This is a genomic window from Blastococcus sp. SYSU D01042 (assembly GCF_054050515.1).
The window spans coordinates 1-53,642 of the sequence record NZ_JBJGZM010000012.1; the positions used below are offsets into that span (position 1 = coordinate 1).

General features: G+C 75.8%; 64 protein-coding genes and 1 pseudogene (1 of these 65 running past the window's edge). 36 read left to right on the forward strand and 29 right to left on the reverse strand.

From position 1 onward, the window contains the following. The 9 genes from ACI79H_RS18030 to ACI79H_RS18070 all read left to right on the forward strand — a co-directional run. Positions 1-565 (forward strand): DUF222 domain-containing protein (locus tag ACI79H_RS18030; RefSeq protein WP_456555796.1); only part of this gene is annotated, 565 nt, incomplete at its 5' end. A 62-nt stretch (positions 566-627) separates the two neighbouring features. Beyond that, positions 628-1,422, forward strand: a complete 795-nt coding sequence (locus ACI79H_RS18035; protein ID WP_456555797.1) for an enoyl-CoA hydratase/isomerase family protein — start codon at positions 628-630, stop codon at positions 1,420-1,422. Positions 1,423-1,588: 166 nt separating this feature from the next. After that, complete coding sequence (locus tag ACI79H_RS18040) at positions 1,589-2,074, forward strand: DUF4234 domain-containing protein (RefSeq protein WP_456555798.1); 486 nt, start codon at positions 1,589-1,591, stop codon at positions 2,072-2,074. A gap of 136 nt (positions 2,075-2,210) precedes the next feature. After that, positions 2,211-2,816 carry a DUF4234 domain-containing protein gene (locus ACI79H_RS18045; RefSeq protein WP_456555799.1) on the forward strand — a complete coding sequence of 202 codons (606 nt, stop codon included), beginning with the start codon at positions 2,211-2,213 and terminating at the stop codon, positions 2,814-2,816. A gap of 22 nt (positions 2,817-2,838) precedes the next feature. Beyond that, a complete protein-coding gene (locus tag ACI79H_RS18050) occupies positions 2,839-3,315 on the forward strand; it encodes an NUDIX domain-containing protein (RefSeq protein WP_456555800.1) in 477 nt (158 codons plus the stop codon). Between the two features lie 131 nt (positions 3,316-3,446). Continuing rightward, complete coding sequence (locus ACI79H_RS18055) at positions 3,447-3,650, forward strand: hypothetical protein (protein WP_456555801.1); 204 nt, start codon at positions 3,447-3,449, stop codon at positions 3,648-3,650. A 126-nt stretch (positions 3,651-3,776) separates the two neighbouring features. After that, positions 3,777-4,748 (forward strand): ferritin-like domain-containing protein, encoded by a 972-nt coding sequence (locus tag ACI79H_RS18060; protein ID WP_456555802.1) that lies wholly within the window; start codon positions 3,777-3,779, stop codon positions 4,746-4,748. A gap of 143 nt (positions 4,749-4,891) precedes the next feature. Beyond that, positions 4,892-5,302, forward strand: a complete 411-nt coding sequence (locus tag ACI79H_RS18065) for a hypothetical protein (RefSeq protein WP_456555803.1) — start codon at positions 4,892-4,894, stop codon at positions 5,300-5,302. 437 nt (positions 5,303-5,739) lie between these two features. Then, on the forward strand, positions 5,740-5,907 hold the full coding sequence (locus tag ACI79H_RS18070) for a hypothetical protein (RefSeq protein ID WP_456555804.1): 168 nt from the start codon (positions 5,740-5,742) through the stop codon (positions 5,905-5,907). Positions 5,908-5,950: 43 nt separating this feature from the next. On the opposite strand, the gene ACI79H_RS18075 is transcribed toward ACI79H_RS18070, so the two are convergent. Further along, positions 5,951-6,334: a PaaI family thioesterase gene (locus ACI79H_RS18075; RefSeq protein WP_456555805.1), complete on the reverse strand. Its 384-nt coding sequence runs from the start codon at positions 6,332-6,334 to the stop codon at positions 5,951-5,953. A 48-nt stretch (positions 6,335-6,382) separates the two neighbouring features. After that, complete coding sequence (locus ACI79H_RS18080) at positions 6,383-6,895, reverse strand: DUF421 domain-containing protein (RefSeq protein ID WP_456555806.1); 513 nt, start codon at positions 6,893-6,895, stop codon at positions 6,383-6,385. A gap of 46 nt (positions 6,896-6,941) precedes the next feature. Here ACI79H_RS18080 and ACI79H_RS18085 point away from each other — a divergent pair, with 46 nt between their 5' ends. Then, positions 6,942-7,832, forward strand: a complete 891-nt coding sequence (locus ACI79H_RS18085) for a potassium channel family protein (RefSeq protein WP_456555807.1) — start codon at positions 6,942-6,944, stop codon at positions 7,830-7,832. Here ACI79H_RS18085 and ACI79H_RS18090 read toward each other — a convergent pair. Continuing rightward, positions 7,823-9,049, reverse strand: coding sequence for a cation:proton antiporter domain-containing protein (locus ACI79H_RS18090; RefSeq protein WP_456555808.1), 1,227 nt, complete (start codon positions 9,047-9,049; stop codon positions 7,823-7,825). The two genes, ACI79H_RS18085 and ACI79H_RS18090, sit on opposite strands and share 10 nt — an antisense overlap. A 174-nt stretch (positions 9,050-9,223) precedes the next feature. Between ACI79H_RS18090 and ACI79H_RS18095 the strand changes: the two genes are divergently transcribed. The 8 genes from ACI79H_RS18095 (at position 9,224) to ACI79H_RS18130 (ending at position 17,172) form a co-directional block, all read left to right on the forward strand. After that, complete coding sequence (locus tag ACI79H_RS18095) at positions 9,224-9,649, forward strand: YciI family protein (protein ID WP_456555809.1); 426 nt, start codon at positions 9,224-9,226, stop codon at positions 9,647-9,649. Then, on the forward strand, positions 9,646-10,950 hold the full coding sequence (locus ACI79H_RS18100) for an RNA polymerase sigma factor (RefSeq protein WP_456555810.1): 1,305 nt from the start codon (positions 9,646-9,648) through the stop codon (positions 10,948-10,950). The genes ACI79H_RS18095 and ACI79H_RS18100 overlap by 4 nt, the downstream gene beginning before the upstream one ends. Positions 10,951-11,084: 134 nt before the next feature. Further along, positions 11,085-12,107: an iron ABC transporter substrate-binding protein gene (locus ACI79H_RS18105; protein ID WP_456555811.1), complete on the forward strand. Its 1,023-nt coding sequence runs from the start codon at positions 11,085-11,087 to the stop codon at positions 12,105-12,107. A gap of 74 nt (positions 12,108-12,181) precedes the next feature. Then, positions 12,182-13,699 carry an ABC transporter permease gene (locus tag ACI79H_RS18110; protein ID WP_456555812.1) on the forward strand — a complete coding sequence of 506 codons (1,518 nt, stop codon included), beginning with the start codon at positions 12,182-12,184 and terminating at the stop codon, positions 13,697-13,699. Next, entirely contained in the window at positions 13,696-14,778 is a 1,083-nt protein-coding gene (locus ACI79H_RS18115; protein ID WP_456555813.1) for an ABC transporter ATP-binding protein, read from the forward strand. Before ACI79H_RS18110 ends, ACI79H_RS18115 begins: the two co-directional genes overlap by 4 nt. Before the next feature lie 50 nt (positions 14,779-14,828). Continuing rightward, positions 14,829-15,644 carry an aldolase/citrate lyase family protein gene (locus ACI79H_RS18120; protein WP_456555814.1) on the forward strand — a complete coding sequence of 272 codons (816 nt, stop codon included), beginning with the start codon at positions 14,829-14,831 and terminating at the stop codon, positions 15,642-15,644. Beyond that, positions 15,641-16,492 (forward strand): NAD-dependent epimerase/dehydratase family protein, encoded by an 852-nt coding sequence (locus ACI79H_RS18125; protein ID WP_456555815.1) that lies wholly within the window; start codon positions 15,641-15,643, stop codon positions 16,490-16,492. Before ACI79H_RS18120 ends, ACI79H_RS18125 begins: the two co-directional genes overlap by 4 nt. Then, entirely contained in the window at positions 16,489-17,172 is a 684-nt protein-coding gene (locus ACI79H_RS18130) for a glycosyltransferase (protein ID WP_456555816.1), read from the forward strand. Before ACI79H_RS18125 ends, ACI79H_RS18130 begins: the two co-directional genes overlap by 4 nt. 9 nt (positions 17,173-17,181) lie before the next feature. Here ACI79H_RS18130 and ACI79H_RS18135 read toward each other — a convergent pair whose 3' ends face one another. Together ACI79H_RS18135 and ACI79H_RS18140 are read right to left on the reverse strand one after the other, a co-directional pair. Then, a complete protein-coding gene (locus ACI79H_RS18135) occupies positions 17,182-18,645 on the reverse strand; it encodes an ArnT family glycosyltransferase (RefSeq protein ID WP_456555817.1) in 1,464 nt (487 codons plus the stop codon). After that, positions 18,642-18,986 (reverse strand): hypothetical protein, encoded by a 345-nt coding sequence (locus ACI79H_RS18140; RefSeq protein WP_456555818.1) that lies wholly within the window; start codon positions 18,984-18,986, stop codon positions 18,642-18,644. The genes ACI79H_RS18135 and ACI79H_RS18140 overlap by 4 nt, the downstream gene beginning before the upstream one ends. Before the next feature lie 93 nt (positions 18,987-19,079). Between ACI79H_RS18140 and ACI79H_RS18145 the strand changes: the two genes are divergently transcribed. Beyond that, on the forward strand, positions 19,080-19,964 hold the full coding sequence (locus tag ACI79H_RS18145; protein ID WP_456555819.1) for a bacteriorhodopsin: 885 nt from the start codon (positions 19,080-19,082) through the stop codon (positions 19,962-19,964). Between the two features lies 1 nt (position 19,965). Here ACI79H_RS18145 and ACI79H_RS18150 read toward each other — a convergent pair whose 3' ends face one another. After that, entirely contained in the window at positions 19,966-20,418 is a 453-nt protein-coding gene (locus tag ACI79H_RS18150) for a GNAT family N-acetyltransferase (protein WP_456555820.1), read from the reverse strand. 174 nt (positions 20,419-20,592) lie between these two features. On the opposite strand from ACI79H_RS18150, the gene ACI79H_RS18155 reads away from it, so the two are divergent. Then, entirely contained in the window at positions 20,593-20,820 is a 228-nt protein-coding gene (locus ACI79H_RS18155; RefSeq protein WP_456555821.1) for a hypothetical protein, read from the forward strand. A 73-nt stretch (positions 20,821-20,893) separates the two neighbouring features. Here the strand turns inward: ACI79H_RS18155 and ACI79H_RS18160 are convergent, their stop codons facing one another. The 4 genes from ACI79H_RS18160 to ACI79H_RS18175 all read right to left on the reverse strand — a co-directional run bounded on the left by ACI79H_RS18160 (position 20,894) and on the right by ACI79H_RS18175 (position 23,282). Continuing rightward, positions 20,894-21,349: a PGPGW domain-containing protein gene (locus ACI79H_RS18160; RefSeq protein ID WP_456555822.1), complete on the reverse strand. Its 456-nt coding sequence runs from the start codon at positions 21,347-21,349 to the stop codon at positions 20,894-20,896. A gap of 65 nt (positions 21,350-21,414) precedes the next feature. Then, entirely contained in the window at positions 21,415-22,269 is an 855-nt protein-coding gene (locus ACI79H_RS18165) for an SDR family oxidoreductase (RefSeq protein ID WP_456555823.1), read from the reverse strand. A 47-nt stretch (positions 22,270-22,316) separates the two neighbouring features. Next, complete coding sequence (locus ACI79H_RS18170; protein WP_456555824.1) at positions 22,317-22,586, reverse strand: DUF2277 domain-containing protein; 270 nt, start codon at positions 22,584-22,586, stop codon at positions 22,317-22,319. Between the two features lie 24 nt (positions 22,587-22,610). Beyond that, positions 22,611-23,282, reverse strand: a complete 672-nt coding sequence (locus ACI79H_RS18175) for a hypothetical protein (protein WP_456555825.1) — start codon at positions 23,280-23,282, stop codon at positions 22,611-22,613. Positions 23,283-23,412: 130 nt separating this feature from the next. On the opposite strand from ACI79H_RS18175, the gene ACI79H_RS18180 reads away from it, so the two are divergent. The 4 genes from ACI79H_RS18180 to eutC all read left to right on the forward strand — a co-directional run bounded on the left by ACI79H_RS18180 (position 23,413) and on the right by eutC (position 26,993). After that, complete coding sequence (locus ACI79H_RS18180; protein WP_456555826.1) at positions 23,413-23,820, forward strand: hypothetical protein; 408 nt, start codon at positions 23,413-23,415, stop codon at positions 23,818-23,820. A gap of 64 nt (positions 23,821-23,884) precedes the next feature. Beyond that, entirely contained in the window at positions 23,885-24,781 is an 897-nt protein-coding gene (locus ACI79H_RS18185; protein WP_456555827.1) for an SDR family NAD(P)-dependent oxidoreductase, read from the forward strand. A gap of 77 nt (positions 24,782-24,858) precedes the next feature. Continuing rightward, complete coding sequence (locus ACI79H_RS18190; RefSeq protein ID WP_456555828.1) at positions 24,859-26,274, forward strand: ethanolamine ammonia-lyase subunit EutB; 1,416 nt, start codon at positions 24,859-24,861, stop codon at positions 26,272-26,274. Further along, positions 26,271-26,993: an ethanolamine ammonia-lyase subunit EutC gene (eutC, locus tag ACI79H_RS18195; protein ID WP_456555829.1), complete on the forward strand. Its 723-nt coding sequence runs from the start codon at positions 26,271-26,273 to the stop codon at positions 26,991-26,993. The genes ACI79H_RS18190 and eutC overlap by 4 nt, the downstream gene beginning before the upstream one ends. A gap of 3 nt (positions 26,994-26,996) precedes the next feature. Here eutC and ACI79H_RS18200 read toward each other — a convergent pair whose 3' ends face one another. After that, positions 26,997-27,545, reverse strand: a complete 549-nt coding sequence (locus ACI79H_RS18200; RefSeq protein WP_456555830.1) for a hypothetical protein — start codon at positions 27,543-27,545, stop codon at positions 26,997-26,999. A gap of 102 nt (positions 27,546-27,647) precedes the next feature. Then, on the reverse strand, positions 27,648-27,890 hold the full coding sequence (locus ACI79H_RS18205; RefSeq protein ID WP_456555831.1) for a hypothetical protein: 243 nt from the start codon (positions 27,888-27,890) through the stop codon (positions 27,648-27,650). 19 nt (positions 27,891-27,909) lie between these two features. Here ACI79H_RS18205 and ACI79H_RS18210 point away from each other — a divergent pair, with 19 nt between their 5' ends. Further along, positions 27,910-28,539, forward strand: coding sequence for a hypothetical protein (locus tag ACI79H_RS18210; RefSeq protein WP_456555832.1), 630 nt, complete (start codon positions 27,910-27,912; stop codon positions 28,537-28,539). A gap of 1 nt (position 28,540) precedes the next feature. Here ACI79H_RS18210 and ACI79H_RS18215 read toward each other — a convergent pair whose 3' ends face one another. The 5 genes and pseudogenes from ACI79H_RS18215 to ACI79H_RS18235 form a co-directional block, all read right to left on the reverse strand. Continuing rightward, positions 28,541-29,092, reverse strand: a complete 552-nt coding sequence (locus ACI79H_RS18215; protein ID WP_456555833.1) for a dihydrofolate reductase family protein — start codon at positions 29,090-29,092, stop codon at positions 28,541-28,543. 107 nt (positions 29,093-29,199) lie between these two features. Continuing rightward, on the reverse strand, positions 29,200-30,693 hold the full coding sequence (locus tag ACI79H_RS18220) for an ATP-binding cassette domain-containing protein (protein ID WP_456555910.1): 1,494 nt from the start codon (positions 30,691-30,693) through the stop codon (positions 29,200-29,202). A gap of 553 nt (positions 30,694-31,246) precedes the next feature. Next, a pseudogene (locus ACI79H_RS18225) lies at positions 31,247-32,656 on the reverse strand (ATP-binding cassette domain-containing protein); the annotation flags it as partial. Further along, on the reverse strand, positions 32,653-33,663 hold the full coding sequence (gene cydB / locus ACI79H_RS18230) for a cytochrome d ubiquinol oxidase subunit II (protein ID WP_456555834.1): 1,011 nt from the start codon (positions 33,661-33,663) through the stop codon (positions 32,653-32,655). The pseudogene ACI79H_RS18225 and the gene cydB, both read right to left, overlap by 4 nt. 14 nt (positions 33,664-33,677) lie before the next feature. Next, positions 33,678-35,228 (reverse strand): cytochrome ubiquinol oxidase subunit I, encoded by a 1,551-nt coding sequence (locus ACI79H_RS18235; protein ID WP_456555835.1) that lies wholly within the window; start codon positions 35,226-35,228, stop codon positions 33,678-33,680. A gap of 121 nt (positions 35,229-35,349) precedes the next feature. On the opposite strand from ACI79H_RS18235, the gene ACI79H_RS18240 reads away from it, so the two are divergent. Beyond that, on the forward strand, positions 35,350-35,700 hold the full coding sequence (locus ACI79H_RS18240; protein ID WP_456555836.1) for a BlaI/MecI/CopY family transcriptional regulator: 351 nt from the start codon (positions 35,350-35,352) through the stop codon (positions 35,698-35,700). A gap of 12 nt (positions 35,701-35,712) precedes the next feature. Continuing rightward, a complete protein-coding gene (locus ACI79H_RS18245) occupies positions 35,713-36,642 on the forward strand; it encodes a M48 family metalloprotease (protein ID WP_456555837.1) in 930 nt (309 codons plus the stop codon). On the opposite strand, the gene ACI79H_RS18250 is transcribed toward ACI79H_RS18245, so the two are convergent. The 7 genes from ACI79H_RS18250 to ACI79H_RS18280 all read right to left on the reverse strand — a co-directional run bounded on the left by ACI79H_RS18250 (position 36,639) and on the right by ACI79H_RS18280 (position 41,784). Then, a complete protein-coding gene (locus ACI79H_RS18250) occupies positions 36,639-36,986 on the reverse strand; it encodes a hypothetical protein (RefSeq protein WP_456555838.1) in 348 nt (115 codons plus the stop codon). The genes ACI79H_RS18245 and ACI79H_RS18250 overlap by 4 nt on opposite strands. Before the next feature lie 10 nt (positions 36,987-36,996). Next, complete coding sequence (locus ACI79H_RS18255) at positions 36,997-39,204, reverse strand: heavy metal translocating P-type ATPase (RefSeq protein ID WP_456555911.1); 2,208 nt, start codon at positions 39,202-39,204, stop codon at positions 36,997-36,999. 44 nt (positions 39,205-39,248) lie between these two features. Beyond that, the gene (locus tag ACI79H_RS18260) at positions 39,249-40,187 is read right to left on the reverse strand and encodes a hypothetical protein (RefSeq protein ID WP_456555839.1); all 939 of its coding nucleotides are present in this window, start codon (positions 40,185-40,187) and stop codon (positions 39,249-39,251) included. Positions 40,188-40,213: 26 nt separating this feature from the next. Further along, complete coding sequence (locus tag ACI79H_RS18265; RefSeq protein WP_456555840.1) at positions 40,214-40,420, reverse strand: heavy-metal-associated domain-containing protein; 207 nt, start codon at positions 40,418-40,420, stop codon at positions 40,214-40,216. A 34-nt stretch (positions 40,421-40,454) separates the two neighbouring features. Then, positions 40,455-40,766 (reverse strand): metal-sensitive transcriptional regulator, encoded by a 312-nt coding sequence (locus tag ACI79H_RS18270; RefSeq protein WP_456555841.1) that lies wholly within the window; start codon positions 40,764-40,766, stop codon positions 40,455-40,457. 45 nt (positions 40,767-40,811) lie between these two features. Then, a complete protein-coding gene (locus ACI79H_RS18275) occupies positions 40,812-41,204 on the reverse strand; it encodes a helix-turn-helix domain-containing protein (protein ID WP_456555842.1) in 393 nt (130 codons plus the stop codon). Between the two features lie 73 nt (positions 41,205-41,277). Next, entirely contained in the window at positions 41,278-41,784 is a 507-nt protein-coding gene (locus tag ACI79H_RS18280) for an Hsp20/alpha crystallin family protein (RefSeq protein WP_456555843.1), read from the reverse strand. Positions 41,785-41,965: 181 nt separating this feature from the next. On the opposite strand from ACI79H_RS18280, the gene ACI79H_RS18285 reads away from it, so the two are divergent. The 6 genes from ACI79H_RS18285 to ACI79H_RS18310 all read left to right on the forward strand — a co-directional run bounded on the left by ACI79H_RS18285 (position 41,966) and on the right by ACI79H_RS18310 (position 46,397). Then, a complete protein-coding gene (locus tag ACI79H_RS18285; RefSeq protein WP_456555844.1) occupies positions 41,966-42,394 on the forward strand; it encodes an STAS domain-containing protein in 429 nt (142 codons plus the stop codon). Between the two features lie 54 nt (positions 42,395-42,448). After that, on the forward strand, positions 42,449-43,717 hold the full coding sequence (locus ACI79H_RS18290; protein ID WP_456555845.1) for a YibE/F family protein: 1,269 nt from the start codon (positions 42,449-42,451) through the stop codon (positions 43,715-43,717). Positions 43,718-43,731: 14 nt separating this feature from the next. Further along, entirely contained in the window at positions 43,732-44,352 is a 621-nt protein-coding gene (locus tag ACI79H_RS18295; RefSeq protein ID WP_456555846.1) for a class I SAM-dependent methyltransferase, read from the forward strand. Further along, complete coding sequence (locus ACI79H_RS18300) at positions 44,349-44,678, forward strand: TraR/DksA family transcriptional regulator (RefSeq protein WP_456555847.1); 330 nt, start codon at positions 44,349-44,351, stop codon at positions 44,676-44,678. The genes ACI79H_RS18295 and ACI79H_RS18300 overlap by 4 nt, the downstream gene beginning before the upstream one ends. Positions 44,679-44,841: 163 nt before the next feature. Next, the gene (locus tag ACI79H_RS18305) at positions 44,842-45,249 is read left to right on the forward strand and encodes a YciI family protein (protein WP_456555848.1); all 408 of its coding nucleotides are present in this window, start codon (positions 44,842-44,844) and stop codon (positions 45,247-45,249) included. Continuing rightward, a complete protein-coding gene (locus ACI79H_RS18310) occupies positions 45,246-46,397 on the forward strand; it encodes an RNA polymerase sigma factor (RefSeq protein WP_456555849.1) in 1,152 nt (383 codons plus the stop codon). The genes ACI79H_RS18305 and ACI79H_RS18310 overlap by 4 nt, the downstream gene beginning before the upstream one ends. Here ACI79H_RS18310 and ACI79H_RS18315 read toward each other — a convergent pair. The 5 genes from ACI79H_RS18315 to ACI79H_RS18335 are packed head-to-tail and all read right to left on the reverse strand — an operon-like array spanning position 46,394 to position 51,302. After that, the gene (locus tag ACI79H_RS18315) at positions 46,394-47,320 is read right to left on the reverse strand and encodes a glycosyltransferase family 2 protein (RefSeq protein WP_456555850.1); all 927 of its coding nucleotides are present in this window, start codon (positions 47,318-47,320) and stop codon (positions 46,394-46,396) included. The genes ACI79H_RS18310 and ACI79H_RS18315 overlap by 4 nt on opposite strands. Further along, entirely contained in the window at positions 47,317-48,183 is an 867-nt protein-coding gene (locus ACI79H_RS18320) for a glycosyltransferase family 2 protein (protein ID WP_456555851.1), read from the reverse strand. Before ACI79H_RS18320 ends, ACI79H_RS18315 begins: the two co-directional genes overlap by 4 nt. Further along, complete coding sequence (locus tag ACI79H_RS18325) at positions 48,180-49,292, reverse strand: prenyltransferase (RefSeq protein WP_456555852.1); 1,113 nt, start codon at positions 49,290-49,292, stop codon at positions 48,180-48,182. The genes ACI79H_RS18320 and ACI79H_RS18325 overlap by 4 nt, the downstream gene beginning before the upstream one ends. Next, complete coding sequence (locus ACI79H_RS18330) at positions 49,279-50,055, reverse strand: class I SAM-dependent methyltransferase (RefSeq protein WP_456555853.1); 777 nt, start codon at positions 50,053-50,055, stop codon at positions 49,279-49,281. The genes ACI79H_RS18325 and ACI79H_RS18330 overlap by 14 nt, the downstream gene beginning before the upstream one ends. Further along, entirely contained in the window at positions 50,049-51,302 is a 1,254-nt protein-coding gene (locus ACI79H_RS18335) for a glycosyltransferase family 4 protein (RefSeq protein WP_456555854.1), read from the reverse strand. The genes ACI79H_RS18330 and ACI79H_RS18335 overlap by 7 nt, the downstream gene beginning before the upstream one ends. Positions 51,303-51,397: 95 nt before the next feature. Here ACI79H_RS18335 and ACI79H_RS18340 point away from each other — a divergent pair, with 95 nt between their 5' ends. From ACI79H_RS18340 to ACI79H_RS18350, 3 genes are all read left to right on the forward strand, one after another. Further along, on the forward strand, positions 51,398-51,691 hold the full coding sequence (locus ACI79H_RS18340) for a Dabb family protein (protein ID WP_456555855.1): 294 nt from the start codon (positions 51,398-51,400) through the stop codon (positions 51,689-51,691). A gap of 56 nt (positions 51,692-51,747) precedes the next feature. Further along, positions 51,748-52,512 (forward strand): hypothetical protein, encoded by a 765-nt coding sequence (locus ACI79H_RS18345; protein WP_456555856.1) that lies wholly within the window; start codon positions 51,748-51,750, stop codon positions 52,510-52,512. Positions 52,513-52,593: 81 nt separating this feature from the next. Then, positions 52,594-53,642 carry the 5' portion of a DUF4192 domain-containing protein gene (locus tag ACI79H_RS18350; protein ID WP_456555857.1) on the forward strand. Its footprint extends 73 nt past the window's final position, so the window shows 1,049 of its 1,122 coding nt (coding positions 1-1,049); it begins with the start codon at positions 52,594-52,596; its stop codon lies beyond the right edge, outside the window.

Consider the following 53,642-nt stretch of genomic DNA (forward strand, 5'->3'; position numbering starts at 1 on the left):
CAGCCGCGCCCAGCAGTCCGCCGACGCCCTCGTGCAGCTCGCCGACAACGCCCTGGCCTCCGGCACGCTCCCCACGATGCGGACCGTCAAGCCGCACGTCGCGGTCACCATCGACCTCGACGACCTCCTGGACACCACGACCGCCGGCGCAGGCGCCGGGCGCACCGGGTTCGGCGGCATCATCTCCGCCGCCCGCACCCGATGGCTGGCCTGCGACGGCAACCTCACCCGCATCGTCATCGGCCCCGACGGCCAACCCCTCGACGTCGGCCGCACCCACCGCGTCGTTCCGCCGCACCTGCGCCGCGCGGTCGAGATCCGCGACCGCACGTGCGTCTTCGCCGGCTGCGACGCCCCGACCCACTGGTGCGACGTCCACCACCTGATCCACTGGATCGACGACGGCGACACGTCGCTGGTCAACTCGGCGCTGCTGTGCGAACGCCACCACACCAAGGTCCACTCCGGCTTCCGCGTGGAACGACAACCCGACGGACGATGGCGCACCTGGCGCCCCGACGGCACCGAGATCGCCGTCCACCAGCCGTTCCCCGTCAGCGCCTGAGGGTCGTCGGCGAGAAGAGCCCCGCTGTGCTGACGGCGGCCGTGCCCGGTACGAATGGGGCCGTGAGCGAATCGCAGCGGTACGGGTCCGGGCTGGTCGTCGAGGACCGCGGGCACGTCCGCGTGCTCACCCTCGACCGGCCGGAGCGGCGCAACGCGCTGTCCACCGAGGTGCAGGCCGACCTGGTCGAGCAGCTGCTGGATGCGGGGGAGGGCGGCACCGTGCGCGCCATCGTGCTCACCGGCAACGGCCCGGCCTTCTGCGCGGGCTTCGACCTCAAGGAGATCCGCCAGCAGGACGAGCGGGGCGAGCGGTTCCGGCCGCCGATGAACCGCCCCGGCCGGTCGATCTTCGAGGTCGTCACCGAGACCCCCGTGCCGATCGTCGCCGCGCTCCAGGGGCACGCCGTCGCCGGCGGCTTCGAGCTGGCATTGGCCTGCGACCTCCGCGTCGCGGCGCCCGGCATCAAGCTCGGCCTGCCCGAGGCCACCATCGGGATGGGCGCCAACTTCGCCTCCGTCGTCCTGCCCAAGCGCATCCCCATGGGGGTCGCGCTGGAGATGCTGCTGGTCGGCCAGTACGTCACCAGCGAGGACGCCGAGCGCTGGGGCCTGGTCAACCGCATCGTCGACGCCGACGCGGTGCTCCCCGCCGCCCTCGCGCTCGCGGAGAAGATCGCGGCCAACGCGCCGATCAGCGTCCGCCGCATGAAGGAGACCGCGGTCAAGGGCGAGGACCTGCCGCTCTGGCAGGCGCTGCGGCTCGACGTCGGCCCCAACCCCTACCTCAGCGAGGACCGGCAGGAGGGCATCGCCGCCTACCTGGAGAAGCGCCGCCCGGAGTGGCGCGGCCGCTGACCTGATGGTGCGCGGACGCCCCGATGGGGTGGGGCGCACGGGGCGCCGGTCGTCGCGTGGGACGGCGCGGTGAGCCGCGTCGCACGCGCGCTGTGCGGCGACGCCGCCGTCCCCTAGGTTCCGCGCCGAGCCGGAAGTGCCGGCGTCATCGACAGGAAGCGAGCGCATGTCCACGCCAGGCAATCCCTCGGCCCAGCAGTACGGCCAGCCCTACCCGTCCACGCAGCCCGGCTACGGCGGTCAGCCCATGCCGAGCACGCCGGGGTACGCGCAGTACGCCGCGCCGCAGGGCCCGGTCGGCAAGATCCGGCCCACCGGCATCGCGATCCTGCTGTGCATCGTGACGCTCGGGATCTACAGCCTGTTCTGGTACTACGCGACGCACGACGAGATGAAGAAGCACACCGGCGAGGGGCTGGGCGGGGTCGTCGCCCTGCTGCTCGCGCTCTTCGTCGGCGTCGTCTCGCCGTACCTGCACAGCCACGAGGTGGGCAACCTCTACGAGCGCCGCGGCCAGGCGAAGCCGGTCAGCGCCCTCACCGGCCTCTGGTACTTCCCCGGCATCTTCCTCCTCGTCGGCCCGATCGTCTGGTTCGTCAAGACCAACGGCGCGCTGAACGACTACTGGCGCAGCGTCGGCGCCCAGGGCTGACCCGCGCACCCACCGGCCGCGTCGTCGCACCGCGACGGCGCGGCCGGTCCGCGTCCGGCACCGCGCACAGGAGGCCCCCACCCCGGCGCGCGCGGGTGGAGACTGCGGGCCCGGGACACGGTCACGAGGAGCTGCCATGAGCACGCCCGAGCACGAGCCGCCGACGCCGCCGCAGCCCACACAGTCGCTGCCCACCCCGCCGCCGCCCCCGCCGCCGGCCGGCCACGACCAGCAGGGGTACGAGCAGCAGGAGTACGGCCAGCAGGGGTACGGCCAGCAGCCGCCGCCGGGCTACGGCCAGGGTGGCGGGTACCCGGCCCAGCCGATGCCCGGCCCGCCGCCGTGGGCGCAGTACAGCCGGCCCACCGGGGCGCTGGGCACCATCCGCCCGACCGGGATGATCATCCTGCTCTTCTTCGTCACCCTCGGGATCTGGGGCTTCGTCTACTACTTCCAGACCCAGGAGGAGATGAAGCGGCACACCGGTGAGGGCCTCGGCGGCATCCTCGCGCTGATCATCGCGGTGATCTTCGGGCTCGTCTCGCCGTTCCTGCTGAGCAACGAGGTGGGCAAGCTCTACGAGCGCCGGGGGCAGGCGCCGCCGGTCACCGCGCTCACCGCGCTCTGGTTCTTCCCCGGCATCTTCATCCTCGTCGGGCCCTTCATCTGGTTCGTGCGCACCAACAACGCGCTCAACGAGTACTGGCGCAGCCAGGGCGTGACCCGGACCAGCGTCGTCTGAGGCGGCCCGGCAGGATCGGGGCGTGCCGAGGACGAGCGCGGGGATCCTGCTGCACCGGCTCGGCCCTGGCGGCCGCGAGGTGCTGCTCGGCCACATGGGCGGGCCGTTCTGGGCCCGCAAGGACGACGGCGCCTGGTCGCTGCCCAAGGGCGAGCACGGCCCGGACGAGGACCCGCTGGCGGTCGCGCACCGGGAGTTCGCCGAGGAGCTCGGCTCGCCGGTGCCGGCCACGGAGCTGGTACCCCTCGGTCGGCTGCGGGCCTCGGGCAAGGTGCTCGCGATCTGGGCTGCCGAGGGCGACCTCGACGCGGCGGCGAGCACGAGCAACACCTTCGAGCTCGAGTGGCCCCCGCGGTCGGGCCGCGTCCAGGAGTTCCCGGAGATCGACCGTGCGGCCTGGTTCGGTCTCGACGAGGCGCGCACGAAGCTGGTGAAGGGCCAGGTCCCCTTCCTCGACCGGCTGCGCGACGTCCTCGCGTCTACTGGTCCCACCAGCTGAGACCGGCCGTCCCGCGACGTGGATGACGGTTGGATGACATGTCGTCCCACCGCATCCCGGCCGCCCCGGATCGGGGTGGGCGCCTGCCAGTGTCGTCGGCGTCCCGTTCCACCGACCCCGGGGAGGCACCCATGACCTGCACGCACTGCGACGCGGTCGAACAGCGCGGCCGGTTCTGCGTCGGCTGCGGCAAGCGGCTGCCGCCGTCCCCCCTGCCGATGCGCCGCGCCCGCCTGGCGCCCCAGCACCTGCGCGACGACGACACCCAGCCGGTCCTGCGCTTCGGCGTCACCCCGCGCACTCCGCTCGACCGGCAGCAGGACGCCTTCGTCTGAGGCGCCGGAGGCCTGCCGTGACGGGCCTCACTGCTAGCAGATCGCTTGCAGGAGTTAGCACCCCGCGGGATCGGGGCATGACCGGATCGTCAGGTCATCCCCGATCCTCCGGAGTGTTCACCCGTCATGACCGACACCACCAAGATCCAGAACCAGCTGCGCGCCCTCGTCCTGCTCACCAAGACCGAGGAGCAGGTCGCCCGGACGCGGATCTCGCAGGCGCGGACCGACGCCGTCCGCCGCGAGCTCACCCAGAACGCGGACAACGCCGCGGCGCGCACCATCGAGATCACCGAGGCGCTGCGCGCGGCCGGCGGCGTCCCCGACGTCGTCACGCCGGCGCTCGGCCGGCTCTCGGCGGTCCTCAAGGCGACCGTCGAGCAGGCCGCGCCGCTCGAGGAGGCGCTGCTCACCGACCTGCAGCTCGAGCACCAGCTGCTCGACCGGGCCACCTACCTCAAGGTCCTGGCCGAGGCGGCCGGGAAGACGTCGGTGCAGCGCCTGGCCGAGAAGCTCGTCGAGGCGCACCGCGCCACCGTCGAGTGGCTGACCGTCGTCCTCGCCGAGGAGGCCCTGGGCGGCCCGGCCGCACTGGTGGCCACCCCGCTGCAGAAGGTCGCCGGCACCGTCGCCCGCGCCGCCGGTGCCCCCGTCCGCTTCGTGCACAACACGGTGAACAGCGCCGTCGACTCCGTGCAGCACGCCGGTGAGGAGACCACCGAGCGCCTCGGCGCCGTGGCCGACCGCGCCTCCGCCCTGACCGACGCCGTGCGCGAGACGCTGACCGTCAGCCGGGCCGCGGGTCTCCGCCGGGCCGAGCGGATCGCGCGGCGCGAGGGCAACGCCGAGGTGGCCGACACCGCCAAGGCCGCCCGCGAGGAGCTGGGCGACGTCACTGCCGCCGAGCTGCCGATCAAGGGCTACGACTCGATGGCCGCCGGTGATGCCGTGAAGGCGATCAAGGAGCTCGAGACGCCGCACGACATCCGGGTGATCATCCGCTACGAGGAGACCCACAAGAAGCGGTCGAACGTGGCGAGTGCCGCGCAGACCCGCCTGGCCGCCCTGGCCAAGGAGGCCGTCGGCGTCGACGCCTGAGCAAGGACCTCGCGGAGGGCCCGCACCCCGTTCGGGGGTGCGGGCCCTCTCCGCGTGTGCGGACGGTGACGCCGGCCGCCGGACCGGGTGAGATGCGTCGCCCACCGGTTTGCCACGCCGGGCGCGAGGGGGACCCTCGGATCATGAGCATCACCCCCGAGGCCCTGGCGGCGGAGTTCTCGCTGCCCACGGCTGCCACCCGACTGGACTTCCTCAGCCGCCGCGACGACGGCGAGACCACGCTCAACACCGTGCAGGACGTCGACGACGACTCCTGGGCGCACCTCAAGGACACCCCGCTGCAGCTCGACGTCGCCGAGTCGCTCGAGCTGCTCGCCCTGGGCGAGGTCATCTCCCGCAAGGCGCACGACTGCCAGCTCATCGGCATCCGGGCGGCGCTGCGCGGCGGCGCCGGCTGGGAGGAGATCGCGACCGCCCTGGGCACCTCGCCGCAGGCCGCCTACGACACCTACGTCGCCTCGGTCACGCGCGAGCTGGACGACCGCTCGGCCGCCGCCGCCCGCGAGCTGGCCGGTACCCGCCCCGGCCGTTGAGCCCTACCAGCGCAGCGGCTGGATGGTCCGCGAGTCGGCGGTGTGGCAGGGGCGGCAGTGCCCCCAGGTCACGATCTGCAGGGGGGTGGCCTTGCCGCCGCACTCGGGGCACTCGACCTGCTCGCCCGCCTTGGCGCGGGCCTCGCTGATCTCCGCGGACCGCTCCTGGTGGATCGCGGCATCACCCCGGCAGGGGCAGCCCAGGTGGGCCTCGGCGCATCGTCCGTGCTGAGCGGGAACGGGGTGCCTCCTGGACGCCGCCGCAGCGCAGGCGCGTGCGGACGTGACCCACGTTACCGGCCGTTCCGGGTACCGGACCCACGCGTGAGCGGAAACGTGCTGGGCATGACCCGATCGGGTCCCCACCGACCCGGTGGGACCGCCCGTCCCGTGCGTCGCCGATCGCGGTGCCGCACCGACCGACCGAGGACATCGCCATGAGCGCCGCTCCGCAGAACCCCCACGACGACGAGCCGGCCCGCCCGACCGGGCGGAGCACCGAGTCCGGCCGCCGGCGGGCCCGGGTGCTGATCCCGCTGATCTTCGTGGGCGCGATCCTGCTGGTGTTCCTGTTCATCTTCCTGGTGAGCCGGCTCAACCAGTGACCGCTCGGGCCCGGGCGCCCTGCCGGCGCCCGGGCCGGAACGCTCAGCGGTGCAGCAGCGCGAACGTGGCGACGGCGTGCCCGATCGCCTTCCCGTCCTGCTCGACGTCGGCCTCGCACACCGTCAGGTGCTCGCCCTTGGTGCGCACACGGGCGGTGACCGACAGCGGCCCGGTGCTGCCCGGTCGCAGGTAGGTCACCGTCAGCTGGCTGGTCGCGGGGACGTCGTCGTCGCCGGTGGCCGAGCGGACCGCCGTGCCCATCGCGGTGTCGACCAGCGTGGCCAGGACGCCGCCGTGCAGCGTGCCCGCCGGGTTGAGGTGCTCGTCGGTCACCTCGAAGGCGATCCGGGCCGACCCGTCGTCGGCCTCCTCCACCTGCGCGCCCAGTCGTCCCGCGAACCCACCCGGTGCCCCGTCCTCAGCCATGGCCCGCGGCTACCCCGGCCGGGGCGGTCACATGCCCGCGTCGGGCGGTTACGACGCTCCCGCCACCCCGTCCAGGGCCGAGCGGTTCCCGGCCTTCGACGCCGGGATGACGCTGAGCGTTCCGTCGGACTCCAGGACCACGGCGGCGATCTCACCGAGGTCCCCGCTCCCCGTCGCGCGGACCGCCTGCCGCACCTCGCCCACGGTCACCCGCTGCTCGCGGAGGGCCTCGGGCAGCAGTCGGCCGTCGTGCAGGAGGAGCGTGGGTGGTGCGGTGACCACGGAGCGACCGCCGGGCAGGTGCGTCGTCGTCCAGGCGACGGCGAACTGGAGGCCGGCGAGCAGCGCGAGCGCGGTCGCGCCCTCGGCCCAGGAGACGTCGCTGCTGAGCAGGATGGTCGCCAGCGTCGAGCCCAGCGCCACGCTGACCACCAGGTCGAAGGCGTTGAGCTTGCTCAGAGTGCGCTTGCCCGTGAGCCGGAGGACGACGACGACGGTCGCGTAGGCGGCGGTGCCCACGGCGAGGACGCGGGCGATGTCGGACCAGGCGTCGAACCACATGCCCGGGTCCTACCCCGCGGAGCCCGGTCACCGCTCCTCTGCCAGGGTGGGCGAGGTGGACTGGCTGATCACCGCGGCGGGCGTCCTCGTGGTGGTGGTCGCGCTTCGGGACATCTTCCACACGCTGTGGCACCCCAGCGGCCGCGGCGACCTCAGCTCGTGGGTGATGCGCGGCGTGTGGCGGCTGGGCCGCCGCCGTCGGCAGCGTGGCACCGCGGGCGTGCTGACCGGCCCGATCGGCCTGGTGCTGGTGGTCCTCTCGTGGATCACGCTGATCGTCGGCGGAGGGGCGCTCGTCTACGCGCCGCACATGCCGGAGGCCTTCCTCTTCCAGAGCGGCCTGGACGTGAGCGGGCGGAGCGACGTCCTGGACGCGGTCTACGTCTCCGCCGTCGCTCTGGCCACCCTCGGCCTCGGTGACATCGTGCCGACCGCAGGCTGGTCGCGAATCGCCGTCCCGGTGCAGGCGCTCATCGGCTTCGGCCTCCTGACCGCGTCGGTCACCTGGGTGCTGCAGATCTACCCGGCACTGATCCGACGGCGGGCGCTGGCCGTACGGCTGGCCCAGCTGCGCTCGATGCCACGGGACGACCTGCTGCTCGACCCGCAGTCGGGCAGTGCCGCAGTGCTGCTGGACGGTCTGGCGAGCGAGCTGGCGCAGGCGCGCGTCGACCTCACCCAGTACAGCGAGACCTACTACTTCCGGGACGGTGACGAGGAAGCGGCGTTGCCCGCGATGATCGGCGTCGCCGTCGATCTCGCGGCTGCCGGCCACCGCGCGCCGCGCACCGACGTCCGGCTGGCCGCCGTCCGGCTGGGTCGCGCCGTCAGCGACTTCGCCACGGTGGTCGACGACGAGTTCCTCCACACGGGAGCCGGGACCGACGAGGTGCTGGCCGCCTACGCGCGCGCCCACCACTACACCCGTCAGGACTGAGCGGCGGTGTCCTCGCGGTCGGCCGCCCTGCGGTAGAGCACCCGGCCCGGCGCCGCGGTGATCCCGTGCGCCAGCGTGCTCGCCGCGACCACCATCGTGCCGGCGGCCAGCACGGTGGTGTCGGCGCCGAGGCGTTCGGCCTCCATCGCCAGGTAGAAGAGCGCGGAGACGCCGATGGGGCCGAACCAGCCCAGGTGGACCGCGTCGGGCAGCCCCAGCCCGAGCGGCCTGCGCAGCAGGAGCAGGACGGGGAGCCGGCGGAGCACGAGCACCGCCACGGCCAGGGCGGGACCCCGCCAGCCCAGGTCCGCCCAGGCGGACCAGGGCAGCGCCGCTCCCACGGCGATGAACAGCGGGAGCACGAGGAAGCGGTTGACGGCCTCGTCGACGGGCGCGTCGGTGGTGCGGTCCGAGCCGGTGGCCACGAGGTTGAACGCCAGCCCGCAGACGAAGACGGCGAGGATGCCGTCGACGTGCAGGACGCCCGAGAGCCCGAGCACCGTGAAGGCCAGCACCACGGTGAACAGGGCGAGCGGGCCGTGGTCGGTGGAGCCGTGCTCCTCACCGGCGCGCAGCGCGCGGCCACCCAGCCAGCCCAGGAGCGTCCCGACGACCACCGCGCCGGCGACCTGCCAGGACGACTCGAGCACGGCGGCGCCGGTGGTCAGCGGCCCGGCGACCGCAATGGCGAGCAGCACGAGGGGCAGGGCGAGCCCGTCGTTCGCGCCCGACTCCAGCGACAGGATCTGGCGGTCGCGGGCGGGCAGGTCCTCCTCGGCGGGCTCGCCGGTCACGACGCTCGAGGCCAGGACGGGGTCGGTGGGGGAGAGCGCGGCGCCCAGCAGGGCGGCGGCACCCAGGCCGACGCCCAGGACGGCCGCGGACAACCCGGCGGTGATCAGCGCCATCGCCGGCATCGCGACGCCCAGGAGCAGCAGCACCGGGCGCAGCTGCGCCCGCGCCGCTCCGACCGGGTAGCGCAGGGCGACCGACATGACCGAGACGGCGAGGATCAAGCGGGTGGCCGTGTGCAGCCACGTCTGGTCCTCGGTCATCGGCGTCACGGGGAGCAGGTCGAGCACGGCGGGCCCGATCGCGATCCCCACGAGCAGGCCGACGAGCGGTTCGGACACCGGCAGGCGACGCAGCCGGCTCGACAGCGCCGCCACGCCGAGAGCCAGCACGCCGCCGGTGAGCAGCAGGACGTCGGTGGTCACGGGACGGGGCTGCCCGAGGCCCCGTCCGGCCATGCACGAGGGCTCGAGCGCCGACGCAGAAGTATTTTCTGCCGACGTGTCGATTCCGGTCGCGGCCGTTCGACGGGAAGGTAGAGCGGAGCCCGAGCCGGTCGGCACGACCGGCCTCCGTTCCCGGCACACAGGGAGACAGCGATGCGTTTCATGGTGATCGTCAAGGCGACCGAGGACAGCGAGAAGGGCGCCATGCCCAGCCAGGACATGCTGGAGGCGATGGGCGCCTACAACGAGGAGCTGGTCAAGGCCGGCGTCATGCTGGACGGCGACGGCCTGCGCCCCAGCTCGTACGGCGCGCGGGTGCGGTTCGACGAGAAGGGCACCGCCACCGTGATCGACGGCCCGTTCACCGAGACCAAGGAGCTCGTCTCGGGCTACTGGATCTTCGAGGTCTCCTCCAAGGAGGAGGCGGTGGAGTGGGCCCGCAAGGCGCCGTTCCGCGGCGGCGAGCTGGAGATCCGCCCCTTCTCCGTGCCGGAGGACTTCGGCGAGGCCTTCACGCCGGAGCTGCAGGACAAGGAGAACGAGCTGCGCGACACGCTCACCGCCCAGCGCGAGGCGTGAGCACCCCTCCTGCCCCGGCGGCGTCGGCGAGCGCGGACCTGCACCGCGTCGTCGACGCCGTCTGGCGCATGGAGTCCGCCCGCATCGTCGGTGCGCTCACCCGCGTCACCGGCGACGTCGGGCTGGCCGAGGAGCTGGCGCAGGACGCGCTGGTGGCGGCGCTGGAGCAGTGGCCCGGCAGCGGCGTGCCGGCCAAGCCGGGGGCCTGGCTGATGGCCATCGCCAAGCACCGGGCGATCGACACCTTCCGCCGGGCGCAGAACCTGCGGCGCAAGACCGAGGAGCTCGGTCGGGACCTGGTCGAGGGCGTCGAGGAGGACTGGGCCGCCGCGCTCGACGAGGTCGTCGAGGACGACGTCCTGCGGCTGGTGTTCATCTCCTGCCACCCGGTGCTCTCCCGGGAGGCCCGGGTGGCGCTGACGCTGCGGCTGGTCGGCGGCCTGACCACCGACGAGATCGCGCGGGCGTTCCTGGTGCCGGAGAAGACGCTGGCGCAGCGGGTGGTGCGCGCCAAGCGGACCCTGACCGCGGCCCGGGTGCCGTTCGAGACGCCCACGGGGGAGGACTTCACCGCCCGGCTGTCGTCGGTGCTCGAGGTGCTCTACCTGGTCTTCAACGAGGGGTACTCCGCCACCGCGGGCGAGGACCTGACCCGCCCCGCGCTCTGCCAGGAGGCGATGCGGCTGGGCCGGATCCTGGCGGGGCTGGTGCCGGGGGAGTCCGAGGTGCACGGCCTCGTGGCGCTGATGGAGCTGCAGGCCTCGCGGCTGGCCGCGCGCGTGGGTCCGGACGGCGAGTCGGTGCTCCTGGCCGATCAGGACCGCGGCCGCTGGGACCGGGTGCTGATCACCCGCGGGCTGGCGGCGCTCGACCGGGCCGAGCAGAGCGCCGCGGGGGCGCTCGGGCCGTACGCGCTGCAGGCGTCCATCGCCGCCTGCCACGCCCGGGCCCGCAGCGTCGAGGAGACCGACTGGGCGGGGATCGCGGGGGCGTACGAGGCGCTCGCGGCGCTGACCCCGTCCCCGGTGGTCGAGCTCAACCGCGCCGTCGCCGTCTCCCGGGCCTACGGGCCGGCCGCGGGCCTCGAGCTGGTCGACGGGCTGCGCGACGCCCCCGCGCTCGCCGGGTACCACCTGCTCGCGGCGGTCCGCGGCGACCTGCTCGTGTCGCTGGGACGCGACGACGAGGCGCGGGCGGAGTTCGAGCGGGCCGCGGGGCTCACCCGCAACGAGCGCGAGCGCGCACTGCTGCTGGGCCGGGCGGCCGACTGCCGCCGGTCTGCCGGGCTCCCGCCGGCCTGACCCGACGGCTCCCGCAGGAGCCCGCTGCCGCCGGGGCCGGCCCCGGGCACCCGTGGTTGCGCGGGCGCGTCATGCTTAGGTGTGCCTTGCCATACCGGCACGGTGCCGGGGCCGATGCAGGAGGAGTTCCACACGTGACCAGGCCGCGCCGGGCGATCACCGGCCTGCTGACTTCCACCGCCGTCGCCGTCGCGCTCGCCGCGTGCGGGAACTCCCAGGCGTCGGACACCGAGGCGCTCACCGTCTACAGCGCCCAGCACGAGAGCCTGGTGCGCACCATGCTCGAGGGCTTCACCGACGAGACCGGCATCGAGCTGGAGTTCCGCGACGCGAACGACTCCGAGCTGGCCAACCAGATCGTGCAGGAGGGCGAGGCCTCGCCGGCCGACGTGTTCCTCACCGAGAACAGCCCGTCGATCGACGTCGTCGACAAGGCCGGGCTGCTCGCCCCCATCGACGCGCCGACCGCCGAGCAGGTGGAGGAGCGCTACCGCCCGGAGGCCGGCAACTGGATCGGGTTCGCCGCCCGCTCGACGGCGCTGATCTACAACCCCGCGGAGATCCCCGAGGGCGAGCTCCCCGCCTCGATGCTCGACCTGGCCGACCCGGCGTGGGAGGGCCGGGTGGCGATCGCGGCCGGCGGGGCGGACTTCCAGGCCATCGTCAGCGCCGTGCTCGCGCTGGAGGGGGAGGAGGCCACCCGTGAGTGGCTCGCCGGCCTGCAGCGCAACGCCGAGATCTACGCGAGCAACACCGCCATCATGAAGGCCGTCGACGAGGGCGAGGTGCCGGTCGGCATCACGTACCACTACTACTGGTTCCGCGACCAGGCGCAGGAGGGCCTCATCGGCGACGACGCCCGGCTGCACTTCTTCCGCAACCAGGACCCCGGTGCGTTCGTCAGCGTCTCGGGCGCCGGCGTGCTGGCCTCCTCCGACCAGGAGGAGGCAGCCCAGCGGCTGGTGGAGTGGCTGACCGCGCGCGGGGCGCAGGAGCGGCTGGCCGAGAGCACGGCGCTGGAGTACGCCGTGGGCGTCGGGGTGGACTCCGCCGAGGCGCTGCCGCCGCTGGCCGAGCTGCAGGCACCCGACGTCGACCCCGGATCGCTGGACGCCGAGCTCGTCACCGAGCTCATGCAGGACGTGGGGCTGCTCTGACCACCTCCGAGCTGCGGGCCCCGGCCCCCGGTCCGCGCGCAGCGGACCGGGGGTCCGGCGCGTCCGGTCGCCGGTTGCGCCGCTCCCCGGTCACCCTCGCGCTGGCCCTGGCCGTCGCCGCGCTCGCGCTGCTGCCGCTGGGCTACATCGCCTGGTACTCGGCCGACCTCGGCTGGGCGGGGATCCGGGAGCTGGTCCTCCGGCCGCGGGTCGGCGAGCTGTTGTGGAACACGGTGCGCCTCGCGCTGGGCACCGTGGTCTGCTGCGGGGTGCTCGGCGTCGGGGCCGCCTGGCTGGTCGAGCGCTCGTCCGTGCCCGCCCGCCGGATCTGGCACGTCCTGCTGGTCGCACCGCTGGCGGTGCCGGCCTTCGTGAACAGCTACGCGTGGATCTCGCTGCTGCCGGGCCTGGACACCTACGCCGGCGCGCTGCTGGTCGTGACGCTCTCCTACTTCCCGTTCGTCTACCTGCCGGTCGCCGCCGCCTTCCGCGGGCTGGACCCCGCCCTCGAGGACACCGCCCGCGGTCTCGGGCTCTCGACGTGGGCGGTCTTCCTCCGGGTGCAGCTGCCGCAGCTCCGGGTGGCGCTGCTGGGCGGCGGGCTGCTCGTGGCGCTGCACCTGCTCGCCGAGTTCGGCGCGCTCCAGATGCTGCGGTACCCCACCTTCACGACGGCGATCTACGACCAGTACCGCGCCACCTTCAACGGCCCGGGCGCGACCATGCTGGCCGGCGTCCTGGTGCTGCTCTGCCTGGTGCTGCTGGTCGCCGAGATCCGGCTGCGGGGGCGGCGGGGCTACGCGCGCAGCGGCCGCGGCGCCCCGCGCCCGGGCCGGCGGATCGCGCTGCACCGGCTCACCGCCCCGGCCCTGCTGGCGCTGGGAGCACTGGTCGCGCTGGCCGTGGCGGTCCCGCTGTGGAGCCTGGGCTACTGGATGGCGCGCGGTGCCGGGACCGCCGTCGACGGGTCGGTCCTCCTGACCACCACGGGGACCACGCTGGGGCTGGCGGCGGCCGCGGCGGCGATCACGACGGCCATGGCGCTGCCCACCGGCTGGCTGGCGGTGCGGGCACGCGGGCGGATCGCCACGCTGCTCGAGCGCAGCACCTACCTCGGCAGCTCGGTGCCCGGCATCGTCGTCGCCCTCGCCCTCGTGACGGTGAGCATCCGGGTCACCCCGTGGCTCTACCAGACGGTGCCCGTGCTCCTGGCCGCCTACGCGATCCTCTTCCTGCCGCGGGCCATCGTCACCGTCCGGTCGGCCGTCGAGCAGGCGCCACCCCTCTACGACGACGTCGCCGCGTCGCTGGGTGCCTCGGCGCCCGACCGGCTCCGGCGCATCACGCTGCCGCTGCTGGCCCCCGGCATCGGTGCCGGTGCCGCGCTGGTCTTCCTCGCCGTCGTCACCGAGCTGACCGCCACCCTGCTGCTCGCGCCCACGGGGACGCGGACGCTGGCCACCGCCTTCTGGACGGCGAGCAGCGCGGTGGACTACGCGGCGGCTGCCCCCTACGCGGTCATCATGGTGCTGCTGTCGGCACCCGCCACCGTCCTGCTGTCCCGAGATGCCCGACGAGGTCTGACCCCATGAGCTCCCTGACCGTGACCGGCCTGACGAAGTCCTACGTGGCCGGCGTCCGGGTCCTCGACGGGGTGGACCTGCACGTGCCCGGGGGGAGCTTCACGGCCCTCCTCGGCCCGTCGGGCTGCGGCAAGACGACGCTCCTGCGGCTGATCGCGGGGTTCGACGACCCGGACGCCGGCACGGTGGCGCTGGGCGACCGGCTGGTGGCCGGGGGGCCGGGGCGCGCCGTCGCCGCGCGTCGGCGCGGCATCGGCTTCGTACCGCAGGAGGGTGGCCTGTTCCCGCACCTCACGGTCGCCGCCAACATCAGCTTCGGGCTGCCGCGACGGCAGCGGCGCGAGGGGGGCCGGGTTCGGGAGCTGCTCGACCTCGTCGGCCTGGACGCCTCGCTGGCCGACCGCTCGCCGCACCAGCTCTCCGGCGGGCAGCAGCAGCGGGTGGCGCTCGCGCGGGCGCTGGCGCCCGCGCCCTCCCTCGTGCTGCTCGACGAGCCGTTCTCCTCGCTCGACGCCACGTTGCGGGAGGAGACCCGGCTCGCCGTCTCCGCCGCGCTGGACGCGACCGGCGCCACCGCGGTGCTGGTCACCCACGACCAGGCCGAGGCGCTCTCGATGGCCGACCAGGTCGCGGTGCTCCGGCACGGACGGCTCGTGCAGCTCACCGACCCGAGGACCCTCTACCGCAGCCCGCAGGACCTCGACGTGGCGACGTTCGTGGGTGAGGCCGTCGTCCTCGACGCCGAGGTGCGGGCCGGGACGGCGCACTGCGCGCTCGGGGCGGTGCCCGTCGACGGCAGCCACGCCGACGGCCGGGCGCGGGTGCTGCTCCGCCCCGAGCAGCTGCGCCTGTCCGCCCCCGCGACCGCGCCGGACGCGGTCGTGGCGCGGATCGGCGGCGTGGACTTCTTCGGGCACGACGCGCGCATCCGGCTGGTGCTGCCGGGCGCCGGGACGGTCAGCGCGCGGCTGGTCGGGGCGGACCTGCCCTCGACCGGCGAGGAGGTCGCCGTGACGGTGATCGGGTCCGCGCAGGCATTCCCCCCGGCCGCGGCCGGCGACGTGGCGCACCCCGCCCTGTCGGCCTGAACGGCCGGTCGGCCGAGGGCGCGGATTAGGGCACCCTAAGCTCACCCCTCGTGGACCTCTTCCTCTTCACCGTCGATCCTCTCTGGGGTGGCGACGTCGTCGCCGCCGGTGCGGCCGGGGTCATCGTGGACTGGGAACGCCGGGGCAAGGAACGGCGGCAGGCCGGCGAGGGCACCCAGATCAGCACCGACACCCCCGAGGACCTGTCCCGCATGCGGGCGGCGATCGACGGCCGCCTCATCTGCCGCGTCAACGGCCACGGCCCGTGGACGGCGGAGGAGATCGACGACGCGATCGCGCGCGGCGCCGACGAGGTGCTGCTGCCGATGGTGCGCACGGCGGAGTCGGTGGACCGGACCCTCGACCTGGTCGCCGGGCGGTGCGGCCTGGGCATCCTGATCGAGACGCAGGACGCGGTGGACGTCGCCGCCGAGCTCGCCCGCCGGCCGCTGTCGAGGATCTACGTGGGCCTCAACGACCTGCGCATCGACCGCCGGTCCGACCAGCTCTTCAAGCCGCTCGTCGACGGCACCGTCGACGAGGTCCGCGCCGCGGTCACCCAGCCCTTCGGCGTCGGCGGGCTGACGCTGCCCGGCGGCGGCTTCCCCGTGCCGGGCGAGGTGCTCGCCGCCGAGCTGGTCCGGCTGCGCACCGACTTCACCTTCCTGCGCCGCTCCTTCATCGCCGACATGCAGGGGCGCGACCCCTGGGTCGAGGTCCCGCGGCTGCAGGCGCACCTCGCGGACCTGCGCCGCGCCGACCCCGCCGAGGCGGCGGCGAACCGGCAGCGGCTCCTGGCGGTCACCCGGCCGGCGGTCCCCGCCTCGCCGTCGGCCGACCCGGTCGGCGTGGGTCACCCGGCGTGAGAGCCGTCGTCACCGGCGGTGCCGGCTTCGTCGGCCGGCACCTGGTGCACCGGCTGCGCACCGAGGGGTGGGACGTCGTGCCGCTCGGCCGCGGGCAGGTCGACCTGGCCGACCCGCAGGCGGCCCGCGCCGCCGTGCGTGCCGCCGACCCCGACGTCGTGTTCTCCCTGGCCGCCGGGCGCGCCAAGGCGACCGAGGAGGAGCGGGCCGCCACCGTGGCGGTCAACACCAGCCCCTGGCTGGTCGACGCCCTGCCCGACCGGTGCCGCACCGTCGTCCGGCTGGGGTCCTCGACCGAGTACGCGGCCTCCCCGGTGCCGCTGACCGAGCAGGCCGCACTGGAGCCGCGAGGCTTCTTCGGCGCGACGAAGGCGGCTGGGTCGCTGCTGCTGCAGGCGGCGGCCGCGGAACGGGGCGTGCGCGCGGTGGTCCTGCGCGCCTTCCAGGTCTACGGGCCCGGGGACCACCCCACCCGGCTGGTCCCCGTCGTGCTCGAGGCGGCTCGCACCGGCGGCACCGTGCCCCTCCCGGCGCACGTCAGCCGGCGGGACTGGGTGTGGGTGGGCGACGTGGTCGACGCCTGCCTCCGCGCCGCCCGGCAGGAGGACCTGCCTCCGGGCGTGGTGCTCAACATCGGCACCGGGGTGCAGACCAGCACCGAGGAGCTGGTCGAGACGGCGGCCCGGGTCACCGGCCGGCCGATCGCCACGTCCCCCGGCGCCCACCCGGGCCGGCACTGGGACACCGCGGACTGGGTCTGCGACCCGGCGGCCGCACGCCGGCTGCTCGGCTGGGCGCCGACGCTCGACCTGGCCGGCGGGCTCGCCCGCACCTGGGCGCGGTCGTGACGCCGCGCATCGCCGTCGTCGCGCCCGTCTACGGGAACGAGGCCACCCTGCGCCCGCTGGCCCAGCGGCTGGCTGCGGCACTGCAGGGGTGGGACTGGCGGCTGAGGCTGGTGGTCGACGCCTCTCCCGACGGCAGCGCCGCCGTCGCCGGCGCCCTGGCGGCGGAGGACCCGCGCGTCGCGGTCACCGTGCTCGAGGTCAACGGTGGGCAGCACGCTGCGCTGGCCCGCGGGCTGGCCGACGAGGCGTCGGCCGACCGGTGGGTCTGCCTCGACGCCGATCTGCAGGACCCCCCGGAGGCCGTCCCGCTGCTGCTCGACCGCCTGGCGGTGGGCGACGTCGCCGCGGTCTTCGCCGGGCGGCGGGGGCGGTACGAGTCGGCGGCCCGGCGGCTCAGCGGAGACGTGCACCGGCGGCTGGCCGCGCGGCTGACCGGCCTGCCGGCCGACGCGGGCGCCTTCTTCGCGATGGACCGGGTCGTCCGGGACGCCGTCGTGGCCGCGGTGCGCGACGCCGGCGCGCCCAGCGTGGTGCTGGCCGTGGCCGGTGCCGGGCGGCCGGTCGTGAGCCTGCCCGTCGAGCGGGACCGCCGGACGGAGGGGCGGTCGGCCTGGACCGGCCGCACCCGGTTGCGTCAGTCGCTGCGGTCCCTGACCTGGGCGCTGCGCTCCGGGCGGTGACCCGCCGGGTCAGGCGCCGGTCTCCCAGCGCTGCAGCACCAGGCGGGTCTGCGTGCCGGGGAAGGCCTGCTCGTCGACCAGCCGCAGGCCCGCCTCCTGCAGGATCTCGTCGTCGTCGGTGGGCTCGGGCACGCCGTCCATCAGCCGCCGGACCAGCCAGACCCGGTCGGCGTCGGCCGGTGCGTCGTCCGGGGGGAGCACCAGGTCGGCCCGCAGCCGCGGCGCGAGGGTCCGCACGTAGTGGTCCAGCCCGATGGCCGAGCGCTGGTCGGCGGCCACGACCGGCTCGCCGGCCACCTGGACCGAGGCCAGCGCGCGCACGAGGTCGTCGGCACGCTCGCGGGGTTCGCGGTCCAGGAGCGGGGTGCTGCTCAGGAGGGCGCACGCCAGCAGGAGGGCCGCCAGCGGAGCCCGGCCACCGCGCGGCACGGCCAGGGCCCCCGCGGCGGCGAGGACGCCGAGCCCGAGCAGCCCGGCGAGGAGGTACCTCGGGTGGTAGACCGGCCGCAGCAGTTCGGCGCCCAGCAGGAGCAGCAGCGGGACGCAGGTCCACGCCAGCCCGAGCACCCGGAGCTCGCGGCCCCGCCCGCCGCCCCGCGCCGCACCCACGACCGCCAGTCCCACGGCCAGCCACAGCAGGGGGGTGCGCCCACCGGCCCAGGCCTCGACGGCGTAGCCGAGCATGCGGCCGTCGGTGTCCTGCAGGTGCTCCGCGTTGCGCGCGCCGGTGCCGTTGAGCAGGTTCAGCCCGACGAGCAGGCAGGCGGGCAGCGCGGCGACCGCCCCGGCGAGGACGACCGCGAGGGCGCCGCGCCCGCGCAGCACCACCGCGGCGACGACGAACGCCGCGAGGACCGTGACGGCGTACCAGTGGCCCAGGCCCATGCCCGCGCCCGCGAGCCCGAAGAGCAGCAGCCCGCGTGGCGGCTCCTGCAGCCAGCGGACGAGACCGAGCGCCGTCGCCCCCGTCGCCAGCACGGTCAGCCCGTAGCTGCGCGCCTCGACCGACTGCTGGAGGAGCAGGGGCGTGGCGGCGAGCAGCACCCCGGTGAGGACCCCGGTCGCCGTCCCGCCCAGCCGGGCGACGGCGCGGGTCACGAGCGCCAGGCCACCGGCGGTCGCCAGGAGGGACAGGACCCGGAGCGAGGTGTCGCCGCCCAGGCCGGGCAGGGCCATCCAGGCGTGCACGACCACGTAGTAGGGCGCGTTGTACGACGGCGGGACGCCCGCGAGGTAGCTGGTAACCCCCTCGCCGTCCCGGATCGCCGACAGGATCTCGCCGAGCGGCCGGCGGCCCACCTCGGCGGTGAACAGCTCGTCGAACCACAGCCCGTGGCCGGGCAGGAGGAGGAGCATCCCCAGCACCAGCAGCAGAGCCGGGGGGAGGAGCTCGGCGACGGACCAGCGGGGCGGTCGGTCCCGCTCGGCCTGCCGGGCCGCCGCGGGCACGTGGGCCTCCCGGGTCGCCGTCACGCCCCGAGGCTAGGCGACGACCGGCCGTGCTCCGGGTGCGGCAGGCGGTCGAGGAGCACCCGGGCGAGGGCGAGGGCGGCGGGGTCCGGATCCGGCCGGACGGCCGCGGCCCGCAGCAGGCCGGCCAGCGGGCCGGCGACGGCGGGGGAGAGCGCGGTGATCCACCCGGCCGACCCCGCGCGCGCCTCGGCCACGTGCTCGGCGCCGCCGTCGGACCGGTGCGCGACGACCTCGGGCCGGGAGGCGAGCAGCCCGGCGGCGCGCCAGTCGCCGGGTGTCGTGCGGGCGGCCAGCTGCTCGAGCCGGTCGGCCGCGGTCCGGAGTGCCGTCGCGTCGTCCACCCGGGCATCGTGGCCGGTCGCGGTTGTGCGCGGCGGCCGGGGGTAGTCGGCGCTGGCCGCGGGGGAGCCGACCCGCCTGACCCGGGAGCTCCCGTGGACGTGTACGACACTCCGACACCCGAGCTGCAGACCATGCCGCTGGGCCTCTACGACGTCGTGCAGCTCGCGCTGCTCGGCGCCGGCTTCGCGCTGCTGGCGTACTTCCTCTACTCGCTGATCAGCATGAACGAGGTGTCCGCCCGGTACCGGCCCTCGGCGTACGCGGCGGTGTGCCTGTCGGCGGTGGCGATGCTCGCCTACGCGCTGCTGTACAGCGACTGGGACAGCGGCTTCCGGCTGCAGGGCGAGGTGTGGGTGCCCACCGAGGAGGCGCGGAACTCCGTCGGCACCCGGTACATCGACTGGTCGGTGACGGTGCCGCTGCTGACCGTCGAGCTGCTGGCGGTGTGCTCGATCGCGGGCGCCCCGGCGCGGAACCTGCGCTTCACCACGATGGGCGCGGCCTTCCTGATGATCGTCACCGGCTACCTGGGCTCGCAGGTGATCGCCGACGGCCGCGACCGCACCGCGCTGGTCGTCTGGGGGCTGATCAGCACCGTCTTCTTCGTGTACCTGCTCGTCGCCCTGGTCGGGGCGGTGCGCGCCTCGCTGCCGACGATGGGCGTGGAGGCCGCGACCAGCCTGCGCAACGCCACGATCGTGCTGCTCGGCAGCTTCGGGATCTACCCGCTGATCTACGCGATTCCGGTGTTCGTCGACGTCACGCCGGCCTGGCTGACCGCGATCCAGGTCGGCTACTCCGCGACCGACGTCGTCGCCAAGGCCGGCTTCGGCGTGCTCGTGCACAAGGTGGCCAAGCTGCGCACCGCCGAGGACGTCGCCGCCGGCACCGACACCCATCCCGAGCCGGTGTGGTCCAGCCACGTGCACAAGAGCGACGGCGTGCAGCCCGAGGTGAAGCGCATCGCGCAGCCCTGAATCAGGCCGGCTCGCGCCGCATCGGCACGTGCGGGATGCCGTCCTCGTCGTAGCCCGGTCCGCTGCGCCGGAAGCCGAAGCGCTCGTACCAGCCCTCCAGGTGCGCCTGCGCGCCGAGGGTGAGCGGGACGTGGCCGTGGTCGGCGACGCCCTGCTCGATCAGCCGGGCGGCCAGCCCGTCACCGCGGAAGGCCGGCGCCGTGACGACCCGGCCGATGGCACGCGTCGCGCCGTCGTCCAGGACCCGGATGCAGGCGGCGACCTCGCCGTCGGCCTCGAACCACAGGTGCTCGGTCGCGGGCTCCACGTCGCGGCCGTCCAGCTCCGGGTAGGGGCAGGCCTGCTCGACGACGAAGACGTCGACCCGCAGCCGGCAGAGCCGGTACACCTCGAAGGGCGTGAGGTCGGCGAAGCGCGACCGGCGCAGCACGGGGCCGCCGGGGGAGGACGTCATGCCTCCATTGGTACCGGAGCCCCGCCGGGCGGCTGGCTGCGGTTGCCGTACCGCCGCATCGCCAGCGGGCCGAGCACCCCGCCAGGAGCACCCGCGTCGCAGGCAGGGCGGAGCGTCGCGCAGAAGTCATCGGCGCGGACAGGTATCCCGCCGCGGGAGGGGTAGGGGGCGGGCATGTCGATGTCGATGCCGCTGGAACCGAACCTGGGCACGCCGGACGAGGGCATCCCCGCCGCCGATCCCGGCGCCGGGGCGCCGCCGCCCGCCGACGGCTTCGGGGTGGGCGGTGAGGAGCCCGACCGCCCGGAGGAGCCAGCGGCCGGCGCCACGGGCTCCGGCGACCCGGCCGCCACCGACACCCCGTTCCGCACGCCGGACCCGACGGAGCTCGGCCCCTCCTGAGCCGCCCGGCGGCTCAGTCCGCGGACGGCTCACGCCCCCGGCGCGACCGCTGCCGGAACGGGCCCGGAGGGGGCTACCGGCCGAGGGCGGTGGTGGCCTTGTCGACCAGCTCGAAGTGGCCGACCGCCCAGAAGGCGACCCCCGCGGCGGCGAGACCACCGACGGTGACCGCGGTGGAGCTCAGCGGGTGCTGGCGGGCGTGCGCCCACGCGTCGCGCGCCTTGCGGCTGAAGGCGGCGAAGAAGCGGCGGGCCCACTCGAACTCGGTGGACCACACCCACAGGCCCAGCAGCACCGGCGGGATGGTGAGCGGGCCGGGCAGGACCGTGAGGGCCAGCCCCAGCGCGACGAAGAGCAGACCGGCGACGAAGACGCCGATGCGCCAGGCGAGGGCCACGCTGCGGTTGGCGTGCACCCGTTCGCGGAAGCTGCCCGGCTCGACGGGCCGGGGCTGACCCAGGCCGTCGGTGCAGTCGGGGCAGCGGGTCGCCCCGGCCGAGGTGGCGGGAGCGTCAGCGGTGGCGGTCACGAGGTGATCCGGTACCCACCCGGTCCACCGGGCACTCCTGTTGTGCGCGATGGATCCGGGCGGGATCAGGCCGCGGCCGTCAGGGCGGTGCGCAGGTCCGTCGCCGGCCGCCCCAGCAGGCGCTCGAGGTCGGTGGGCGCCACGTCCAGCTCGCCGGCGGCGGTGGCCAGCTCCAGCGCGAGGACGACGTCGGCCGTCCCCTCGTCCAGGCCGGCGGCCAGCAGCCCGGCGCGGAACTCCGCCGGCGGCAGGTCGCGGTAGGCGAGGTCGGTGCCGGTCGCCTCGCCGAGGACGGCGGCCAGCTCGGGCATCGAGAACGACGGGCCGCCGAGCTCGTAGGTGGCCGAGCCGGGGGCGTCGGCCAGCAGGGCCGCGGCGGCCGCCTCGGCGTAGTCGGCGCGCGGGGCCGCGGCCACGCGACCCTCTCCTGCGGCACCGACGATGGCCCCGGTCGCGCGGTACTGCGGCAGCTGGGCGGTGTAGTTCTCGACGTACCAGCTGTTGCGCAGCAGGACGGTGTCGATGCCCGAGTCGCGCAGCATCGCCTCGGTGAGCCGGTGCTCCACGGCCAGCGGCGTGCTGTTGGTGTCGGCCCGGGCGATGCTCGTGTAGACGATGCGCCGCACGCCGGTGGCCCGTGCGGCCTCGACGACGTTCCGGTGCTGCTCCTCGCGGCGGCCGGCCTCGCTGCCGGAGACGAACAGCAGCCGGTCGACCCCGGTCAGCGCCGCCTCGAGCGCGCCGCGGTCGCCGTAGTCGGCCACGCGCACCTGCACGCCGCGGGCGGCGAGGTCGGCGGCCCGGCCGGCGTCCCGGACGACGGCGACGAGGTCGGCCGCGGGGACACCGCGGTCGAGCAGCGAGGTGACGGCGAGGCGGCCCAGGTGCCCGGTGGCGCCGGTGACGGCGAAGGTGGTCATGCGCCGGACAAGGTGGATGAAGCGTCAACCATTCCCGTGGGCGAGCATCAGGTGCCGTAGCGCAGCGCCGCGCGCTCGCGCGCCTTGGCCGCCTCCACCTCACGGTCCTTCGGCGGCGCCGTCGTCACGAGCTCCGCCAGCAGCCGGCCCGAGATCTCGGCGATCTCCTCCACGGCCCGGTCGAAGGCCTCGACGTTGGCGCGCGAGGGCTTCGTCGTACCGCTGATCTTGCGCACGTACTGCAGGGCGGCGGCACGGATCTCGTCATCGGTCGCCGGCGGCTCGAAGTTCGAGAGCGGGCGGATGTTCCGGCACATGCCCGCGAGACTAGGAGCGCCGGATCACGCGGGGAAGCCCGCGCGGTCGACCTTGCGGTGGTAGCGCTCGCCGAGCTTGCCGCCGAGGACCGCGCCCAGCAGCGTCGCGAGCAGGACGGCGCCGAGGGTGATGAGCCCACCGGTGGTCGCGGTGCCCTCCTCGATCGGGATCCGCGGCAGGTCGAGCTCCTGGAGCACGTTGTACTGGGCGCCCGCGATCGCACCGGCGGCGGCGAGCACCAGGACGACGACCAGCCCGATCACCCAGACGGCGACGCCCTGGCGGGCGCCGTCGAAGCGCGCCATCCGCCCGGCGACGTACCCGCCGGCGAGGTAGGCGAGGAACAGCACCACGAGCAGCCCGATCGCGCCACCGACCCCGATGGTCTCCGCCCGGGCGGCGGCCTCGTCGGCCGAGTCGACGCCCTGGGCCAGGCCGAGCACCACCCCGGCCGCGCCGAGCAGGGCGACCAGCAGCACGGCCAGGCCGTTGGCGGACAGCCACCCGAAGAAGGCCGCGCCCCACTTGAGGCCGCCGAACGTGGCCCGCTGCGCGGCGACGGCGTCGCGGGCGGTCGCCGGTGCGGCGTGGCGCGGGGCCGAGGGAGCGGGAGGTGCGGCGACCGCCGGCTGGACGACGGTCGCGTCCCGGTCGGGCAGGGTTCGATCGGGCAGGGTGTTCTCGGTGCCGGCCATCGTGGGTCTCCTCCGGTTGCGGACTGCTCCGCGTCGATCCCCCTCGGACGTCGGGTGAGCGGGTTACCGCAGGTCGGCGCGGCACACGCGGTGTCGCCCGGTCGGGCGAACGGCAGGAGGGAGGACGGCGGTGGGGGTGCTGCTGGTGGACGCCGCCAACGTGGTGGGGGCCCGCCCGGACGGTTGGTGGCGGGACCGCGCCGGTGCCGCGACCCGCCTGCTCGACCGGCTGGACCTGCTCGCCGGGCGGACCGTCGACGGTCCGGACGGCGGCCCGGTCACCGTCGCGCAGGTGGTCGCCGTGGTGGAGGGGCGGGCCCGCGGGGTGCCGGCGCCGGACCGCGTGCGGGTGGTGCGCGCGCAGGGGAGCGGGGACGACGCCCTGGCCGCCGAGGCGGCCGCCCTCGCGGGGCAGGGGGAGCAGCTGCTGGTGGTCACGGCCGACCGCGGGCTGCGCGCCCGGCTGCCGGTGGACGCCGCGGTTGCCGGGCCGGGCTGGCTGCTGGCCTGCCTCGACGAGGTGGTGCCGCCGGGTTGACCCGCCGGGCGCGCGGGTAGCCCTGGCCGGACCGCCCGACCCAGCCGAGGAGATGGACCGCCCCATGCCGATCCCCACCGACGACGCGCCGCCGGCCGTCCTGGTCACCGGCGCCTCCAGCGGGATCGGTCGCGCCACCGGCCTCGAGCTGGCCGGCCGCGGCGCTCGGCTGGTGCTGATGTCCCGCGACCGCGGCTCGCTGGAGGAGGCCGCCGCCGAGATGCGGGCCGCGGGGGCGGGCGAGGTCGTGGTCTGCGCCGGGGACGTCACCTCCGAGGACGACGTCCGGGCGGCGGTCGCCGCCGCGACCGGCCGCTTCGGCCGGCTCGACGTGGTGGTGCACTCCGCGCAGGTGATGGCCTACGGGCGGATCGAGGACGTGCCGCGGGAGGTGTACGAGACGGTGGTCGACACCGCCGTCCACGGCACGGCGAACATCGCCCGGGTCGTGCTCCCGGTGTTCCGGGCGCAGGGGGCCGGTCACCTCGCCGTCGTCAACTCGCTGCTCGGCAACGTCGCGACGCCGCTCATGGGCGCCTACGTGACGGCGAAGTGGGGGCAGCTCGGCCTGGTGCGCAGCCTCCAGCTGGAAACGCGCGACGAGCCGGGCATCTCCATCTCGATCATCCAGCCCGGCGGGGTGAACACCCCCATCTACAGCCAGGCGGCGTCGTGGGCGGGCAGCACCGGGCGGCCGCCACCGCCCACCTACTCGCCGTTCCGGGTCGCCCGCCGGGTGGTCTCCACGCTCGACCGGCCGCGCCGCGTGGTGCAGGCAGGCGTGCTCAACCACCTGGTCACCGCCGGGTTCCGGCTGCTGCCGGGGGTGTACGACCTGCTCGTCGGGCCGCTGCTCCAGCAGCTGGCGCTGGCCGGCGACGACGCGCCGCCGACGACGGGCAACGTGCTCGAGTCCAAGCCCGCCGGCAACGCGACCGAGGGGCGCTGGCGCAGCATCTGAGCGACCCCCTGTGAACGCCGCGTTGCGTTTCGGGCGGAGCTGTTGACCTGGTCCGAGCCGTCGGGTCAGCTGCACCGGTGACCATCCGCCGGACGACGCTGGGCGGGCACACCTACGAGTTCGGCTCGCTCGCCGACCTGCTCGCACGCGCGACCCCGCACCGCTCCGGCGACGTGCTCGCCGGGTGCGCCGCGGGCTCGGCCGCCGAGCGGGTGGCGGCGCAGTCGGTGCTGGCCGACCTGCCGCTGGCCACCTTCCTGGAGGAGCAGGTCGTCGGCTACGAGGAGGACGACGTCACGCGGCTGATCCTCGACACCCACGACCGGGCCGCGTTCGCGCCGGTCGCCTCGCTGACCGTCGGGGGGTTCCGGGACCGGCTGCTGGCGTGGGCCGCGGCGGGCGACGAGCGGGCGCTCGCCGCGCTCGCCCCCGGGCTCACCCCCGAGATGGTGGCCGCGGTGTCCAAGCTGATGCGCAACGCCGACCTGGTCGCGGTGGGGCGGCGGGCCCGGGTGGTCACCGGGCTGCGCTCGACGATCGGGCTGCCCGGCCGGCTGGCGTCACGGCTGCAGCCCAACCACCCGACCGACGACCCGCTGGGCGTGACCGCGTCGGTGCTGGACGGGCTGCTGCACGGCTCCGGCGACGCGGTCATCGGCATCAACCCGGCCACCGACTCACCGGCGCGCACCGTCGCTCTGCTGGAGCTGCTCGACGCGGTCGTCCAGCGGTACGGCATCCCGACCCAGTCCTGCGTGCTGGCGCACGTGACGACGACGCTGCGCGCGCTGGAGGCGGGCGCGCCGGTCGACCTGGTCTTCCAGTCGGTGGCCGGCACCCAGGCGGCCAACCGCGGTTTCGGCGTCACCCTGGACCTGCTCGCCGAGGCGCAGGCCGGTGCGCTGGCGCAGGGCCGGGGCACCGTGGGGCGCAACGTGACCTACTTCGAGACCGGTCAGGGCTCGGCGCTCTCGGCCGACGCGCACCGCGGCGTGGGCGGCCGGCCGGTGGACCAGCAGACGCTGGAGTGCCGCGCCTACGCCGTGGCCCGCCGGTTCGAGCCGCTCCTGGTCAACACCGTCGTCGGCTTCATCGGGCCCGAGTACCTCTACGACGGCAAGCAGGTCCTGCGGGCCGCGCTCGAGGACCACTTCTGCGGCAAGCTGCTCGGCCTGCCGATGGGCGTGGACGTCTGCTACACCAACCACGCGGAAGTGGACGCCGACGACACCGACGCGATGGTGCTGCTGCTGGGTGCGGCGGGTTGCTCGTTCGTCATCGCCGTCCCGGGTTCGGACGACGTGATGCTGCACTACCAGTCGCTGTCCTTCTCCGACGTGCTCACCGCCCGGCAGGTGCTGGGGCTGCGGCCGGCGCCGGAGTTCGAGGAGTGGCTGGCGCGCATGGACCTGCTCGGCGACGACGGCCGGGTGCGCGAGCTGGCCCCCGACGCGCCGGCCGCACGCGCGCTGCTCGCGGCGGCGCGGCCGTGACGGTCGCGGGGGACGACCCGTGGGCGGTGCTGCGCGCGGCCACGCGGGCCCGCGTCGCGCTCGGCCGGGCCGGCGACGGCCTGCCGACGGCGCGCGAGCTGGAGTTCCGGCTGGCCCACGCCGTCGCCCGCGACGCGGTGCACGCGCCGCTGGAACCGGCGCGGGTGCGGGCCGCGCTGCCTGACGTGGAGGTGCTGGAGGTGGCCTCCGCCGCGGCCGACCGGGCGCAGTACCTGCAGCGGCCGGACCTGGGCCGGCGCCTGGCCGAGGGGACGGAGCTGCCCCGCACCGGGTCCGACCTCGGGCTCGTGATCGCCGACGGGCTGTCACCGCGCGCGGTGCACGAGCACGCGGCCGGACTGGTCACCGCGCTGCTGGACAGGCTGGACGGGTGGTCGGTCGCCCCCGTCGTGCTGGCGCACCAGGGGCGGGTCGGCCTCGGGGACGCGATCGGTGCGGCGCTCGGCGTGCGCGCCGTCGTCGTCCTGGTGGGCGAGCGGCCCGGGCTGTCGTCGGCGGACTCCCTCGGCGCCTACCTGACCTGGGCGCCCGGCCCGGGGCGGGTGGACGCGGAGCGCAACTGCGTCTCCAACATCCGCCCGCCGCACGGGCTGGGCTACGGGCAGGCCGCGGCGACGATCGCCGGCTTGCTCGCCGGCGCCCGGCAGCTCGGCGCGTCCGGGGTGGCGCTCAAGGACGAGCAGGCGTTGCCGGGCTGAGCGTCAGCTCGACTGCAGGCCGCGGGCCACCTCGCCGGGACGCTGCTGCTCCCCGGCGTAGGAGCTGATCGCGACCAGCGTGCCGGTCAGCGCGGGGATGACCCACTGCAGCGTGTCCAGCTGCTGCTGAGCGGCGGCGACGTCGGCCTGGGCGACCTTGGTGCGCTTGCTGGGCTTCGTGCCGGACTTCGAGGGGACGCCGCCCGCGGCCGACACCCGGGCGCCGAGCACCCGGCTGTACGCGGTGGCGCCGAGGGCGGCGGCCGTGACCAGGGTCTTGAGCGTCGACATGCCGGCGACGCCCTGCTGGGCGGCGACCCGCTGCTTGTTGGCGCGCAGCTGGCCGACGCTGCCGACGAGGTGGGCGCCGATGGCGGCGGCGTTGACCGGCGTCCACCGGTCCCAGCCGGCGTTGGCGACGCGGCCGGTGGCGGAGTCGCTGCCGGCCTCGCTCGCGGCGGCGTTCAGCGCCACCGCATTGGCCAGCGTGCCGCCGAACCAGGCCGACAGTCCGAGGTCGTGCAGGGTGCGGGAGAGCGTGTTGCGGGCCATGGGGAGCTCCAGTGCTGGGGGGAGGGCGGTCCGCCCTCCCTACCCGGCCTGCTCGCGCGCATACCGGTGGCACGCAATCGGAACCGCGGAGGTCCGATCCGGTCAGCCGCGGCGGAGCAGCCGGGCCACCCGGTGCGTGCGGCCCGCCCGCAGCTCCTCGGTCGTCGGGTGCGGCTCGTGACCGGACCGCGGGACCGCGGCGGCCGCCGCGTGCCGCTCGTGCAGCCGCGCGCGCACGTCGTCGGGCGTGAGTGCGCGGCGCTGGCGCTCGTTGCGCGCGAGCACCGCACCGGTGGCGGCGACACCGGCGAGGCCGGCCAGTCCGAGCAGCTTCCAGGGGCGCACGTCCGTAACGTAGCGCCCCGTGCCTGCGCTCCCCTTCGACGAGGCGGTCGAGCTGACCCGCACCGGCGACGTCTGGATCTTCCGCGGTGCCTCCGTCGCCGACCGGGCGATCCGGGCGGTGACCAACGCGCCGGTCAACCACGTCGGCATGGCGGTGGTCCTCGAGGACCTGCCCCCGCTGCTGTGGCACGCCGAGCTCGGGCGCTCGCTGCCCGACGTCTGGACCGGGGAGCACCAGCGCGGCGTGCAGCTGCACGACCTGCGCGACGCCGTCGCCACCTGGCGGCAGAGGTACGGGCAGCGCGCCTGGCTGCGGCAGCTCGTCGGCCCGGCCGACGACGGCGGCGTCACCCCGGAGATGGAGGACGCCGTCCTGCGCACCGTCGCGCGGTTGGACGGCAAGCCGTTCCCGACCACGCGGGGCCTGGCCGCCGGCTGGATCAACGGGCGGCTGCGGCGGCGCACCTCGGCGGAGGCGGTCTACTGCGCGGAGCTGGTCGCGGCGACGTACACCGCCATGGGCCTGCTGCCGGCCTCCCGGCCGCAGAACTGGTACGACCCGGGGAAGTTCTGGTCCGGCGACGAGCTGGAGCTCCTGCGGGGCGCGGAGCTCGGGCCGGAGATCCCGGTGGACGTCCCGGCAGCCTGACTCAGCGCCGCACGCGGTAGGTGCTCTGCACCATGCCGCCGGGCAGCACCTGCGTGCGCTCGTGCTCCAGGGCGATGTCGGCCGGGAGCTCGCCGAAGGGCGTGTGGCCGGTGCCGATGAGCACCGGCACCCGCGAGAGCGTGAGGTCGCCGACCAGCCCCTCGGCCAGGAAGCGGTGCACCGTCCGGCCGCCGTCGACGTACACCCGCCGGTACCCGGCGTCGGTCAGCGCCTGCACCGCCTCCTCGAACGAGCGGTGCACGACGATGCGCGGGTCGGCGTCCGTCGGCAGCGAGGTGCTGAGCACGTGCACCGGCTTGCCCTGGTAGGGCCACTCGGGCATCGGGGCGATGACGTCGTAGGTGGACCGGCCCATGACGAGCGCGTCGACGCCGGACACGAAGGCGCCGAAGCCGAAGTCGCCGCCCTCCCCGTCGTCCGGCGCGCCGCCGGCGTCGCCGCCGGTGAGCCAGGAGAGGTCGTGGTCGAGCCGGGCGATGAACCCGTCGACGCTCATGCCGAGGAACACCGAACCGGTGAAGGAGGCAGCCATGCCGGCAGGGTGCCGCAGGGGTCGGACACTTCTCCACCGGTGGTGCTGGCCGACGTGCACGCCGGCCAGCACCACGTGCCGCCGGCCGCTCTGGTGCCCGGGCAGCCCTAGGCCGGGGTCCGCGCGGGCGTCGCGCCGAGCCGGACGACGGTGTCGCCCGGGCGTTCGACGTCCGCGTCGTGGGTCACGCAGACGACGACCCGGCCGGCCAGCCCGCGGCGCAGGTCCGCGAGCAGGGCGCGGGCGGTCGGCGGGTCGAGGTGCGCGGTCGGCTCGTCGAGCAGCACGACGTCCCGATCGGCGAGCAGCGCCCGGGCGGCGGCCAGCCGGCGGCGCTCACCGCCGGAGAGCGCGGTGCCACCGGCGCCGACGCCGGTGTCCAGACCCTCGGGCAGCGCGGCCAGCAGCGGACCGAGGCCGGCCGCGGTGAGCGCGGCGGTCATCCGCGCCTCGCCCTCCGGCCCGGTCAGCGCACCGCGCGGCGCCGCCGCGGCCAGGTTGGCCCGGATGCTCGAGGCGAAGACGTGCGCCTCCTGCGGCAGCCAGGCCATCCGGGCGCGCACGTCCTCGCCGGAGATCCGTGCGGTGTCGACGTCGTCCAGCGAGTAGCGGCCGGCGCGGGGGCGCAGCGCCGCCATCAGCAGGGCGAGGAAGGTCGACTTGCCCGCGCCCGAGGGTCCGCGCAGCACCAGCCAGCCCTCGCCGGCGCGGGCTGCCGCGGTCAGGTCGCGCAGCACGTCGGGGCCGCCGGGCCAGCCGGCGGTGAGCCCGTCGACGGTCACCGCGCGGACCTCGGCGGGGGCGGGCAGCGGAGCGGCCGGCTCGGGCGGCAGCGGCGCGTCGACGACGGCGTCCAGCCGCGCCAGCGCGTCGGGGGGGGGGGGGGGGGGGGGGGGGGGGGGGGGGGGGGGGGGGGGGGGGGGGGGGGGCGTCGGGGCGCCCCCGCCCCCCCCCCCCCCCCCCCCCCCCCCCCCCCCCCCCCCCCCCCCCCCCCCGCCGCTGCAGGGCGGGGACCAGGCCGGAGAGCGCCTCGGCCAGCGCCAGCGGCGCCAGCGCCGGCACCGCGAGGGCCGGTCCGGTGAGCCCGCCGGCGGCGGCGACGGCGGTCGCCAGCACGGCGGCCAGCCCGGTGCCGAGGACCACCAGACCCGACCCCAGCGCCGCGGCGCGCTCGCCGGTGCGAGCGGCGGCGGCCTGCCGGTCGGCGGTGGCGGCCAGGTCGCCTGCGGTGCGCGCGGCCAGCCCGTGCGCCCGCAGGTCCGCGGCGCCGTCCAGCGCGGTGGTGGTGGCCTGCAGCGACTCGACCTGCAGCGTGCTCTGCGCCCGGGCGGCGCCGGCGTCGAGCCGGCGGTGCACCGCCACGACGCCACCGGCGGTGGCGGCCAGCACCGCGCCGACCACCACGGCGGCACCGGCGTCGACCAGGGCGAGGGCGGCGACGGCCGCCGCGGGCACCACGGCGGCCACGACCAGCGGTGGCCGCACCCGCACGGTGAGGTCCTGCACCAGCCCGACGTCCCCGACCACGCGGGCCAGCGCGGCGCCGGGCGTGCGGTCGGCGGCGAGCCCCTGCGCGGCCAGCGCCCGCCACACCCGCACACGGGTCGCCGCGGCCAGCCGGAGCGCGGCGTCGTGCGCGGCCAGCCGCTCCAGCCAGCGCAGCACCGCCCGGCCCACGCCGAAGAAGCGGACGCCGGCGGTGGCCACCAGCAGGGTGAGCACCGGTGGCATCTCCGCCGCGCGCACGATCAGCCAGCCGGAGACCGCGGTGAGCGCCACCCCGGCACCGGACGCGAGCGCGCCGAGCAGGCCGGCCGTGGCGAGCGCACCGCGCACCGGTGCCGGCGCGGGCTCGGGCGCCGGGGCGACATCGGCGATCTGGTCGCCATCAGCCGCTGAGGGGGACGAGATCGCCGATGTCGGCGGCAGTTCGGCTCTCCGCGGGACGGCCTGCGCCGCGGGGGAGGGGAGGGCGACGGTGCGGTCGGCGAGCGCGGCCAGCACGGGGTCGTGGGTCACCAGCAGCACGGTCACGGTGCCGCGGAGCCCGGCGAGGACGCCGGCCACCAGGGCGCGGGCGTCGTCGTCGAGGTGCGCGGTGGGCTCGTCGAGCAGCAGCAGCGTGGCGCCCCGCCGGATGCGCACCAGCGCGCGGGCCAGCGCCACCCGCTGCAGCTGGCCGGGGGAGAGCTGCTCGGGGGCGCGGCCGGCCAGGTCGGTGGCCCCGACGCGGGCCAGCGCCTCGACGACGAACGCCTCGCCGACGACGGCGTCGACCCCGGTCGCGGACCCGGCGTGCCGTCGCAGCTCGTCGGCCACGGTGGCACCGGTGGTGCGCGGGAACTGCGGGACCGCGGCGACCGGCCCGACGCCGGTGGCCGTGCCGCCCGCGACGGCGTCCGCGCCGAGCACACCGGCCAGGGCGGCGAGCAGCGTGGACTTCCCGGACCCGCTCGGGCCGGTCAGCGCGACCAGCTCGCCGGGGCGGACGTCGAGGTCGGTCGGGGGCAGCGCCGCGGTCGACCGGCCGGGGTAGCGCACGGTGAGCCCGCGGACGGCGACGTCGGCACCGCGCGGGTCCTCGGCAGGCACCGGCACGGTCGGAGCGGGGGCGGGTGCGGCGAGCACCGCGCGGGCCTCCGCGGCGGCGAGGGCGGCGTCCTCGGCCGCGTGGTGCGCCGAGCCCAGGGCCCGCAGCGGGGCGAAGGCCTCGGGCGCGAGCAGCAGCGCGGTGAGGCCCACCGCCAGGGGCAGGTCGCCGTGCACCAGCCGCAGCCCGACGGTCACCGCGACGAGCGCCACGGACAACGTCGCGATGAGCTCGAGCACGAGCGCCGAGAGGAAGGCGATGCGCAGCGTGGCCGTCGTGCGGGTGCGGTGCGCCTCGCCGAGCCGGGCCAGCGCCGCGGCCTGGTCGGCGGCGCGGCCCAGGCCGACGAGCACCGGGAGCCCCCGGACCAGCTCGGCCACGTGCGCGGCGATCCGGTCCAGTGCCCGGGCGGAGCCCGCCGTCGCGCTCTGCGTGTACCGCCCGACGAGCACCATGAACAGCGGCACCAGCGGCAGGGTGACCGCGACCAGCACGGCCGAGAGCAGGTCGGTCCCGGCGAGCACGAGCAGCAGCGCGGGCGGCACGACCGCCATCTGGGCGAGCGCGGGCAGGTAGCCGGCGAGCGCGGGGGCGAGGTCGTGCAGCCGGGTGGTGGCGAGCACCGCGGCCGTGGCGGGCCCGCCGGCGGCGGCGACCGCGGCGGGGGAGGCGGCCAGCCGGTCGAGCAGCTCGCGGCGCAGCCGGTCCGCCGCGCGGCGGGCGTCGCGCGCGGCGAGCGCCTGCCCGGCGGCCCCGGCCGCGGCGCGCAGCACCGCGCCGGCGGCAGCGAGCGCGAGCGGGGCGGTGAGCGGCCCGTCGGTCAGCCCCGAGCCGCGGGCCACCGCGTGCGCCAGGCCGGCGGCGAGCAGCACCAGGCCGGCGGTCTGCGCCAGCGCGGCGAGGGCGGCGCGCACCAGCGCCCCGGTCAGCCCCGGCACCCCGGCCAGCGCCCCGAGCGGCCCCTTCTCCCTCATGCGCCCACCGGCTCGGGGTGCACCGGCTCCGCGGTCAGGCGCTCCCGGAAGACCCAGTAGGTCCACGCCTGGTAGCCCAGGACGACGGGCAGCCCGACGCCGGCGGCCCAGGTCATGATCGTCAGCGTGTAGTCGCTGACCGCGGCGTCGGCCACCGTGACGTCGAAGGCCACGTCCACCGTCGACGGGACGACGACCGGGTAGGCGGCGCCGAAGATCGTCGCGGCGGAGGCCACGAGCACGACCGCCCAGGCCGCGAACGCCGAGCCCTCGCGGCCCAGCCGCAGCCGCGTCCACGTCGCCAGCACCGCCAGCGCCGCGACCAGCCACAGCACCCCGGTCACCGGCGTCCCGTAGCGCAGGTGGGTGACGCCGGCCCACGCCAGGAGCGGCAGCGCGGCCACCGGCGACCAGCGCAGCGCGAACGCCCGGGCGCGCAGCCGGACGTCGCCGTCCACCTTGAGCGCGAGGAAGAGGGCGCCGTGCACCAGCGAGAACCCGAGGACGGCGACCGCACCCAGCAGCGCCGGCCAGGACCAGCCGGCGAAGGCCCCGCCCACCCGGTCGCCGTCGGCGTCGATCGGCAGGCCCAGGGTGGTCGCGCCCAGCGCGGCGCCGATGCCCAGCGCGGCGATCAGCGAGCCGGCGGTGATGACCCGCGTCCACGTCGCGTCCCAGGCCTCGGTGTGGTGCGAGTGCCGCCACTCGAAGGCGACCGCCCGGATGATCAGGCCGAACAGCACCAGCACGAAGGGCAGGTACAGCGCCGGCAGCCAGGTCGCGTACCAGCCGGGGAAGGCGGCGAACACCGCGCCGACGGCGGTGATCAGCCAGACCTCGTTGCCGTCCCACAGCGGGCCGATGCTGCGCAGCATGAGGTGCCGATCGGCGGGCCGCCGGCCCAGCACCGGCAGCAGCGCCGCGACGCCGAAGTCGAAGCCCTCGAGGAGGAGGAAGCCGGTCCACAGCACCGCGACGGCGGCGAACCAGAGGGTCTGCAGGTCCACGGGAGCGCTCCTGGTCAGTACGCGAACTGGAGGACGTCGTCGTCGCGGTCGCGCCGCGGGGAGCCGTCGTCCTCGTCGTCGGGCGGGTCGGGGCTGAACCCCGGCGTGGGGTGGGCGTCGCCGGTGGTGACGCCGGCGCGGACGAACCGGCCGATGAGCCACAGCTCGACCACGGCCAGCGCCCCGTAGACGGCCGTCAGCGCGATCAGCGACGTCCACACCTCGGCGGCGCTGATGCCGGGGGAGACGGCCTGGGCGGTGAAGAACCACACCTGGTCCTCGACCGGCACGTCGGGATTGGGGTACACGACGAAGGGCTGCCGGCCCATCTCGGTGAACACCCAGCCCGCGGCGTTGGCCACGAACGGCGCGCCCACGGCGAGCAGCGATCCGTGCACCCCGATGCGCGACGTCGGGACCCGGCCGCGGCGGGTCGACCAGAGGGCGTAGGCGGCGACCCCGGCCGAGACCGCGCCCATGCCGATCATCAGCCGGAAGCTCCAGTAGGTGACCGCGAGCAGCGGCGTGTAGTCGATCGGCTCGCCGGCCTGGTCGCCGAAGGACGGGTCGTCGGGGTAGGTCTCGCCGTAGACCGCCGCGTACTCCTCCTGCAGCTCGTCCACGCCGGGCACGGCGGTGGAGAAGTCGCCGTGGGCGAGGTAGCTGAGGAGGTACGGGACGGTGATCGAGTGGACGTCGTCGCACTCGTTGTCCCCGAGCTTGCCCCAGGCGAAGATCGAGAAGGACGCCGGCGCCTCGGTCTCGCAGAGCGCTTCCGCAGAGCTCATCTTCAGCGGCTGCTGCTCGTACATGAGCTTGCCCTGCCAGTCGCCGGTCAGCGCCGTGAGCGCGAAGGCCGCCAGCGACACCCAGCCGCCGAGCCGGACCGAGCGGCGCCACACCGCGTGGTCGGGGTCCGCGGTGGACCGGCCGGCCAGCGTCCTGCGGCGCAGGTGCCACAGGCCGACGCCGACCAGCAGGGCGCCGGCGACCATGAGCGCGGCGACGATCGCGTGGCTGAAGGCGGCCAGCGCGGTGTTGTTGGTCAGGACCGCGAGGAAGTCGGTGTGCACCGGGCGGCCGTCCTCGCCCACCGTGACGCCGACCGGGTGCTGCATCCAGGAGTTGGCCGCGATGATGAAGAACGCGCTCACCACCGAGCCGACGACCGCGGCCCAGAGCGCGGCCAGGTGCAGCTTCTTCGGGATCCGGCCCCAGCCGAAGATCCACAGGCCGAGGAACGTGGACTCCAGGAAGAAGGCCAGCAGCGCCTCGAGCGCCAGCAGCGAGCCGAAGACGTCGCCGACGAAGCGGGAGTACTCGCTCCAGGCCAGCCCGAACTGGAACTCCTGCACCAGGCCGGTGGCCACGCCGAGCACGAAGTTGATCAGGTAGATGCGGCCCCAGAACCGGGTCATCCGCAGCCACTCCGGCTTGTCGGTCCGCACCCACATCGTGTGCATGACCGCGACCAGGATCCCCAGGCCGATGGTCAGCGGCACCATCAGGAAGTGGTAGACGGTGGTGATCCCGAACTGCCAGCGCGCCACGTCCAGGACGTCCACGGCACCCGCTCCTCGTCGTTGAGGCCGACGTACTATCGACACGTTCTTTCTACGCCGGGTAGAAGAGACATTTCTACGACACGTAGAAGAAGTCGCTGTGAGCCGCACGACAGGAGGACCGATGGCCACGCTGGGGGAGCTGGAGCGGGCCGTCATGGACCAGCTCTGGTCGGCCGAGGGCCCGGTGGCCGCGACGGCGCTGCGGGACGGGCTGGCCGACCGCGGGATCGCGCTGACCACGGTGCACACCGTGCTGACCCGGCTGGAGCAGAAGGGCTTCGTCGTGCACGACGAGGCCCGCCCGCGGCGGTTCTCCGCCCGCGCCAGCCGCGAGGACCACGCCGCCGAGCTCATGCACGAGGTGCTCGGCCAGGCCGCCGACCGGCAGGCGGTGCTGGCCCGGTTCGTCGGCGGTGTCGACGACGACGAGGCCCGCCTGCTCCGGGAGCTGCTGGCCGGCGACGGCCGCTGACGGCCCCGGCCGATGCTGCCCGCCTCCGCGGCCGCGCTCGCCGTCCTCGCCGCAGCGCTGGCGTGGCCGGTGCCGGCGCTGCTCGGCCGGGCGCGCTGGCCGGGCCGGGACCCGCTCGTCGCCCTGGTCTGCTGGCAGGCGATCGGGCTGGCCGGCGGCCTGTCGATCATCGGCGCGCTGCTCGTGCACGGCCTCGCGCCGTGGGGTCACTCGCTGCCCGAGGCGTGGTGGTCGTGGGTGCAGGGGCAGGCGGCCGGCGACCCGGTGCGCGGTGACCACTGGGTCGCCGTGACGCTGGCCGCGGTGCTGGCCCTGCAGCTGGTCGGCGTTCTGGCGCTGTCCTGGTTCCGCACCGCCCGCACCCGGCGGCGCCACCGTGCGCTGCTGGAGCTGGTCGTCTCCCCGGGCGGCGAGCCCGGCACCCGGCTGCTCGAGCACCCCGCCCCGGTGGCGTTCTGCATCCCGGGCGCCCGGCCGCTGCTGGTGCTGTCCTCCGGCATGGTCGCCGAGCTGGACGAGGCGCAGCTGGCCGCGGTCGTCGCGCACGAGCGGGCGCACCTGCGCGAGCACCACCACCTGCTGCTGCTGCCGTTCGTCGCCTGGGAGGCGGCGCTGCCGGTGCTGCCGGCGGCCGGTCGCGCGCACGCCGCGGTGCGCGAGCTGGTCGAGATGCGGGCCGACGACGTCGCGCTGCGGGACCTCGACGGCGCCGATCCACGGCGCACCCTGGCGCAGGCGATCGTGGCCGCGGCCGGGCGGACCGGGGGAGCGGAGGTGCCCGGCGGCGCGCTCGCGGTGACCGGCGGCGCGGTGCGCGCCCGGGTCGTACGGCTGCTCGACCCGCCGTCGCCGCCGCCGGCTCCCGCCCGGGCCGCAGCGCTGCTCGGCGCCGTCCTGCTGCTGCTCCTGCCGACCGCGCTGCTGGTGCTCCCGGCGTTCTAGCGGACCAGCGCCCTGCCGGCGGCCAGCGCGGAGGCGAGGGCCACCCCGCCGCTGACCCGCGCCGCCCGCCCGTACCGGGCCGAGGCGAGGAACGGCAGCATGCTCGCGGCGTGCAGCGCGTCGACGGCGGCGCCGGCGACCGCGGCGTCCGGCCGCACCAGGACGAGGCCGTGCTGGGCGACGAGCCGGGCACCGAGCGCGCGGACCAGCCACCGGCGTTCCCGCGGGAACGCCGGGGCCACCGCCTCGAGGACCCGCTCCGGGTTCCCGAGCAGCAGGACGCCCGCAGCGGCGCCCGCGACCGCGAGGGCGCGGGTGCCTCGGGGAGCCGGGCGGGAGGTCATGCCGGGGACGCTAGTGCTGCGGGTCCCGGTTCTCCGCCAGCGGCGCGAAGCCGCGCAGCCGCAGCGAGTTCGAGACGACGAACACCGAGCTGAACGCCATGGCCGCACCCGCGATCATCGGGTTGAGCAGCCCGGCCATCGCCAACGGGAGCGCGGCCACGTTGTAGCCGAACGCCCAGAACAGGTTGCCCTTGATCGTGGACAGGGTGCGCCGGGCCAGCCGGATGGCGTCGGTCGCGGCGCGCAGGTCGCCGCGGACCAGGGTCAGGTCGCTGGCCTCGATCGCGACGTCGGTACCCGTGCCCATGGCCAGTCCGAGGTCGGCCTGGGCGAGGGCGGCGGCGTCGTTCACGCCGTCGCCGACCATCGCCACGACCCGGCCCTCGGCCTGCAGCCGCCGGACCACGTCGACCTTCTCCTGCGGCAGCACCTCGGCGACGACCTCGTCGATCGCGACCGCGGCAGCCACCGTGCGGGCGGCCCGCTCGTTGTCGCCGGTCAGCAGGATCGGGGTGAGGCCGAGCGCCCGGAACTGGGCGACCGCGGCCGCGGAGGTCGGTTTCACCGCGTCGGCGACCACGAGGACGCCGCACGGGGCACCGTCCACGGCGACGGCGACGGCGGTGCTCCCGGCCTGCTCGGCCGCGTCGACGGCCCGCTGCAGCTCCGGGGTCAGCGCCACCGACCAGTCGGCCAGCAGCCGCGGCCGGCCGACGACGACCGCGGCTCCGTCGACCACGCCGTGCACGCCGAGGCCCTCGACGTTGGTGAACCCGTCGACGGCGGGCAGCGCTCCTCGCTCGGCGGCCGCGCGGGCGACCGCCTGCGCGATCGGGTGCTCGGAGGCGGCCTCCAGCGCTCCCGCCAGGCGCAGCAGCCGCTCGCCGTCCGCGCCGGCCGCCGGGACGACGTCCACCAGCGTCATCCGCCCCGTCGTGACCGTGCCGGTCTTGTCCAGGACCACGGTGTCGACGCGGCGGGTGTTCTCCAGCACCTCCGGGCCCTTGATCAGGATGCCGAGCTGTGCACCGCGGCCGGTGCCGACCATGAGCGCTGTCGGCGTGGCCAGCCCCAGGGCGCACGGGCAGGCGATGATCAGCACGGCGACCGCCGCGGTGAACGCCGCCGGGAGACCCGCGCCGGTGCCGATCCAGTAGCCCAGCGTCGCCACGGTCAGGGCCAGCACGACGGGCACGAAGACGCCGGAGATCCGGTCGGCCAGCCGCTGGACCTCGGCCTTGCCGTTCTGCGCGTCCTCGACCAGGCGTGCCATCTGCGCGAGCTGGGTCGCCGAGCCGACCCGCGTGGCGCGCACGACCAGCCGACCGCCGGCGTTCACCGTGCCGCCGACGACGGCGTCGCCCGCGCCGACCTCCACCGGGACGGGCTCGCCGGTGAGCATCGACGCGTCGACCGCCGAGGAGCCCTCGGTCACCTCGCCGTCGGCGGCGAGCTTCTCCCCGGGGCGGACGACGAACAGGTCGCCGACGCCGAGCTGGTCGACCGGCACCCGGACCTCGGTGCCGCCGCGCAGCACCGAGACCTCCTTGGCGCCGAGCTCCAGCAGCGCGCGCAGCGCGGCGCCGGACTGCCGCTTGGACCGCGCCTCGAAGTACCGGCCGGCCAGCAGGAACGTCGTCACCCCGGCCGCGGCCTCGAGGTAGATGTTCCCGCTGCCGTCGGAGCGCTCGATGGTCAGCTCGAAGGGGTGCACCATGCCGGGGATGCCGGCGGTGCCCCAGAACAGCGCGTAGAGCGACCAGCCGAAGGCGGCCAGCGTGCCGAGCGAGACCAGGGTGTCCATGGTCGCCGCGCCGTGCCGGAGGTTGGTCCAGGCGGCGCGGTGGAACGGCAGGCCGCCCCACACGACGACCGGCGCGGCGAGGGTGAGCGAGAGCCACTGCCAGTACTCGAACTGCCAGGCCGGCACCATCGCGAGCGCGACGACCGGCACGCTGAGCAGCGCGCTCACGACCAGCCTCGTCCGCAGCGCGGCGAGGGTGTCCGGGGCGGTCTCCTCGACCTGCTCCGCCCGCGGCGGCTCCGGGAGCGCGGCGGTGTAGCCGGTCCTCTCGACGGTGGCGATGAGGTCCTCGGTGGTGACGTCGCCGGTGACGCTCACCTTCGCCTTCTCGGTGGCGTAGTTGACCGTCGCGGTGACGCCGTCGAGCTTGTTGAGCTTCTTCTCGACGCGGGCCGCGCACGAGGCGCAGGTCATGCCGCCGATGAGCAGCTCGACGTCGGTCGCGGTCGGGGTGGTGGTCACGGTCCGTGCTCCTCGTGCGCGCCGACGTCCACCGTGAAGGCGGCCGTGCGGACGACGTCGCCGTGCTTGAAGTCCAGGAACAGCCGGTAGCTGCCCGCGGACGGTGCGGTGGTGCCGAAGGCGACGGTGGGGCCGGGGGCGGGCGCCGCGCCGGCCGGCGGGTCGCTGGGGTGGACGTGCAGGTAGCCGAGATCGCCGGTGCGCAGCACCACCAGGTGCCCGAAGGCGCCCAGGTAGGGCTGCAGGTCGGTGACCGGGACGCCGTCGCGGCTGATCCCGAACCGGAGCTCGGACTCGCCGCCGGCGGTCAGGGAGCCGTCGAGGACGACGGTGTAGCCGTCCACCTCGGCCACGGCGGCCGGTCCGGGCAACGGCTCGGGTGCGTAGCCGCCGGCGACGGAGAGGTCGGCCCCGAGGGTGCGTGCCTCCCCGTCGGCGGCCGGGGCGAAGTCGGCGAAGACCCGCCAGGACCCGGGGGACAGGTCCAGCGGCACCTGCCAGGTGCCGTCGGCCCCCAACTCGGGGTGCACGTGCTGGTAGCCGGTCAGGTCGCGGCGGACGGCGACCAGGTGCAGGTCCTCGTCGTGCCGGACCGCGTAGTCGGTGACCGCGTGCCCGTCCGGCCCGAGCACGCGGAAGGACAGCGGGACGTCGGCGCCGGCCGGCAGCGAGGTCCGGTCCAGCGCGAGCGCGTAGCCGTCCTCGGCGACGGCCAGGCCCGCGGGGAGCGCGGCGGTGTCGTCCGCGTCCGCGGCGTCGTCCCCGTGCGCGGCATCCGCGCCGTGCCCGGCGGCTGCCTCCGCCGCCGTGTCGTGCCCGGCGGAGGAGGTCCCCACCGGGCCGACCGGGCCGATCACGGCGCCGAGGCCGAGCGCGGCACCGAAGACGGCGACCAGACCGGCGCCGAAGGCGGCGAGCTTGACGGAGGTGCTCATGGCGGTGCGGCTACGGAGGGTCGGCGTCAGCCGGCCACCGAGTAACCGGCCTCCTCCACGGCGGCGCGGACGGCGGCCTCGTCGACCGGGGCGTCGCTGGTGACGGTGAGCCCGCCGGACTCGAGGTCGACGTCCACGGCGCCGACACCGGGGACGGCCGAGACCTCCTCGGTCACGGCGTTCACGCAGTGGCCGCAGGTCATGCCGACGACGGTGTAGCTGGCGGTGGTCATGGTGTCCTCCCGGATGGATCGCTGAAGCGGGGGATCAGGAGCGCACGAGGCGGGCGATCGCCTCGGTGGCCTCGCGGACCTTCTCGTCGGCCTCGCGGCCGCCGACCTTGGCGGCGGCCACCACGCAGTGGCTCAGGTGCTCCTCGAGCAGGCCGAGGGAGACCGCCTGGAGCGCCTTCGTCATCGCCGAGACCTGGGTGAGGATGTCGATGCAGTACTTCTCGTCCTCGACCATGCGCTGCAGCCCACGGGCCTGGCCCTCGATCCGCCGCAGCCGCTTCAGGTAGTCGTCCTTGCGGTGGATGTACCCGTGCTGGTGGTGGTCGGGGTGCTCGGCGCTGGTCACTGCGTTCCTCCTGTGCGGGCGGCGTGGACCGCTGCCCGACCGGAACTATACCCCCCTAGGGTTTCCGTGCAAGGGTCCGTCGGGAGCCGGCCCCGGTCGCAGCGCCGCGACGTCGGCGCGCAGCTGCGAGGCCACGTCGCGGAGCCGGTCGGCGTCCGCGCGGGCGGCGGCGAGCTGGTCCTGCAGGCCCACGATGGTCCCGGCGGAGGCGAGCGAGTGCCCGTCGTCGAGCAGTCCGCGCAGCCGGGCGGCCAGGCCCAGCTGGGCGCGCGAGTAGCGGCGGTGACCGCCGGCGGACCGGTGCGGCGAGAGCGCGCCGGAGGAGTCAAGGCTGCGCAGGAAGGCGGCCTGGACGCCGAGCAGCTCCGCGGCCTGGCTCATGGTCAGCGCCGGGTAGTCGGGGTCGTCGAGGCGGCGCAGCGGATCGGCGTCGGTCATCGCCGTCCTCCTCCGGTCGGTGGAAGTGAAGGGGGCCGGGCCCAGCCGGGCCCGGCCCCTCCGGTCGCCGTCGTCAGCTGGTGACGGCCTTCTGCTCCTGCTCGTCCGAGGACGACTCGCCCTCGATGGTGCGCCCCTCGACCGCGGTCGGGGTGTCGGCCCGCGTGACGGTGATCTTGCGGGACCGGGCCTTCTCCGCGACCGGGATGCTCACCGTGAGCACGCCGTCGTGGTAGCTGGCCTCGAGCCGGTCGGTGTCCAGGCTGCGGCCCAGGACCAGCTGCCGGGTGTAGCTGCCGTACGGCCGCTCGGCCGCGACCCACTCGGCGCCCTCGAGGTGCGGGACGGAGCGCTCGGCGCTGATGGTCAGGGTGGTGCCCTCGACCGACAGGTCGATCGATCCGGGGTCGACGCCGGGGAGGTCGAAGTGGGCGACGAAGTTGTCGCCGACCTTGTAGGCGTCCATCGGCATGCCGGAGAGCGGACGGGCGGTCATCGAGCCGGAACGACCGGTCAGCTGGTCCAGCGCGCGGAAGGCGGCGGACGTGGCGGCGAACGGGTCGTAGGCGGTCAGCATCATGTCGATACCTCCGTGGATGTCGCTGTGGTGTTCGCTGCCCGAGGACGGAACCTCTAGTGGCGACTGGAGATTACCTCGCGCAGTCGCTCTGGTAAACGTCTATCCGACGAGTTTGTTCCGGCCTTCCGTCCCGGGCCGGGGCACGGTGTGAACCGGCTCCGGGCGGGGAAACGGCACCCGCATGGCAGAGACCACGGAGCAGCACGCAGGCCCCTCCGGCGACGCCGAGCCCGACGTCCGCTCGGTCGTCGACGGCGACGTCGTCTTCCTCGAGCTCGACGGCGAGCTCACCGACGCCGCCCGCCGGCCCCTGGTGCGCGTCCTCACCGAGGTGCTGCTGTCCGGGACGCCGCTGCGCCGGGTCGCGCTGGACCTGGGCGGCGTGCCGTTCATGAACTCGGCCGGCATGGCGGTCCTGGTGCAGCTGCAGCGCATGGCGGCGCCCCGCGGCGTCGAGGTGGCCCTGGTGACGCCGTCGGCCGCGGTGGTCCGGCCGCTGCAGCTCAGCGGCCTGTGGCACCGCTTCCCGATCGTCGACGAGAACGGCGAGGAGGACGCCGCCGAGCTCTCGCCGACCGGCCCCGACGGCAGCCCGCGCGAGCACAGCTGACCCCGGCCGGTGTCGGGCACCGACGACCGGTGGGCGGGCTCCTAGCCTGACCGGGTGCCTCCCAGCCACTCGCACAGCCACGGACCCGACCCCGACGCGCCGCCGCCCAGCCCCGAGGCGATCCGGCTCCGGCGGCGCGCGGTCTGGCTGATGCTGCTGCTGCTCGTACCGGTCGGCCTGGCGACGGTGATCGGGCTGTTCGTCCTGTGGCCCGACGACGGGCCGACGCGCGCCGAGGAGGTCGCCGCCACCTACCTCCCGCCGGGCACCACCTACCCCGACGGCCGCGTGGTGTCGGTGGAGGAGTTCGACTGCGGCGACGCCGGACGGCCGGCGACCTGCGCGACGGCCGTCGTGGAGGTGCTCGACGGCGACAGCGCGGGGGACTACGAGCAGATCGAGCTGGACGCCGTGGTGGTCGCCAACGGGGTGGAGGAGGGCGACACGCTCGTCCTCACCCGGGACGCCGCGACCGAGGGCGGGGCCACCTACGGGTTCTTCGACTTCGCCCGCGGCGCCCCGATGCTCACCCTCGCCATCGCCTTCGCCGTCGTCGTCGGGCTGGTGGCGCGGCTGCGCGGCCTGGCCGCGCTGCTCGGCCTGGCGATCGCGTTCTTCGTGCTGCTGCAGTTCGTGCTGCCCGGGCTGCTCGGGGACAGCTCCCCGACGCTAATCACCCTGGTCGGTTCCTCGGCGATCATGTTCGTCGTCCTCTACCTCGCCCACGGCCTCTCCGCCCGGACGACCACGGCGCTCGTCGGCACCCTGTTCGGGCTGGCGCTGGTCGCGGTCATGGGCGCGCTGGCGGTGCAGGCCGCGCGGCTGACCGGGCTGACCAGCGAGGAGACCAACACCCTCAACAACTTCGACCCGACGCTGGACTTCTCCGGCCTGGTGCTCGCCGGCATCGTCGTCGCGGGGCTGGGCGTGCTCAACGACGTGACGATCACGCAGGCCTCGGCGGTGTGGCAGCTGCACGAGGTGGACCAGGGCATGACCTGGCGCCAGCTGTACGACCGGGGCATGGCCGTGGGCCGCGACCACATCGCCTCGACCGTCTACACGATCGTCTTCGCGTACGCCGGTGCCGCGCTCCCGCTGCTGCTGCTCTTCGAGCTCTACGACCAGCCGTGGGACGTCGTCCTCACCTCGTCCGCGCTCGCCGAGGAGGTCATCCGGACGCTCGTCGGCTCGATCGCGCTGGTCCTTGCGGTGCCGGTGACCACGGCGGTCGGCGCCTTCTTCGCGAAGGCCGCGGGCACCGCCGCCGGGGAGGCGACCGAGCGCCGGGTGACCGCCCTGCGCACCCGCCTGGCGCGATAGGCGAGGCTGTGCCGGTGACCACCGATCTCCTGGCCGCTGCCACCGCCGCCCCCGGCTTCATGCCCGAGGACGAGGGCCGCGCCCTCTACGAGGCGGCGCGGGCCGTCGAAGTGCCCGGGCCGCTGCTCGAGGTGGGCAGCTGGATGGGCCGCTCGGCGCTGTTCCTCGCCGCCGCCGCGCGGGAGACCGGCCGCCAGGTCGTGACCGTCGACCACCACCGAGGCTCCGAGGAGCACCAGCCCGGCTGGGAGTACCACGACCCGACCCTGGTCGACCCCGCCGTCGGGCTCGTCGACACGCTGCCGCGCTTCCGGCGCACCATCGCCGAGGCCGGCGCCGAGGACGTCGTCATCGCGGTGGTCACGCGCTCGGAGGTGCTGGCGCCGCTGTGGAGCACCCCGCTGGCGCTGCTGTTCCTCGACGGCAGCCACACCGAGGAGTCGGCGCGACGCGACCAGGACGCGTGGGTCGCCAAGCTCGCCGTCGGCGGCACCCTGGCCATCCACGACGTGTTCCCGGACCCGGCCGAGGGGGGCCAGGCGCCCTTCGGCGTCTACACCCGGGTGCTGGAGTCCGGCGACTTCACCGAGCTGCCGGGCGTGGGGTCGATGCGGCTGCTGCGCCGCGACCGGTGAGCGAGGAGGCGCTCGGCGCGGAGCGGGCGGCCGCGCTGGCCCAGATCGCGGCGCTGACCCGCGAGTTCGACGCGATCGTCGCCGCGTCGCAGGCCTCGAACGTCGACGACGAGCACGACCCGGAGGGCGCCACCATCGCCTTCGAGCGGCAGCAGGTCGCGGCGCTCCTGGAGCAGGCACGCCGCCGGCTGGCCGACGTCGACGCGGCCGTCACCGCCGTCGAGTCCGGCACCTACGGCCGGTGCGAGACGTGCGGCGGGCCGATCGCCCCCGAGCGGCTCGCCGCCCGGCCCACCGCGCGGACCTGCATCGACTGCGCCCGCTGACCGCCCCGAGACCTGCACATTCGGGGTCTTCGGGCGCCTGATGCCCACGAGTGTGCAGATCTCGTGGAGGAACCGGGCGCAGGGATGTCGAGAACGGCGTCCCGGTTCCGTCCCCGGGGTGCGAGCGGCCACGATGGGCCGCACATCCGGCGAGGAGACGACGATGGCCAAGTACCTGCTGCTCAAGCACTACCGCGGTGCCCCGACGCCGCCCGGGTTCGTGCCGATGGACCGGTGGACGCCCGAGGAGATCGACGCCCACATCCAGTACATGCAGGACTTCGCGGACAAGCTGCGGGAGGCCGGTGAGTTCGTCGGGGAGAACGCGCTGGCGCCCGAGGGCATGTGGGTCCGGTACGACGGGGAGGGTCGCCCGCCGGTCACCGACGGCCCGTTCGCCGAGACCAAGGACCTGATCGCCGGCTGGATGATCATCGACGTCGACAGCCCGGAGCGGGCGATCGAGCTGGCCGGCGAGCTGTCGGCCGCGCCGGGCAAGGACGGCAGGCCGATCCACGAGTGGCTCGAGGTCCGACCGCTCTACGGCGAGCCGTCCCTCGTCTCGGAGTGACCGTCCCGCTCGACGAGGCCCTGCTCAGAGGCCTCGTCCCGGGCGTGCTGGGTGTCCTCGTCCGCCGCGGAGCCGACTTCGCGGCGGCCGAGGACGCCGTCCAGGAGGCGCTCGTGGAGGCGGTCCGGGCGTGGCCGGCCGACCCGCCCCGGGACCCGAAGGGCTGGCTGGTCACGGTGGCGTGGCGCCGGTTCCTCGACGCGACGCGGTCCGAGGTCGCCCGTCGCCGGCGCGAGGACGCGCTCGACCTCGAGCCGGCGCCCGGCCCGGTGCCTGAGGCCGACGAGTCGCTGCACCTCTACTTCCTGTGCGCGCACCCGTCGCTGTCGCCGTCGTCGGCGGTGGCGCTCACCCTGCGCGCCGTCGGCGGGCTGACCACCCGGCAGATCGCCGATGCCTACCTGGTGCCCGAGGCGACCATGGCGCAGCGGATCAGCCGGGCGAAGCGGACGATCGCCGGCGCGCGGCTCGACCGGCCCGGCGACGTCGCGACGGTGCTGCGGGTGCTCTACCTGGTGTTCAACGAGGGGTATTCCGGGGACGTCGACCTGGTCGCGGAGGCCATCCGGCTGGCCCGCCGGCTCCGGGCGGCGCTGGACCACCCGGAGGTCGCCGGCCTGCTCGCGCTCATGCTGCTGCACTCGGCCCGGCGACCGGCGCGGACGGCTCCGGACGGGCGCCTGGTGCCCCTGGCAGCGCAGGACCGGAGCCTCTGGGACACCGCGGCCATCGCCGAGGGGGTGCAGATCCTGCAGACGGCGCTCTCGCGGGACCGGCTGGGCGAGTACCAGGCCCAGGCCGCGATCGCGGCGCTGCACGCCGACGCCCGGACCGCCGCGGAGACCGACTGGGTGCAGATCGTCGAGTGGTACGACGAGCTGGTGCGGCTCACCGGCAGCCCGGTCGCGCGGCTCAACCGGGCGGTCGCGGTCGGTGAGGCCGACGGCGCCCGCGCCGGGCTGGCCGCGCTGGAGGGGCTCGACCCCGGGCTGCCCCGGTACGCCGCCGTCGCCGCCCACCTGCACGAGAAGGACGGCGACCCGGTTACGGCGGCCCGGCTCTACGCGGAGGCCGCACGGACGGCGACGAACCTGCCCGAGCGCGACCACCTCACCCGCCAGGCGGCCCGGCTGAACGCGGCTCCCTAGCTCACGTAGCGGCGGGCGGTGGAGCGGCGCTGCGCCTCGTCGAGCGCCGCGAAGCGGGCCTCGGCGTGCGGCGGGAGCACCCGCCGCTCGCGCAGCACCCACGGGGCACCGCGGGCGGCGGCGAGCAGCCCGAGCAGGGACACCCGGTCGCGCGGCAGGGTGCGCAGCAGGTGCGCGGTGCGCCGCAGCGCGGGCCGGACCGGACGGCGCAGCCACGTCGTCCAGAGGGTGTTGCGGATGCCGTCGCGGCGGCGCCGGTGCGGATCGCGCGCCCGGCTGGCCTCGTGGTGCACCGTGAGCTCGGGCAGGTAGCACAGCTCCCAGCCGCGGGCGGCCAGGTCGCCGGCCATGAGCTCCTCCTCGCCGCCCAGCCACAGCCGCTCGGAGAAGCCGCCCACCTCGTCGAAGGCGGTGCGCCGCAGCACCGAGGCGCCGGCCAGGAACGAGCCCAGCGCGGGGCCGGGCAGCCAGGCGGCGCCGCGGACGGGGGAGTCGCGCAGCTCCGGCACGATCGGGTCCTCCGCACCGCCGGGCTCGACCAGGATCCGCGCGGTGACGACGGCGAGCCGCGGGTGGGCGTCGAGCACGTCGGCGGCGGTGCGCAGCGAGCCGGGCTCCCACCAGGTGTCGTCGTCGCAGAAGGCGACGTAGGGGGTGTCCAGGCGGGCGACGCCGAGGTTGCGGCCCACCGCGCCCAGGTTGTCCGGGCTGGCGATCAGGTCCACCGAGGGGAAACTCCGGCGGACCGCGTCGGCCGTGCCGTCGGTGGAGCCGTTGTCCACGACGACGACCCGTGGCCGCTCCGGCAGGGCCAGCAGCCGGTCGAGGGCCAGCAGCAGCTCGTCGCGCCGCTGGTGGGTGATCACGACGACCGCGACGCGGGGATCACCTACCTCGTCCCGGTTCGGGCTGTGCCGGCTCATGGCTCCTCGAGCAGGCGGAGGTCGGCGCGCAGCCACGCCGGGATCGGCCGCCGGCGGCGCAGCGCCGCGGGCAGGTCCGGCAGCGCCCGCGCCAGCCCGGTGAGGCCCGGGCGTCCGGAGCGCACCGCCCCGCCCACGAGCCCCGCGACGTCGCCGACGGGAAGCCGCATGGCGGCGGTGAGCAGCCGGCTGCGCCAGATGCCGGCCTGCCGCCGGGCGGGGTCGTCCCGGCGCGGCGACGGGTGGTGGTGGATCGTCACCTCGTCGACGTAGGCCATCGACCAGCCCGCCGTCGCCAGGTCCAGCGCCAGTCGCTCCTCCTCGCCGGGGAAGCGGACGACCGGGTCGAACCCGCCGACCTCCTCGAAGGCCGCCGTCCGCACCAGCGCGGCGCAGGCCACGAAGCCCAGCAGCGCGGGCCCGGGGAGGTCCCCGCGGCGCAGCGGGCTGCGGGCCATCTCGGCGCACACCGGGTCCAGCCGCTGCTCGGGGCCGACCAGGATCCGGGCGTTGAGCACCGCCAGCCGCGGGTGCGCCCGCATGATCTCCACGGCGCGGGCGAGGTCGCCGGGAGCCCACCAGGAGTCGTCGTCGGCGAAGGCCACGAAGGGGGTGCCGGCCAGGGCCGACCCGACGGTGCGGGCCCGGGCACCGACGTTGCGCCCGAGCGGCACCACCGTGACGTCGGGGTGGGCGGCGCGGACCGCCTGGACGGTGCCGTCGGTGGACGCGTTGTCCACGAGGACCACCGGCGCCTCGTGGCGCGGCAGGGTGACCAGCAGGTCCTCGCGGCGGTTGCGGCTGGCGACCACCACGGTGACGCCCGCGGCGGCGGATGGGGAGGAGGAACGGGGCACGGTCACGGGGTGACCGTGCCCGCACCTCCCGCCAGCCAACCGGCGGCGCGGGCGCCGTCGTCGAGGGTGCCGGCCGCCGGCAGCGCCGCGGGGTCGGCGAACAGGCCGCAGGCGGCGGTGGCGCCGGACAGCGCGTCGGCGGCGAGCAGCACGGCCGCGGCGGTCCAGGTGGTCCGCTCGATCGGCCAGCGGGCGTCGTCGGCGAACACGTAGCCGGTCCAGTAGGAGCCGTCGTCGTCCCGCAGGTGCTGCATGGCCGCGACCTGCTCGAGGGCGGCGTCCCGCTGCCCGGCGACGACGAGCGCCAGCGCCAGCTCGCAGGTCTCGGCGCCGGTCACCCACGGGCGGTCGGACACGCACCGTGCGCCCAGCCCGGGGACGACGAAGGTGTCCCAGCCGGCGGCGAGCCGGTCGCGGGCCTGCTCGCCGGTGACCGCGCCGCCGAGGATCGGGTAGTACCAGTCCATCGAGTAGCGCGACCGGTCGGCGAAGGCCTCGGGCCGGGTGCGCAGCGCGGTGCCCAGGTCGGTGACCGCGAGCTCCCAGTCCGGCTGCGGCTCTCCGACGAGCCCGGCCAGCGCGATGCCGCAGCGCAGGGCCTGGAACAGGCTGGCGTTGCCGGTGAGCAGCGCTGTGCCGTCGGGGCTGCGGTCCGGGCGGAGCGCCCAGCCGATGGCGCCGCCGTCGAGCTGCATGGCGACGACCAGGTCCAGCCCGCGGCGGACCACCGGCCACAGCTCGGCCAGCAGCGCCTCGTCGGCCGTGAGCAGCCAGCGGTGCCACAGCCCGACGGCGAGGTAGCCGGCGTGGTTGCTCTCCACGGAGGGGGAGACCTCGGCACCGTCGCGGTACTCGGCGGCCCACGAGCCGTCGGGCCGCTGCCGGGCGGCCAGCCAGCGGTAGGCGGCCGCGGCGCGGTCGTGCTCACCCCCGAGGTCGAGGGCCATCGCGGCCTCGACGGAGTCCCACGGGTCGAGCTGGCCGCCGCGGAACCAGGGGAGGGCGCCGTCGGCGGCCTGCTCGCCGGCGATCCAGGCCACGGTGGTGCGTACCTGGTCGCCGGTCAGGACGCCCGGCAGCTCGGGCAGCAGCCGCGTGCGGTCAGCCCGCGGCAACGAACCGCTCCGCCTCGGCGGGCGCGGCGCCGGCCGCCGTCGCGGGCTTGTCGGCGTAGATGGCGAGGCTCTTGCCGAACAGCGGGTCCAGCACCTTCTCGGCGGTGCGGGTCAGCCACGGCCGGTGCATCAGGTCCCACACCAGGAGCCGGTGGTAGGCGCGCACGGCGGCGTTGTCCTTCTCCACCCCGACCGCGCACTTCAGCCACCAGAAGGGGGCGTGCAGGGCGTGCGCGTGGTGCGTGGCGCCGGGGACCAGCCCGACGGAGGCGAGCCGCTCGCGCAGCTGGCTGCGCTGGTAGATGCGGATGTGCCCGCCTTCGTTGGCGTGGTACTCGTCCGACAGCGCCCAGCAGATCCGCTCGGGGCCGTAGCGCGGCACGGTGATGACCATGCGGCCGCCGGGCTTGAGCACGCGGAAGATCTCGGCCATCGCGGTGACGTCGTCCGGGATGTGCTCGAGCACCTCGGAGGCCATGACCCGGTCGACGCTGGCGTCGGGGAAGGGCAGGTGCAGCAGGTCGCCGCGGACCACCTCGAAGCGGGCGGGGGTGCCGTCGGGCCGCAGCCCGGCCTCACCGGCCTCGCCGATCGCGCCGAGCCAGCGCTTGGTGGTCTCCACCTCGGAGACGCCCCAGTCGACGGCGACGACGTCGGCTCCCCGGCGGTAGGCCTCGAAGGCGTGCCGGCCCTCGCCGCAGCCCAGGTCCAGCACGCGCATCCCGGGCCGCAGGTCGAGCAGGTCGTAGTCGACGGTCAGCAAGGACGTCCCTTCCGTTCCAGGATCTGCGCGTACCACTCGGCGGTGCGCTCGGCGGTGGCCCGCCAGGTGTAGCTGTCCAGCACGCGGCGCCGGCCTGCGCGGCCCAGCTGCTCGCCGAGGGACGGCGAGTCCAGCACGCGCTGCAGGGCCGCGGTGAGCTCGCCGACGTCGCCGGCCCTGACCCGCAGCCCGGCGTCGGTGCCCACGACCTCGGGCAGCGCGCCGGCGTCGGTGGCGACCAGCGGCGTCGCGCAGGCCATCGCCTCGATGGCCGGCAGCGAGAAGCCCTCGTACAGCGAGGGGATGGCCATGACCGTGGCCCGCTGCAGCAGCCCGATCAGCTCCTCCTCGGGCACCGGCCCGGTGAAGCGGACGGCGTCGCGCAGGGCCAGCCGGTCCAGCGCCGCCTCGGCGGGTCCGCCGGGGCGGGCGCTGCCGACGACGGTGAGGGTGACCGGCCGCTCGGTGCGCAGCTTGGCCACGGCCTCCAGCAGGTGCACCAGCCCCTTGAGCGGGACGTCGGCGCTGGTGATGGCCAGGATCGAGTCGCTGTCGCGCTGCCGGCCCCCGGGCGGCGGCGCGAAGACGTCGGGGTCGATGCCGTTGGGGATGAGCTCCATCCGCGGGGCCGGCAGGCCCATGTAGCGCTCGATGTCGGTCCGGGAGTGCTCGGAGACGGTGGCCACCCCGTCGAGCCGGCCGATCACCCTGGCCTGCATGCCGGTGAAGGCGTACCAGCGGCGCAGCGTCAGCTTCTTGTACAGCGACGGCGCCGCGGCCAGCTCGAGCTCGCGGTCGATGGCGATGGGGTGGTGCACCGTGGCGACGGTGGGCATCCCGGCCCGGGTCAGCCGGAGCAACCCGTACCCGAGCGACTGGTTGTCGTGGACGATGTCGAACTCGCCGGCGCGGGGGAGCAGGTGCCGGGCCGCGCGCAGGGTGAACGTCAAGGGCTCGGGGAAGCCGGCGGCGCACATGGTGGCCCACTCGGCGACGTCGATCCAGTCGCGGAACTCCGAGGGCCGGGGCATCCGGAAGGGGTCCGGCTCGCGGTAGAGGTCGAGGCTGGGCAGCTTGGTGAGCGGCACGCCGGCGTCCAGCTCCGGGTAGGGCTGGCCGCTGAAGACCTCGACGCGGTGCCCGAGCTCGGCCAGCTCGCGGGACAGGGCCCGCACGTAGACGCCCTGGCCGCCGCCGTGCGGCTTGCTCCGGTAGGACAGCAGTGCGATGCGCAGCGACCGTCCCATGCTCGGGACTCTAACGAGGTCGCCCCGCGCTCCCGGTCACCAGCCGCGCCGCGACCCCCGTCCGGGTGGCGGGGGGACCTGCGAAGCTGGTCGCCATGATCCGTCACGTCGTCACGTTCACCTGGAAGCCGACGGCCGACGAGCAGCAGGTGGGCGCGGCGCTCGCGGCCCTGCGGGGGCTGCGGCACGAGGTCGGGGGCATGTCCTTCCTGGCCGTGGCGGAGGACGCCGGGCTCTCCGACGGGAACGCCTCGGCCGTGCTCATCGCCGACTTCCCCGACGTCGAGGCCTTCTACCGGTACGCCCAGGACCCGGTGCACCTGTCGGTGGTCGCGGAGTTCGTGCGGCCGATCCTGCGTGCCCGGGCGGCCGTCCAGTACCACGTCTGAGCGGACCGTCCGCGCTGGTCCCGCGGGTGCGCGGGCGGTGCGGTTACCGTCGGCCCATGTCGATCACGTCGCGCGCCACCCGTCTCCGCGGCCTGGTCGCCGCCGGTCTGCTCTCGACCGCCGTGCTCACCGGCTGCGGCGGGGACGACGCGGACGCCGAGTCGCGCGCCGACTCCGACGCCAAGGCGGCCGAGGCCTCGGAGAAGGAGGAGCCCGAGGTCGACCTCGCCTCCGGCCTGCTCCCGGCCGACGCGTTCGGCCCCGACGCCGTGGTCGCCTCCGTCTCGCCGGAGGAGCTCGAGCAGGGGGCCGGGCTGGCCGCCTCCCTCGGCGACGTGCAGGTGACCCCCGAGGCCTGCGGCGCGGCCGTGCAGGGCACCCAGCCCGACCTCGCGGACTTCGACGACATCGCCGCGGTGAGCGCCCAGGAGGGCACCGAGGTCGTCGTGGAGATGCTCGTGCGGGGCGGGCCGACCGAGGGCACGGTCGACCAGCTCGCCGGTGCCGCCGAGCGCTGCCCCGAGGCGCAGATCAGCTCGCCGGAGATCGGGCGGGCGACGGTGCTGTTCGAGGACCTGCCCGTCGCCGACCTCGGCGACGGCGCCGCCGCGGTGCGCTACACGACCGTGGTCGCCCTGCCCGACGGCTCGCAGCTGTCGGTACCCGCACTGCTCGGCGCCGTGGAGGACGGCGACCGGCTCGTCGTGCTCACCTCGCTGGCGGTCGACCCGACCGGCGCCGAGGTGCCGCCGCTGGACGCCGACGCGTTCCTCTCGCTGCTCGAGCAGGCCTACGAGACCCAGGCCGCCGCGCTCGACTGAGCGTCGTCCACAGGGGCGGGCTGCTTCCACAGATCGGCCCGCGCTCTCCTCTGCCCGCCGGCGGCCGCGCACGGTCGGTGCATGGACCTCACCGGACCGGCGGAGCCGGCCCCGTTCCCGTTCCCCTTCCCCGACCCCGCTGACGGCGCCGGGCTCCCCGTCGTCCGGCTCGGCGATCCCGGCGAGCTCGCCGCCGGGCTGCCGCAGCTGCTGGGCTACCGGCCGCGCGAGTCGGTGGTGCTGGTCGGCCTCGGCGGTGCGTCCGGCCGCCGGGTGGGGCTGACCGCGCGGGTCGACATCCCGCCGGCCCACCACGCGCGCGAGCTCGCGGCGGTCCTCGCGCGCAGCATGGCCACCGACCACCCCGAGGCGGTGATGGGCTTCGTCGTGTCCGAGTCGCCCGACGAGGCGGTGCTGCCCGGGGCGGCCCCGGACGGCGGCGGGGACCTGCCCCACCGGGCTCTGGTCCACCGCCTGGTGCTGGCGCTGGACGCGGTGGGCCTCCCGCTGCGGCAGGTGCTCCTCGTCCGGGGCGGCCGGTGGTGGGACTTCGACTGCCCGCTGCCCTGCTGCGCGCCGGGCGGCGGAACCCCGCTGCCGACGGCTGTCGGCGCGCTGGAGGTGGCGGCCGTGGCGGCGGGAACCGTGGTGGCCGAGGACCGCGAGGCGCTGGCGCAGCGGCTGGCGCCGGTGGGCGGGGCAGCAGGGGCGGCGATGGAGGACGTCGTCATCCGGGTGGCGGGCGAGGGGCGCCCCGGCCGCTCGGCGGCCCGCCGCCGGATCCGGTCGGCGGTCGCGCGCTCCCGGCCCGGCCGCGAGCAGGAGCGCCCGGACGACCACGAGGTCGCCCGGATCGCGTGGAGCCTCCGGCAGCCGGAGGTGCGCGACTGGGCGCTGCTGCTCTCCCTGGGCGAGGACGCGGCGGCCGCCGAGGCGCTGTGGACCGAGTGCGCCCGCCGCGCACCCGCGCCGCTGGACGCCTTCCCGGCCGCGCTGGTGGCCGCCTGCGCCTGGCTGCGCGGCGACGGTGCCGTGGCGAACATCGCCCTGGACCGCGCGCTGGGCAGCGAGCCGGGCAACCCCCTCGCCCGGCTGCTGGCCGACGCCCTGGAGGTCTGCGTCCCGCCGCG

What these genes read in the sequence shown, in the direction of transcription:
- ACI79H_RS18075 (WP_456555805.1), bottom strand. Translation starts at nt 6,334, where the DNA reads ATGGCTGAGGACGGGGCACCGGGTGGGTTCGCGGGACGACTGGGCGCG.
- ACI79H_RS18155 (WP_456555821.1), top strand. Translation starts at nt 20,593, where the DNA reads ATGTCGATGTCGATGCCGCTGGAACCGAACCTGGGCACGCCGGACGAG.
- ACI79H_RS18240 (WP_456555836.1), top strand. Translation starts at nt 35,350, where the DNA reads ATGGCCACGCTGGGGGAGCTGGAGCGGGCCGTCATGGACCAGCTCTGG.
- ACI79H_RS18305 (WP_456555848.1), top strand. Translation starts at nt 44,842, where the DNA reads ATGGCCAAGTACCTGCTGCTCAAGCACTACCGCGGTGCCCCGACGCCG.
- ACI79H_RS18165 (WP_456555823.1), bottom strand. Translation starts at nt 22,269, where the DNA reads ATGACCACCTTCGCCGTCACCGGCGCCACCGGGCACCTGGGCCGCCTC.
- ACI79H_RS18275 (WP_456555842.1), bottom strand. Translation starts at nt 41,204, where the DNA reads ATGACCGACGCCGATCCGCTGCGCCGCCTCGACGACCCCGACTACCCG.
- ACI79H_RS18285 (WP_456555844.1), top strand. Translation starts at nt 41,966, where the DNA reads ATGGCAGAGACCACGGAGCAGCACGCAGGCCCCTCCGGCGACGCCGAG.
- ACI79H_RS18200 (WP_456555830.1), bottom strand. Translation starts at nt 27,545, where the DNA reads ATGGCCCGCAACACGCTCTCCCGCACCCTGCACGACCTCGGACTGTCG.
- ACI79H_RS18080 (WP_456555806.1), bottom strand. Translation starts at nt 6,895, where the DNA reads ATGTGGTTCGACGCCTGGTCCGACATCGCCCGCGTCCTCGCCGTGGGC.
- ACI79H_RS18265 (WP_456555840.1), bottom strand. Translation starts at nt 40,420, where the DNA reads ATGACCACCGCCAGCTACACCGTCGTCGGCATGACCTGCGGCCACTGC.
- ACI79H_RS18115 (WP_456555813.1), top strand. Translation starts at nt 13,696, where the DNA reads ATGAGCTCCCTGACCGTGACCGGCCTGACGAAGTCCTACGTGGCCGGC.
- ACI79H_RS18065 (WP_456555803.1), top strand. Translation starts at nt 4,892, where the DNA reads ATGAGCATCACCCCCGAGGCCCTGGCGGCGGAGTTCTCGCTGCCCACG.
- ACI79H_RS18040 (WP_456555798.1), top strand. Translation starts at nt 1,589, where the DNA reads ATGTCCACGCCAGGCAATCCCTCGGCCCAGCAGTACGGCCAGCCCTAC.
- ACI79H_RS18215 (WP_456555833.1), bottom strand. Translation starts at nt 29,092, where the DNA reads ATGGCTGCCTCCTTCACCGGTTCGGTGTTCCTCGGCATGAGCGTCGAC.
- ACI79H_RS18315 (WP_456555850.1), bottom strand. Translation starts at nt 47,320, where the DNA reads ATGAGCCGGCACAGCCCGAACCGGGACGAGGTAGGTGATCCCCGCGTC.
- ACI79H_RS18335 (WP_456555854.1), bottom strand. Translation starts at nt 51,302, where the DNA reads ATGGGACGGTCGCTGCGCATCGCACTGCTGTCCTACCGGAGCAAGCCG.
- ACI79H_RS18255 (WP_456555911.1), bottom strand. Translation starts at nt 39,204, where the DNA reads ATGACCTGCGCCTCGTGCGCGGCCCGCGTCGAGAAGAAGCTCAACAAG.
- ACI79H_RS18280 (WP_456555843.1), bottom strand. Translation starts at nt 41,784, where the DNA reads ATGATGCTGACCGCCTACGACCCGTTCGCCGCCACGTCCGCCGCCTTC.
- ACI79H_RS18245 (WP_456555837.1), top strand. Translation starts at nt 35,713, where the DNA reads ATGCTGCCCGCCTCCGCGGCCGCGCTCGCCGTCCTCGCCGCAGCGCTG.
- ACI79H_RS18095 (WP_456555809.1), top strand. Translation starts at nt 9,224, where the DNA reads ATGCGTTTCATGGTGATCGTCAAGGCGACCGAGGACAGCGAGAAGGGC.
- ACI79H_RS18345 (WP_456555856.1), top strand. Translation starts at nt 51,748, where the DNA reads ATGTCGATCACGTCGCGCGCCACCCGTCTCCGCGGCCTGGTCGCCGCC.
- ACI79H_RS18170 (WP_456555824.1), bottom strand. Translation starts at nt 22,586, where the DNA reads ATGTGCCGGAACATCCGCCCGCTCTCGAACTTCGAGCCGCCGGCGACC.
- ACI79H_RS18250 (WP_456555838.1), bottom strand. Translation starts at nt 36,986, where the DNA reads ATGACCTCCCGCCCGGCTCCCCGAGGCACCCGCGCCCTCGCGGTCGCG.
- ACI79H_RS18060 (WP_456555802.1), top strand. Translation starts at nt 3,777, where the DNA reads ATGACCGACACCACCAAGATCCAGAACCAGCTGCGCGCCCTCGTCCTG.
- ACI79H_RS18150 (WP_456555820.1), bottom strand. Translation starts at nt 20,418, where the DNA reads ATGACGTCCTCCCCCGGCGGCCCCGTGCTGCGCCGGTCGCGCTTCGCC.
- ACI79H_RS18340 (WP_456555855.1), top strand. Translation starts at nt 51,398, where the DNA reads ATGATCCGTCACGTCGTCACGTTCACCTGGAAGCCGACGGCCGACGAG.
- ACI79H_RS18055 (WP_456555801.1), top strand. Translation starts at nt 3,447, where the DNA reads ATGACCTGCACGCACTGCGACGCGGTCGAACAGCGCGGCCGGTTCTGC.
- ACI79H_RS18175 (WP_456555825.1), bottom strand. Translation starts at nt 23,282, where the DNA reads ATGGCCGGCACCGAGAACACCCTGCCCGATCGAACCCTGCCCGACCGG.
- ACI79H_RS18070 (WP_456555804.1), top strand. Translation starts at nt 5,740, where the DNA reads ATGAGCGCCGCTCCGCAGAACCCCCACGACGACGAGCCGGCCCGCCCG.
- ACI79H_RS18260 (WP_456555839.1), bottom strand. Translation starts at nt 40,187, where the DNA reads ATGAGCACCTCCGTCAAGCTCGCCGCCTTCGGCGCCGGTCTGGTCGCC.
- ACI79H_RS18185 (WP_456555827.1), top strand. Translation starts at nt 23,885, where the DNA reads ATGCCGATCCCCACCGACGACGCGCCGCCGGCCGTCCTGGTCACCGGC.
- ACI79H_RS18045 (WP_456555799.1), top strand. Translation starts at nt 2,211, where the DNA reads ATGAGCACGCCCGAGCACGAGCCGCCGACGCCGCCGCAGCCCACACAG.